This window comes from Streptomyces sp. NPDC036984 (assembly GCF_055607665.1).
In genome coordinates this window covers 1-53475 of sequence record NZ_JBVJRL010000036.1, presented here as the reverse complement: position 1 = coordinate 53475, position 53475 = coordinate 1, and the positions used below count along the sequence as shown (strand labels likewise).

Here is a 53475-nt window from a genome sequence, read left to right as displayed (position 1 = left end):
GCTGGGTCATGTCGATGCGTGCCAGGGCGGCCTGCGAGTGCCGCAGGATCGCCTCGGTGGCGCCCCAGGCGACCAGGGCGATGGGCCGCTGGCCGGGCGTGGTGGTGCTGTGCTGCGGGGTGCTTACGGTCGTCATGATCGCTAAGCTAGGACCTCAAGTGCGGTTGAGGTCAAGGCTGATTCAGACTGGGACCGGCAGATCACCGCCTGCGTCGCCCGCCTGGGCGCCATCGCCGGCACCGCACCCGACGCACCCGACCTCACCAACCTCGTCGGCAAACTCCTCCTCAAGAGCCCCGACTTCGCGGGCCTGTGGGAACGCTACGAAGTGACCGGACGCAAGCCCGCCCACAAGACCTTCCACCACCCCCAGGTCGGCACGGTCACGCTCACCTCGCAGTCGCTGCACGTGGAAGGCACCCCCGGCCAACGCATCGGCGTCTACACCGCAGAACCCGAAACCCCCGACCACGACGCCCTGCTCCTGCTCGACATGACCGCCCCGCGGCAGGCGGAACGTCCGGCGCCCGCGCCGTGAGATCCCACACCAGCCCAAGAACACCACCACGGGCCCGCACCGCTGGCTCCACCGGTCTGCGCGGGCGCCCCGCTGTCCGCCTAGTCACCCCGGCAGGCACGGTAGATCGGTGTGTGCTGCCCGTCTGCCGCCGGCCTCACCTGACCCGCCGGACGACGTCACCGGTCACTTGTCAAGGTACGCGTTCTCGTGACGTGCCCCTGGTGCTGCTGGTGCGACGTAATGGGTCATGGGATGAAGACAGCGCGTCGGCAGGCCGCCCACCGTCCCTCCCCCACCCACCCCATGACCGTTCGAGGGACCTGAAATGACTCGCAGGATGCCAGGACATTGCTCCTCCCCCATGGCCACGACCGACTCGGCGCCCGGTCGCTCCCCTCCCAGGCTCTGACGCTGCCCCGGGCGCCTCTACAAGGGGCTGCTCGCCAAGGCGACCGATGACCATCTACGAACTTCTCAACGGCGGCGCCACCGGCGCCCTCATTCTCGCCTCCACCATCGCAGGCTCATACGTGCTGCTTGTACTGATCGTGCTGATCAACCCGGACGGCACGAGAGGGACGGCAGCCAGGGACCTCCTGGGGCTGCACCCCTTGTCCAGGAAGAACCAAGACAGCCGGGGCGGCCAGGACACCGACCCGAACACGCTGTGAGACCACCGTCTGCGGCCAGGAGTCACGGCCCGGCGCAGGATCCTGACGAAGGCCGGCGAACCTTCCCTGCCGGAGAGATCACCGCTCCTGGAACCGTTTGCCGCACTGGCGCGGGTGGCTCACGCCGAGCCGCTGCTTCGTCGGCTCCACCCCGTGGCCGGTATGTGGGAGATGTACTTCAGCAGGCGCACGGAGTACCCCTGCACCTGGGACATGCCCTACATCGGCACCCTGAGCGACGGCCGGTGTTACGTCGAAGGACCGAGCCGCAGCAGCCCGCGGATCGCCGAGACGGACAGCGCACGGGCCGCGGTGGCGATAGTCATCGATCACAGCACTCGGGGCACGCCAAGCTCCGGGACCGGGCTCCTCGAGTAGCGGCAGCATGAGCGCCTCTCAGCCTCTCCGGCCTGCCCCGGCCCGCCGGAGCGGACAGGCCGCGCCACCAGACAAACGGCGTGGCCGCCTGCCTCCAGCCCGGTATCTGCAAGATCACTAGCAGCAGCTGGAATACCAGCCCACCAGGGGCGCGGCTCGCGGTGCAGGTGGAGGCGTGGTCTCCTGGACTTGCCCGCTGGAGGACAGACCGATGCGTTTCACCCGGACCTCCGTATTCGCGCCCGCCCGATCGGCCGCGCCGACCGGAGCCGGGGGTGGCCTACTGCACAAGCGGGATCTCGCGGTCGCGTGGTTCCTCGTCGCGCTGATCGCGGTGCCCGCGTGGGTGCTGACGGTCGCCCAGGCCCGGGCCATGGGGGTGGGGCCCGGCACGATGGGGACGGCGCTGCCCCTGTTCTTACTGCTGTGGGTGACGATGATGGCGGCCATGATGCTGCCGTCCATGGCCCCGGTTGCCGTCACCTGGGTACGGGGCATCGGCCGGCAGTCCTCGGGCTGGGCTCGGGCCGTGCGCACGGTGGAGTTCGTGTGCGGTTATCTGCTGGTATGGACCGCCTTCGGTGCGCTGGCGTATGCGGTCCTGGCCGGCACCGGCCGGCTGATCGCCGACCATCCCTCGGCCGGACGCTGGATCGGCTTCACCGCGTTCCTTCTGGCGGGCCTGTATCAGCTGGGACCACTCAAGTACGTGTGCCTGCGACACTGCCGCGCCCCCATGAGCCATCTGATCCGCTACGCCGGCTTCCGGTCGCCGGCGCGTGATCTGCGGGTGGGCGTCCACCACGGTGCCTACTGCGTGGGGTGCTGTGGGGGGCTGATGGTCGTCCTCGTTCCGCTCGGCGTGATGAACGTCGCGGCGATGGCCGGACTCGCTGTGGTGATCTTCGTGGAGAAACTGTGGGCCCGGGGGCCGCTGCTCGCCCGTTTCGTGGGCATCGCCTTCCTCGTCCTGGCAGTGCTCGCGCCGTTCCAGGACTGGCTGCTGCCGGGGCTGCGGGGCTCGATGCCGTCGATGAGCGGTATGTGACTCAGCGGGCCCGTGTCCGCCAGACCGCGCGTCGGCAGCTGAAGAAGCCGGTGCTGGAGGGCGCGGAACAGCACCAGGTAGTTGAACAGCACCAGGTAATTGAACAGCACCGGGTAGTTGAACAGGACGCACAGCCAGGTCGCCGCTGTGGCGTCCCCGGCGAGCTTGACGACGCCCTGATTCACGATCGACACCAGGGTGCCGACGAGGAGTGCGATCGGCACGCACCGGGACAGCGAGGGCCTGGCGAACACCGACGCCACGCGGAGAACACCGTCGTCAGCAGCCGGGGCACCTCGTCGGGGCTCCCGCGCGGCTCCCGCTCAGGCACGTCCCTGGGTGGCTCCTTCGGTCTCCTCACTGCTGAAGACGTAGTCGGCCGTCTCGCCGTACGACGCCTCGTAACTCAGCCCGAACGCATCGGAACGTCCGGTGGCCCTGCCGACCTCGAACTCCGGGGCGAACCCGAACGCAGCGTTCTTGATCGTCGTCGCGCTGCCGTCGGGGCCGGTGAGCGGCTCGTAGGAGAGTTCCGTCCTGCCCTCGACGGTGAAGCCGGCCCGCTCCCCGTCGGTGAGGGACACTTTCGCCCGCTCCATGCCCAGGTACTCGCCGAAGAACTGCGCGAGCTGGCCGAACATGCCGCCTTCCCGGCCGGAGAGGATGCGCTCCAGGGCGCTCGCCTGCTCGTCGCTGGCTCCGGAATCCACCACCAGTCCGACCTTCCAGTTGCCGGAGGACAGGTTGGACGGGAAGTGGTTGTAGAACGCAAAGTCCACACCGGACAGATCCAAGCCGTCGAGGTTCCCGCTGCCTATGTGGAAGACCGCGGTGCCCAGGCATTCGGTGCCGCCCTCGGCGTCCCGGGGCTGGCCGTCGTACGGGCAGCTGCACAGCACTGCGCACGAGCAACCGGCGACATATCTGCCGGATATCGTCCACGACATGGCTGATCCCTTCTCCGAAGGGTGACGGGGGCATCCCCGGGGGTGCCCCCCTGTACTTTTACGCTAGACCTGTCAATGGAGGTGCAAAAGCGTTTCCTGTGGGGCAGCCGGCGGCGGGCCGTGCCAGTGCTCCGCGGCGTCCGCCGCGGATTCCGAACGCTACGTCTTCCACGGCACCGTCACCCTCGCTGCGATCCGACTGTGGCTGCGCTGCTGATCGTCGGGCACCCCTTACTCGCCGGGGTGGCCTTGATGCCCGAGCAGGCCGAGCGCCGTCAGCACAGTGACGCAGAGCGTCATCCAGCCAATGAACGCGCCGCCGCCGTACAGCACCGCACCAGCTACCGGTGCCCCGGCTGCGCACGAAAGCACCCCCGCCACCACCGCCACCAGCAGCGACGACACGAAGGACAAGAGCGCGAGAAGTACCTGAACGGGAAAAGAGAGCCTCACCAGTCGATCCCTTCACGAAGGTGGTCGACCAGTCGGCGGGCAGCCTCAGCTCGACCACCGCTTGCGATGGCCTGCTGAGGCTCTGCGACGATCAGAGACTCATCGTGCTCATTGCTTGTCGAGACCGGAGCACTGTCCCCCATCGGACACGTCGCCAGTGCTCTGTGGCTCTTGAATGAGCAACACGGAGCCTAGCGGGGGGCGTTGAAGATCGCCACCACTCAAGACTGCAAGGCCGGCCGGGTCGACACCGCCCAGCAGAGCGGTCATACACCCATCGGACAGGACCTGGCGACCGCGGAAGAACAGCATCCTCATCACGCTGGCGGGTGCCGGTAGGACGTCCCGACAAAGATCCTTTGGTTGGTATGCCGGACTCGGTGAAAGTCATGAACCATGTGCCGGCGGAGCGGTAAGAATGCAGGTCAGTGAGTGCGCTCCCCGCGCCCGCGGGGGTGATCCCGAGGCGTCGTCGCCCCGGACTCCGAACCACATGGGCGGTGGAGGGCTAGGTCCGTTGGCGGGCGTGGCCGTGGACGGCTCGGACGAAGCCCTCCACCCAGCCGGTGAACCGTCCCCGCTTGGCCGGGTCGTCGCGGTCGTCGATGGTCTCGGCGGTCTCCCCGAGCCGGTACTTCGCCCAATGGTCCAGGACGATGCCGTCGCGGTGCTCCATCCCGCTGACCGGCCCAACCCTACGGCGTCACCGCGCCCCACCAGAGCTCGCCCGCCGAAGGGGGCGTGCAGTCGAGGTGCCCAGTGACCAGACGGCCCCATGTCAGGCGCCACCTAGCTGTTCCTCCCCTGGAGGGACTCGGCCGCTCGCCGCAGAGCCTGGGCGCCGCAGCTTTCCGCCTGCTGTCGTGCTTTCAGGAAATCGTTGCGGGCGCGCTCGGGGCGGCCGGCCAAGGACCAGGCGCGGCCTGCCGTGACAGGGCCCTGGGGATCGGCAGCATCCGCGGCGCGGCGAAACCACTCGGCGGCTTGGTCGACGTCGCCCTGTGCCAGTGTGGCGCTGGTCAGCAGTGCATACCAAAGGGGCCTCACAGGCGCCCCGTGACGCCTTCGAGCTGCTGCGGGTCGGCAACCGGCGATTTGTCGCGGGCACCCCCGAGCACCCGAACCAGGACGCCGCCCGCCGTGCCGAGATCGCCCCGTCCCAGCAGCCCTTCGCCGTGCTGTTCGGCTGCTCCGATTCCCGGCTGGCCGCCGAGATCATCTTCGATCGCGGCCTGGGCGACCTCTTCGTGGTCCGCACCGCAGGCCACGTCATGGGTGCGGAAGTACTGGGCAGCATCGAGTACGGCGTGGAGGTGCTGGGCTGTCCGCTGGTGGTGGTGCTCGGGCACGACTCGTGCGGTGCGGTCGGCGCGGCCTGTGCCGCGCTGGAGGACGGCATGGTGCCGGCGGGGTACATCCGGGACGTCGTCGAGCGGGTGACGCCCAGCGTGCTGGCGGCGCGGGCCGCCGGACGGGTTGAGCCGGACGAAGTCCTCGCCGAACACATAAGCCGCACCGTCGGCCTGCTGCTGGACCGCTCCCGGGTGCTGGCCGAGAAGGTCGCCGTCGGCCAGGCGGCCGTGGTGGGCCTGTGTTACCGCCTGACCGACGGCAGTGCACAGCTCGTCGCGGCCCGCGGCCTCGACGCGGTGGTCCCCGCCGCATCCTGACCGCCGGCGGTGCATGCTCGGTCAGCAGAATGTTCGCCGGCTTGACGTCCCGGTGCAGAATGCCGAGGCGATGGCCGGCCGTCAAAGCGTCGAGGACGGCAAGACCGATGCGTGCGGTTTCCGCGGACGACAGCGGGCCGTTCTCGGCGACCACCTCGGCGAGGTCTTTCGCTCCGGCGACGTACTCCGTCACGATCCAGGGAAGGCCGCCTTCTTCGACGACGTCGTGCACGGTGGCCACGTGCGGATGGCTGCGAAGCCGGGCCGCGTGCCCGGCCTCGACCCGGGCCCGGGCGATCCGGCCGCTCACCTCCCGCTCGGGCATCCCGGCAGGCAGAGCGACCTCCCGTAAATGATCTACGGCATATTGGATGACCTGCACCTTCCTCCGTCACCCGGCGAGGGTCAGTTGGTGCAGGCGGGCAATGCCGAGCGGCCGGCAGCAGCTTGCGGTGGTCAGGGGTCCTTGCCCCCCGTGGGCCGTCTTCTCCCGTCACAGCCGTTTGCGCAGCACCAGCCGCGGGGCGTGTCGGGTCAGCCAGGCGCTTGCCAGGCCGATGGCGGCGCCGACGGCGACGTCGCTGGGGTAGTGGGCTCCGCTTTGCACTCGCTCGACGGCCACCAAGGCGGCAGGCACCGCGCACGCCGCCCCGGCGGCCGGCCACGTGTGCGTGACAGCGGTGGTGAAGGCGACCGCGGCTGCGGTGTGGCCGGAGGGGAACGAGGAGGAGTCGGGGCGGTCGTCGACCTCGTCGTGCGGGAACCATTCCTTGGGCGGTCGGGGCCGGTCGGTGAGCTGCTTGCACAAGCCGTTGGAGACGAGCTGCGCCACCGACAGCGACGCCAGCCCCGCAGCCGCCGCCGTACGGCCCCGCCAGCCGCCGAACGCGGTCATCACCACGGCCGCACCCCACCACAGCTTCGTGCTCTCCGCCGCCTCCTCCACCGCGGAGAGCAGCCTGCCGACATCAGGAGGAACGCGGGTGGCAGCCTGTTGAGTCACGACACGATCGGCTTGGAGCAGCCCCCTCAGCAAACTCATGACCTGCTGGTATCCCCCGAACGGGCAGCTCACACCATGGACCCGGCATCGGTCGTCGCCTGTCGTCCAGGCTGCGCACGTCTTCTCGTCCCACTTGCGGGTCGCGCGACTGGGTGTACGGCTCCTTCTGCGGCGCCAGGCCACCGGAGAGGACGCCCACAAGCGTCTGCTCATTCCGGTGGGTCAGGACGGGCTTGCTCCTGAGGGGTGCGGTTGAAGCAGGCGCGGATACAAGCGGGTGTCCGGCCCGGGTGCGCCGATCCGGTGGCCGGTGCGGCGCGGATGCCGAGGATGAGAACACCTTCGTCCGGCAGGCAAGCTGCCCGGCAGCACCAGGGTGGGCACCGGCTTCGGGTGCCGGTGAGTGGTGACGGCGACGGTCGGAAGCCACGGCACCTCGATTCGCGTGCCTGGTCACCGACCGCGTTCGGGAGCCATCCGGCCGGGCCTGGGTCGGGTGGGCGCCCGCAAGGCGAGGAGGGCGACGTCGTCGTCGTTGGCGACGGGACGAACCCGGCGCAGCAGCTGGTCGGTGAAGGACGCCAGAGGCCGGTGGGCGAGGGCGGCGGCGTGCCGGCGCAGCCGGTGCAGGCCCTCGTCGAGAGTATGGCCAGGTTCTTCGATCAGGCCGTCGGTGTACAGGACCAGGGTCGAGCCGGGCGGCAGCGAGGCGGTGGCGTCTGCGCGGGATGGGCGCACCCCGGCGCCCAGCAGGATGCCGTGGCCGTCCGTCAGGTAGTCGGCCAGGCCGTCGTGGGTGATCAGCAGGGGCGGCGGATGGCCGGCGTTGGTCCAGGACAGTGTCCAGTGGCCGTCGTCGGCTTCCTTCACCCGGACGAAGACCATGGTCGCCATGGCGACGTCGGTGATGTGCATGACCGCCTCATCCAGCCGTTCGACGATCCGGCTGGGGGGTTCCTGCTGGGACCACGCATAGGCGCGCAGCATGTTACGGACCTGGGCCATGCCGGCCGCGGCCTCCAGATCATGACCGACGACATCCCCGACGGCCAGGGCCGTGGCTCCGTCGGGCAGGGTGAAGGCGTCGTACCAGTCGCCGCCGACCTGCGAGGCATCCGGGGCGGGCAGGTAGCGCACCGTCATCTGGAGCCCGGGCACGCGCGGCATCTGGGGCAGGAGGTGGTTCTGCATGGTCTCGGCGACCTTGCGCTGGCGCTGGTAGAGACGGGCATTGTCCAGGGCGAGGCCGGCGCGGCGGGCGATGTCCTCCAGCAGTGGAAGGTCGGCGGTGGCGAAGTCGCCGGGTTGCTTGGCGCGTCCCAGGGTGAGGGCGCCCAAGACCTCGCGGGTGCTGCGGATCGGGGCGATCGCTGCGGAGTGGATGCCGGTGGCGTCGAACAGGCGGCGCTGTTCGACCGCGATGCCGGAATCCGGTGGCCCCTGGTAGGTCTGCGGTCCGGCCAAGGTGGAGGCGACGCCGCGCAGGGCTCTCGACAGCGGCATCGGGGACTCCTCGGGGACCGGCGGCATCGGCCCCAGCAGTTCCTCGTGGTGAACCAGGGTGTTGCCGTCGGCCTGGACGACTGCACTGCGCCACACCTCGTCACGCTCGGTGATCAGGTCGATGACGGCCCAGTCCGCCAGCCGGGGCACCACCAGGGCGACCAGCCGGCGCAGCGCCTCGTCGACATCAAGGGTGGAGGTCAGCTGGGTGGTGGTCTCCGCCAGCAGCGCGAGCCGTTCGAGCTCCGTCAGCTGGGTGGCCGCCGGCTTGGGTTGCGGGTCGGCTGCCTGCGGGCGCCGGGTGTGGAAGAGGACGAGCGTGCCGAGTTCACGGTCGTCGGCTTCGTAGGGGGTGATCAGCCAGGAGACAGGCAGCACAGAGCCGTCCCCGCGTGCGAAGTAGCCGTCCTCTGCCTGTGCGGTGCGCCCGGCATGGTATGCCTGCCGCATGCTGCACCGAGTCCTGGGCACTGGCTGGCCGTGTGCGTCTCGGTGCAGCAGGTCGTGTGCGTCGCGGCCGAGGAAATCCTGCGCGGGCCGGGCCAGCAATTCTCCGGCGCGGGCGTTGACCCCGACAATGCGGCCCTGCTCGTCCACCACGTAGGCGCCGGTCCCGATCACGTCCAGCACTCTGGTCAGCTCACCAGTAGCTGCCAGGGCCTGTTCCCCGCGCGTCTCCGGATGCTCCGGCTCTGCCATCTCCTCATCTCCTTCGCCTACTGACGGCCCACCCGCTCGGGGCGCTCATCGCCCTATCGCATGCCCCACCGCGGATGAATCCAGCATCCCCGTCCTGCCCGCATCCGCTTCCTGCGGTTGTCGTCAGTGCTGCACCAGCAGCGACGCAGCGTCCCCGGCCCACGCGCGAGTGCGGCGGCAAAGACCATTCCAGCGTTTCGCGCCCGCCCGAGCACCCTGGAAGAACGCGGGCGCTGATCTCTGCTGGCACGGGTACAAGGGGCGCATGCCAGAGGTGATGCAAGCAGGTGGTTGGGGATTGCTGGCAGGGTGCGCCCTGCTGCTGGGCGCGGGGTGCGGTTACGCGCTGCGCGTGCCGCAGAAAGTCATCGCGCTGGTGATGGCCTTCGGAGCCGGTGTGCTGCTCTCGGCCGTCTCGTTCGAGCTGATCGGCGAAGCCTACGACCAAGGTGGGCTGGGCCCGGCGGCCGTCGGAACACTGGCCGGCGCAGCGGCCTACACGGTCGGCAATCTGTGGCTGGCGCGCCGTGGCGCCCGCCATCGCAAACGCTCAGGTCACCACCAAAGCCAGACGCAGCCGTCCGAGCGGCAGCAAAGCGGTTCCGGGCTGGCGCTGGCGCTGGGTGCGCTGCTGGACGGCATACCCGAGTCGGCGGTGATCGGCGTCAGCCTGCTCGACGGCGGCGCCGTCAGCCTGGTCACGGTGGCGGCGGTGTTCATCAGCAACGTTCCCGAGGGCCTGTCCAGTTCCGCCGGAATGAAAGAGGCCGGGCGCACCAAGAGCTACATCTTCGGTGTCTGGGGAGCCATCGCCGCGGCCAGCACCCTGTCCGCGGTGCTCGGCTACACCGTGGTCGGCGGCCTTTCCACAGCCGTGGTCGCCGCGGTCACCGCCGTTGCCGCCGGCGCGATCCTGGCCATGATCGCCGACACCATGATCCCCGAAGCATTCCAGGAAGCCCACCTGGCGATAGGACTGGTCACCGTCAGCGGCTTCCTGGTCTCCTTCGCACTGTCCCACGCCTGACACCCGCCCAGGTGTACGAGCCAACGACAGGAGGGCCCGGGCAGGCTCGAACCATGGGTCGGCAGGCAAGGTGACGGCCCCGCCGCCGGGAGCGGGGCCTGGCGAGGCTGTGACAAGCTCAGGGCTGGTGACCCATCACTCGATTCCGAGGGGTCCGATGCCCAGGTCCTCACGCATGATCTGACGCATCTGCGCCATGGCCTTGCGTCGCCGCTCTATCAGGGGGGCGTCGTCGGCCGAGCCGACAGCCACTCCACGGGCATAGGCGTCGCGGATCGCGCGCAGGCAGTGGAACGCCTCGTTCCCTGCCTCCACGACCTGCGGCGGGCCCACGAGCCAGAGACGTTCGCTCGCCGTGTAGATTCCGGTGCCGCGCACGGCCTCTCGCACCGCCGCGTCGCGCGCCGACTCGGACATGTGGTCGCCCAGAGCGACGGCCCGTATCTCCTCACCCGCAGCTTTGAGGGCGGAAACGTACTCCGTGTACACCTCGCGCCGCACTTCCAGCGCGTGCCTGGCGTCCTCCTGCCGCCACCGGTTGCGATCAGCGATCAGAGTGGCTGCGATGCCGATGACGGCACCGGTCAAAGTGGAGAGCAGGGGTGTCCAGTCCATGTGTCGCAGCTTGTCCGAACCGGTGCGCCGGCACCAGTGGCCTTCGCTGCGGACGCGGGCACCGAAGTCCCTGCCGGGTTCTCCGCCGGTGTGTCGCGGGTGCGGTCGGCCATGACTGGTCGCCACGGGATACGACTGTGAGGATGTTGGGGTGCCGCCTTGGGTGGTGGTCTGGCCCGCGATACGACTGGCCCTGGTGCCTTGCGTTTGATCTGCCGGCTGCTGCCTGAGGCGGTGCGTGCTGTCACCGAAACGGTGGGCGTGTCCCGATAGGGGCCTTCGCGACAGGCACCGTCACAGTCCTGACCGCCACACCGTTCCGGCGTCAGCCACCGGCGTTTCCCGAGGCGATCAGGAGAACTTCGCAGCTCGGAGGCTGCCGACCGGTGGACGTGGCTGGTGATCGCCGCCTATGCCCAGCTCCGGCTCGCGCGGCCGCTGGCCGCCGATCTCCGGCGCCCCTGGGAGAAACCGGCTCCGCCGAACAGGCTCACGCCCGCCCGGGTCCGCAGGGGGTTCAGGAACCTGTGCACGAGGACCGGCTCCCCGGCCAGTGCACCGAAACCGTCTCGTCCTGGGCCTGGCCGGCCGCCGGGTTCCCAGAACCGCCACCCGGCCACCCGCCATGACGTGGGCAGAGTCCTTGCCACCGGCGAGGCGTACAGCCGCCCCGCCCACCACAAGAAGGGCACCAGACCCCGGCGCACCAAGGAGCGGCAGACTTGACGGTCTGGGCCATGTGCAGCGGGCACGAGGCCGAAGGAGTTCACGGGGTACGTCGGTGGATCTCAGCTCAGTGATCATCGCTGTCGCAGGCGTCGCAGGAACCCTGGGAGGGGCGCTACTCACCCAGCGCGGCTCCGAACGAGCGAAGCGCCGGGAGATAGAGCTCGTTCGAGACCATGAGGAGGTCCGCGAGAACCGTTCGCTGCGGCGCACTTGCTATGTGGAACTCAACCGGGATGCCCGGCAGTTCACCACCGCACTCAACCGCCACCTGCACGTCATGAGGGAACGCGGCGTGGAGGAGGCCGACAGCGACGCACTCGAGGAGGCGAAGAACGCGCACCGCGATCGATACTCCGAAGCACAGATGATCGCCCCCGAAGAAGTACTCATGCGAGCGAGTGTCGTCAACCAAGCCCTGAACAAGGTCTACGGCCAGGTGAAGCGCCTCGAACGCGGTGCCCCCGAACCAGGCGAAACACTGGAGACCGCGGCCCAGGCCCAGTACGAGGTCTGGGAAATGCTCCGAACTATGAGAACCGCTATGCGCCACGACCTTGGTGTGTCGCATGAAGATTGAGAGCTGGCACTCAGCTCCGTGCGAACTTCTTGTCTGCCTCGACCAGCCAAAAACTGATCGAGGCAGAGGTTAAAACTCAAGCTAAAGGGTGTTGCAGAAGGCTTGGTGGCGGGCGTGTCGGAGTGATGGCTGACCTGCTGTTTCACCCTGCCATGGCGAAGTTGTGCACGGTGGCCACCGCCTGGACGGCGTGGTGAAGCACTTGAACGCTGCTCTGGCAAAGGCCGAGGCGCGTCTGGCGGAGCTTGTAACGACCCGGAAGGTCATTGCGGAACTCGCCCCGACCGGGACCGAATCCGAACCGCCTGAGTTGACCACCGCCTACCAGGTCATCCTGAACGCCTTCAACGCCCACGCCGATCAGGCGTTCCGGATCCGTGATCTACACGAACTCCCCGGCATGCCCACCGACGACCCGACCATGAACGTCACCCGCAGCCGCCTTGGACGCCTCACCCGTCAGGGCTTCCTCACTCAGTCTGGACGCGGCCTCTACCGGAGACGGACTTAACGCCGCTCTTCGCGGGCTGGAATCGGCACGGCCGCCGGCCGCCACTCTCGCCTGATCAGCCCGAACACCCACGAGTCGGATACCTCGCCGTTCACGACGCAGTCCTCCCGCAACGTCCCTTCACGCATGAATCCGATCTTCTCCAGGACCCGGGCAGATGCCACGTTGCGCGTATCGGTCTCGGCCTGAACTCGATTCAGGTCCAGTGTGTCGAATGCCCACTGCAGCAAGGCGTGCGCGGCCTCCGTCGCGTAGCCGTGTCCCCACATCGCTTCGTCGAGGACGTAGCCCAACGACGCGCTGCGGTAGTCCGGGTTCCATCCGGTCAGACCGCACCAGCCGACGAAGGCCCCGTCAGAAGCGCGGTCGATGGCCACCCGCGCCCCGGTGCCTTCGTCCGCCATCTTCCGGCACATGTTGATGAAGCGTTCGGCGCGGGCCCGTTCGTTCCACGGCGGGGAGTCCCAGTAGCGCATCACGTAGGTGCTGCTGTGCAGGGCGAAGAGCAGGTCCGCGTCGGCGTCGGTGAAGGGGCGCAGTCGCAGGCGAGCGGTGTGCAGTATGGGGGTGGCCAAAGTCATGCGCACCATCTTGTGTCCTCATGGGGCGGGCAGAACACCGAATATTCGATACCGGTCCGATCTTCACGACCAAGGCTTCCCCTACCAGCAGATCGTGCACGGCACGACTACTCGGCCCGCCCACCGACGACCCCGACATGCACGTCACCCACAGCCGCCTCGCCCGCGAAGGCTTCCTCACCCAACCCGGACGGTCGGGCCCACCAGGCCACACCCCGCGTACGGGATGTCTCCGCAGCCGGCGGAATGGATACGGAGCCGAACCCAGACCGACCGGTGGCCGGGCCCACGCGGCCCGGCAACCGGTGATGCGTACGGCGCGCTTACGGGGCCATCTCGTACGCGCCGGACAGCGCCTCGACCCGCTGCCAGACCCGCTCCGTACGCGCCTCGTCGACGACCGGCCGCCGGATCGAACCGAGCGCCCAGTCCTGCTGCTGTTCGGTCGCCGAGTCCTTGCCGTGCAGTTCGAGGGCGTGCGCGGAGAAGTCCCGCACGAGGACGGCGAAGAGTTCGTCGAGCACGTCCTCGTCGAGTCCGGTCAGGGCGACCTGCTCCAGGACGAGCTGCCCGTGCACGACGAGAGCGAAGAGCTGACCGACCGCGAGGACGAGGTCGAGGTCGCGGCTCTGCTCCGCATCGGGTGCGGCCGTGGCGACGAACGCGCAGAGTGCGTCGGCCTGTTCGCGGAAGCGGGTCACGTTGGGCAGGTGCGCGTACGCGTCGAAGGCGGGCCGCCAGTCGTGGAAGCGCACCGAGCCGAGGCCGCGCGCCGGCCCCTGCCGGAACAGGAAGTCGTCGTCGGCCGCGTCGAGGCGGGTCGGCACGTCGGGGTACTCGACCGGGTCGAGGAGGTGGCTGCGCATGAACTTCAGGATCAGCGCCAGGTTGACGTGGACCGTACCCTCGAGCTTCGGCAGGCTGCGGATCTCCACGGCAGCCTGGCCGAAGTAGTTGTCCTTCTCGAAGCCCTTGGCGGCGATGACGTCCCACATCAGGTCGATGACCTTCTCCCCCTCCGTGGTCACCTTCATCTTCGTCATCGGGTTGAAGAGCAGGTAGCGGCGGTCGTCCGGTCCGGCGGAACGGAAGTAGTCGACGGCGCGGTCGCTGAAGAACTTCATGCCGACGAGCCTGACGTACGCGTCGGTCAGCTCGCGCCGCACGTGCGGGAAGCTGGTGACGGGGCGGCCGTAGAGGATGCGGGTGTGGGCGTGGGTGACGGCCTCGTACATCGCGTGCTCGCAGATGCCGATCGAGGCGGTGCACAGGTTGAACTTGCCGACGTTGACGGTGTTGAGGGCGGCGTCGAAGGCGGCGCGGCCGGTGTGCAGGACGTCCTCGGCCGCTACCGGATAGTCCTCCAGGCGGAACTCGCTGACGAACTTAGAGGAGTCGACGACGTTCTTGACCAGGTGGTAGGCCGGGTGACGGCTGTCGGCGGCGAAGAACACGTAGCCGTCGGGGCCCTCGACGTCGGTACGACGGCCGAAGACGGAGACGAGTCCGGCGGCGTTGCCGTTGCCGATGTAGTACTTGGAGCCGGTGGCGCGGAAGCCGCCGTTGCCGTCGGGCTCGAGCAGCATGTCGGTGGAGTAGATGTCGGCGCCGTGGGCCTTCTCGGACAGGCCGAACGCGAACACCTCTCCCTGGGCGAGAAGCTCCGCGGCGCGGGCGCGGGCGGCGGCGTTGTCGCTCTGCCAGACCGGGCCGAGACCGAGGATCGTGACCTGCCAGGCGTACCAGTAGTCCAAGCCGTAGAAGCCCAGGATCTCGTTGAGCGCGGCGATCCGGGCGGTGTCCCATCGCTTGTCCGGTTCCTCCTCCCCCGCGGCGGACGACGGGGTCAGGAAGGTGGCGAAGAGGTTTTCCTTCGCTGCGAAGGAGAGGAAGTCACCGAGCCACGCGCGGGTCCGGTAGTCCTCGATCAGCCGCCGCTTCCCGCGCTCCTCGAACCAGTCGACGGTGGCACGCAGCAAGCGGCGCGTCTCGGGGTCGAAGTGCGCGGGGTCGTAAGTGCGCGGGTTGAACAGCAGCTGGTCAGCCATGGTAAGGACGCCTTTCGGCTGGTGTACGGGTGGGAATCGGGAGGTCTGACGGCTGGACTGGCCGGACCGGGAGGACCGGGAGGACCGGCGGAGGGTGGGGCGACGGTCAGCGGTCCGTACCGAACCGGGCCAGCGTGGCGAGCACGTCGTCCAGCCAGTCGATCATCATCCGCTCGTACGCGATGCCGCCGCGCAGTACGACGTGCTGGAGCTCCCGCTCGGCGTCGAGCGGCGCCTGAGGGCCGGCCGCGATCGCCTCCGGCCCCGTGAAGTCCCGCGTCTCTCCTGCGAGATAGTGCGCCAGGCGGTCCCGGTGCGCCTGCCGGTGCCGCTCCACCTCGCGGATCAGGGCGGTCGGGTCGTCGTCGAAGGCGGCGCCCCGGATCTTCACGGCCAGGTCGTGACGGACGCTCTCCGGCTCGATCGGATCATGCAGCCAGGAGGACAGCGCGGCCCGGCCGAGGTCGGCGACGCAGTACTCCTTCTTGTCCGGCCGGCCCTGCTGCGGGACGTCCCGGACGTCGACCCAGCCGTCGTTCTCCATGCGCTTGAGCACGCGGTAGATCTGTTGGTGGGTAGCGGTCCAGAAGTAGCCGATGGACCGCTCGAAGCGCCGGGCCAGCTCGTAGCCGGAACCTGGCTTCTCCAGGAGCGACACCAGGATCGCGTGTTCGAGCGCCATGACGCCGATCATCTTATGCAACTCGTTGCATAGCAAGCCTCGCCCGCTCCGATGCGACGAGGCTCACTTGGCCGGCCATGGCAACGTGGGGGGGGCATCCAGCCGCCGTGTTGAAGCGGGCCATGAGCAGCAGTGCGCTGCCGTCCGTCACCGGCCACAGCAATGCCCGAGCAGGAGACACAGATCCAGGCGATGGTTCGGCACGCTCCAAGGCGGCCGGCGGTAGCCGGTCGTACGGTCCCCGGCACAGCCAGGCAGCGACCGGCGACGACCGGCCGGCCCCCGGCGGACTGGTCGGGACAGGTATCCGGCCGCCGCAACTCGTTGCAACCTGCACAGCTCGGCCGCATGGTTCGCGGCGACGCGGGCAACCGGTGATCACGTCTCGACACTTCGAGAGGAGATCCCCGTGCACAAGGGCAAGTGGATCACAGGCAGCGCCCGCAAGGAGCTGGCCGAAGTCTTCACCAGGGAATACAGCGAGGGGCGATCGATCCGTGCCATAGCCGAGGCTCATGGTCGGTCGTACGGGTTCGTACATAGCGTGCTCACCGAAGCGAGCGTGGCCCTCAGGGCACGGGGAGGCGATGCGCGCACCGGCGCCGCCCAATCGACACGATGACAGCCGCCGCGGTCCCGACGCCTGTCGGAGCCGGCCATCGGTTCGCAGGTCCGCCGGCACGCGAACCGGTGGGCGGGCCCCGGTGGGCGGTCGGCGCGGAGTGCCGCGGTCTCCAAGGCGACGAGCAGGTGCCGGCCGTACGGTCCTGCCCGGCGCAGCCAGGCAGCGGCCCGCGACGCCCCACCGCGGCCGGCGACCCCAGCCGCAGCCGCGTCGGCGAGCGTGACCCCGGAGCGGTTCCCGCTCTGGTCCGCTGCGGACCTGCCCTCGGACCTGCCGGCCGCAGCAGGTTGTGGGTCATGGCTGGGACAGGTATGCGGCGGCGGCCCACGCGACGTCGTCGACCGCAAGCCACGGCGCAACCGCAACGGCCGTGGGTGTCACACCGGCGAAGGCCATGACATCCCGGTGGAGGTGGGACTGGTCGACGTAGCCGATCTCCGTCGCCACCCGTGCGGCGCTGTGACCCGCGGCCAGACGATGGGCCGCGTGGTCGAAACGGACAAGCTGAGCGGCGCGCTTGGGGCTGAGACCGATCTGGGCCCGGAACCGGGACCACAGACGCTTACGGCTCCAGCCGACCTCGGCTGCCAGCCGCTCGACACGCACCCCTCCGTGGGTCGCCACCATCCGCCCCCACACGAAGGCCACCTCGGGCTCGACCGTTCGGCCCACCTGGTTTCGTCGGACGAGCGCAGCCTCCGCTATCGCGAAGCGGTCCTCCCATGACCTGGCGGCGCGCAGTTGCTCTTGGGTGCGCGCTGCGTCGCGACCCCAAAGATCCTCGAGCGAGATCACCATGGCTCCCGGATCAGCGCAGGCACCCAGCACCGCGTGCGCGACCGGCGGCGACAGCCGCACCTGCAGGCACTCGATGTCCCGGCCGCGCCCTCGAACGCCGACGGACGCGAGCCCCACGACGACACTGCCGCTGTGCCGCCGGCCGCTGACGTCATCGACGGCGAACGTCCCGTCACCGAGGTCGACGGCCACCGTGACAGCCGGGTACGGGACCACGTCGAGGTCGACGAGGTCGGTCGTACGGGCGCGGAATCCGGCCATGCTGACACCCGACAGCCGGCCGCGCCGCGACGGGGTGGCGATGTCCCACACCGACGCGGCGTCGTGAGCCTGTTCGGCGGACCGCATGCCGCCAAGCTACCCCGACATTCGTCCAAGACGCGACGTCGCAGGCGCGACGACACTGACGGCTCCTGCCACTCCCGCACCAGAAAAGGACCGCCTGTGATGCGCTCACCGATCGACCCGTTCACGCCCGCCGTCGAACTCGCGGCGGCCATCCGCCGGAAGGAGGTGAGTCCGGTCGAGGTGGCCGACTGCTTCCTCCAGCGGATGGATGAGCTCGAACCCCACCTGAACGCCTTCTGTCACCGGGCCGACGACGACGTCCGCAAAGCCGCGGCCGCCGCGGCCGATGCCGTGGCGCGGGCCACCTCGGTCGAGGACCTCCCGCCGTTCCACGGCGTCCCCCTACCGGTCAAGGACCTTGTCGACGTCGCCGGGTGGCCCACCACCTATGGGTCCGCCGGTGGCGGGCGGACACCGGCTCAGACATCGGACCCCGTGGTGCGGCGGTTCGTGGACGCGGGCTTCGTCCTGCTCGGCAAGACCACCACCTCCGAGTTCGGCAGCCTGCCTTTCACCGAGAGCGACGCGCTGGGCATCTCGCGCAGCCCGTGGGACCCGGACCGCACGCCCGGCGGGTCGTCGAGCGGAGCCGGCGCCGCCGTCGCCGCCGGGATGGCGCCCCTCGCCCACGCCGAGGACGGCGGCGGGTCGATACGGATCCCAGCGTCGTGCAACGGCCTCGTCGGCCTCAAACCCACGCGCGGCCTGGTCACCAACGCCATCGTGGAGGTCGAAGGTCTCGGCACCAGCGGCGTGCTGACCCGCTCGGTGACGGACACCGCGGCGGCCCTCGATGTGCTGGCGCGGCACGACCCTGCTGCGTGGTGGTCGCCCCCGACGCCGCGCACGTCCTTCACCGCCGCGATGGAGACAGACATGCCCACCGGGCTGCGGGTCGGTGCGCTCATCGACTCCCCGATCGACGGGATTCACGTGCACCCGGCGTGTATCGCAGCAGTCGACATCGCTCTTCGGACGCTCGAATCGACCGGCCAGCACCTCGTCGACACCCCCCTTCCGCTGCCGCCGACCGACGAGCTGGTCACGGCATTCACGACCCTGTGGAACATCGGCGGTGCAGGCATCCCGCTCGCGGAGCCGGACCGTATCGAGCCGCACAACCGAGCCCTGCGCGACGCGGCACGGGCCATCGACTCATGGACGTACGCGGAAGGGGTGCGGAAAGCCCAGCAGTTGTCGCGGCGTATCGTCGAAGGCTTCCTTGCCGGCTTCGACCTCCTTGTCACACCGACGATGGCCTGCCTCCCGCCACTCGTCGGGGCCTGGCGGACAGGCACCGACGACGATCCCCTGAGGGCACTGACGAACAGCTACCCCATGGGCGTGTTCACTTCGGTGTTCAACGTGACCGGCCAGCCGGCGATCTCCCTGCCCGTCCACCACGACGAGGCCACCGGCCTGCCCGTCGGCATCCAGATCGTCGCCGCACCGTGGCGCGAGGACCTCCTGCTCCAGGCGTCTCGCATCCTCGAACTCACACATCCCTGGACCGGTCGCCGCCCGCCCGTCAGCTGAGCGCCGAGCATTCCGCGGACCACTCCGCCCGGGAGACCAGGGTGCAAGCCCCCGGTCTCCCGGGTACCTCACGCCTGCCCGCGGGTGATCAGGGCGTCTGGAGGGTGGCCGGACATGAGGTGCTCCCGGGACGGGTACGTCCACGGCCGGTACACGGCACAGCCGATGCAGCTCACGCAGAGCCGGCGCAGGACGGCCGGGCAGCCGCGGATCGGGGAGGAGTCGAGGTTGCCTGTGCGACCCCCACGACGAGCGTGACTGCACACCGCGCCGTTCCGGGCCTTGGCAGCTTCGCCGTAGCCGCCTTCCTGATCGTGCTCGTACGCCGAGCCGCCCGACGATACGAACGCCTCCAGGTCCGACGACGCGCACGCAGTGCGGGCGCGCACCGAGGACCAGTCCCGGCTGCGTGTGCCCGCCGGTCACGAGACGTACGAGAAGCTGCTGGAGCTGTTCGCCCAGGATCAGCTGTACCAGTCGGCGAACGCTGGTCGCCGCTGATCGCCGAGGTGCTGAGCCTGTGCACCGCGACGGCGACGGTGGGGCGGAGACCGAGCCCGTCAATGTGGTGGTGCTCGTGCCCGGCGACCGGGCCGCCACGGCCTGGGCGCCGTACGCCCACCGCACGTCCGGGGACGCCCACCGCACGTCGGGGACGATGACCTGGGCATCACCGCGGCGAGTTGCGCCGGCCGAGCCCTGGTCCGTATGAGTGAGCGAGAGCAGTGAGTTCCAGAGCCTGTAGTCCGTACGGCGGGGCTGGACAGGCGCTGGGCGTGTGACGGCTCTCGGGCCGTGAAGCGCTGACACCCTCGTCGTCCATGGATGTCAGCACCTTCTATGCGCTCTTCTCCGCCACGTGCTTCACCCTGGTCGGCCTGTGGTGGAACGTCGTACAAAGCCACACCGACTGGATGTGCGAACCGGCACTGCGTCGGACAGTCGGCGGGATCTACCTGTCGTTCCTGCTGCCGGCCCTGATGGGCCTGTTCGCTCAGGTCGGCGGCACGCAGCAGCCGCAGGTCTGGCGGGCAGCCTTCATCGCCCTCGCCGTGGTCGGCTGCGGGAGCACCCTGCGGTTGCTGGCCCGCGCCCGCGGCGACTGCTTCATCATCTGGGAGCAGGCCGGCGCCACCCTGATCTACGCCCTGATCGCCGTCGTCGGCGCCTTCCCCGAACTCGTCCGTCCGATCGGGCTGCGCCCCATCCAGGCCGAAGCCCTCATGCTGATCGCACTCATCATCCTGGGACATGCCCTCGTCTGGCGATTCATGGTGGGCGAAGGCCGCCCCGCCGAGGAACCGCCCGCCGCCCAGGACGTCTAGAGCGCCTCCCGCGCGGATCCCGCGGATCCGCTCGCGGCTGTTCACCCGTGCCGTTTCGTGCGCATGTCGGACTCCGCGTCCGCGACATATGCCACGGAGCGGGCTGCATGGTGAAAACCACAGGTCAGGTGAGCTGGTGTGCGTGGATCGCGAGGTGGTCGGGCCGGGCACGGGGCGTGGCTGTCGGGAAGGACGTCTCCGGGCGGGCGACTTCGTGGTTCGTGAGGACCGGCAGGGACCTGACCAGCGCGGTCACCTGTTAGCTGAAGACGCCCGCAGCATTACCAGCACGCCCCCTGCTGCAGAGAGCACAGCGAGGGCCGAAGAAGCCCTGGCGGACTCGGGCGCCCCCCACCGCACCCAGCCATCCCTTCGGCGGCCTCCCAGAAACGGTGGGACCTGGCACTCGCCCGGCTCTTCGGCGGGGGCCCGGACGGCGCGGCCGGCACCATCCGCCCGATTTCTCGCCCCTCCCCGCCTACCGAGACAACGGCACGTGTCGTGTCGGCCGTACGCACGCAAAGAACACGCTGGTCAGGTCCCTGTCCACACAGCCGTCATCACCCCTGGCCTTCGCGCGGAAATCGAAGGACTCCCGACCAGCCCGCCCCCACCCCGTCGGTATCCTCCCCGCCATGCATCCGATCAACCGTTGCAGCGCCCGTCTTACCCTTCGGGAACTCGCCAACGAGGACGTGGACGCGGTGCTCGCCATCTACGGCAACCCGGAAGCCACAGAGCACCTGTCATTCGAACCGCGCAACCGTGAGCAGGTCGCTCAGATAGTGGCTCGCTCCATCACGGCCGCCACCGAGACGCCACGCACCGAGTATGCCCTCGCCGTCTTGGAGCGCAGCACGGCGGCGCTCATCGGATTCGGCCGCTTGGCATTGGACCCCCATCAGCGGCGCGGAGCCACCATGGGCTTCGCGCTGAGTCCGGGCGCATGGGGTGTCGGATACGGCGCGGAGATGGTTCAGTTGCTGCTCAGTGTCGGATTTGACGACTTGGGCCTCCACCGGATCTGGGGAGCGCGGTCCCCGCTCAACGAGGCCTCAGCCAAGACCATGGCCACCGTCGGCATGGTCGAGGAGGGCGTGATACGCGAGCACGTACTCAAGGCCGGCACATGGCGGGACTCCGTGGTCCACGCGATCCTCGAGCGCGAATGGCGAGCCATGGCTGGTGCCTGAACGTCGCTGCACAAGGCTCGATAGCGGGCATCTCCCAGTGACGGCCGGCCTGTCGTCCCACCCCGCCATGGAGGGGGCACGCAGTCGCACACCCACCTGCACGCTGCGCCCGCCCGCAGCTTCACGGGGTGCCGTTGCTCAGAAGGCCCACCGTGTGTGCGTGAACACCCCGTCGTTCCGGCCGAAGCCGTACGCCGTGGCCGGGGCCACCGCGAACACCACCGCGTCCCCTCTCCGGAACGCGTCCCCAATGCCGTGGAAGGGACCCTCGGGCGAGGTGATGTGCGGACCGTACTTCGCCTCGTACGCCGCGATCACCTTTTCGAGGACCGCCGGGTCGGCGACGGGCTCCGCCGTGCCCTCGACCACCAGGTCGAGCCCTGCGGTAAGCGAGTTTCCCCCCGTGGTCAGCGCGCAGTGCGCTTCGTGGCGGAGGTTGATCGCCTTCTGTTCCCCCGGGCCGGTGGCGAAGTAGAGCACCCCGTCGTACCAGGTGGCGATGACGGGAGTGACGTGCAGTCGGCCGTCGGGTCGCACCGTGGAGACCCAGAAGATCTCGGCGGCCTCCAGCTGTCGCTGAGCCGCAGCCCACTCGGTGGCGGTGACGTCCGCGGCACCCGGGCGGGGATTGGTCGCGGAGCTGTAGCGAGCGTCGAGCTCGGTCGTGGGCTGGCTCGCAGAGCGTTGTGTCGTCATGGCGGATCTTCCTTCCTCTCCCATACACAGACCCGATCCCCCTGCCGAAATCATCGCTCCAAGGCCGCGCGCCGTCCGGGCCTCGCGGCCGCCCGGCGGGTGGGTGTGGTTGCAGGGGACCTGGTGGCGAAAGGGGACAGTGTTCCCCACCCTCACCTCTTGCCTGCGGGGACGATCGTTCGGCTGAAGCCCTGCCCTGCACCTGCGACCGCCACGGCCGCCTCAGGCCGAGTCACTGTGGTCAGACAGGGCTCCTCCGTCATGTGGCGATGGCCATCGGCCTGGTTCGCATCGGTGTCGATGTGCTCCACCGGCACCTGAGCCTTCCCCCAGTGCCCGCCCACGGGCCCATACCCGCACTGTTCTGCCGTCGGTGAAGACCGGTCCGCCCGGGCTGGACGATCACTACAGTCCAGTCTCATGACAACGGTTACGACACGCACGGTCGAGTACCCGGCCGACGGCTTAACGATGATCGGGCATCTCGCGCTCCCGGCCGGTGTCGACCGCCGGCCCGCGGTCCTGATCGGGCCCGAAGGACCGGGCCTGAACGACTTCCAGCGCCGCCGGGCCGACGCCCTCGCCGAGCTGGGGTACGTGGCGCTGGCCTTCGACATCAACGGCGGGCGCTGGTTCACCGACCCCGACGAGATGCTGGCGCACGTGACTCCACTGCTCGCAGACCCCGACCGGATGCGGGGCATCGGCCACGCGGCACTCGATGTGCTGCGTGCCGAACCGCGGACCGACCCCGGCCGGATCGCCGCCATCGGCTACGGCACCGGGGGCGCGATCGCGCTGGAGCTCGGGCGCGATGGCGTCGACCTGCGCGCGATCGGGACGGTCAACGCGCTGACCACGGGCCGACCGGGCGAGGCGGCGCGCATCCGCTGCCCGGTGTGGGCCGGGGTCGGGTCGGAAGACCCGATCATGCCGCCCTCGCAACGGGACGCCTTCGCCGCCGAGATGCAGGCCGCGGGCGTCGACTGGCGCCTCGTGGTCTACGGCGGCGCCCTGCACGCCTTCCACCACCCGCCGGTCGACCAGAGGGTGCTCCCCGGCGTCGGCTACCACCCACTGCACGCGCAGCGAGCCTGGCGCGACGTCGTCGACCTGCTCGCCGAGTGCCTGCCCGTGACGGAGTGACGATCTTCGCCAGGGGCGAGCGGTAGCAGGTGGCGCGGGAGATGCGGGCCTCGAAAGCGGCGAGCGCGCACTGCGCTCCCGCACGCGGCCGGACAGCGGGAGATGCGCGCCGCGACCGCCACCTACGCCGACTGCATCCAGGCCCTTACCATGCGCCACGCTGAACTTGGAGCGGAAAGTACCGGCCTGCGCGAGGCGTCTTCACCAGGCCGACGGTTCGCTCATCTCGCTCCGGTGACAGCTTGCGGCGGAACCACGGTCGGCGCTGCCTTCGCGGGTCTTGAAGCCGACTCCCTCGGGCTCCGTGCCCCCTTCTGTACCGGGGGCGCGCTGCTGCTCGTCGTCAGCCTGGTCAGCATGCGTCCCATCAGCAACAACCCGCGAACCCCCCAAGGAGCGACGCAAACGACTGGGTCGGAGAGCGACCGATGAGCCGTACAGCGAGAGACGAGCGCCACTGCTGACCCAGCGGATCACAACGGTCCAGCCGGCCAGGAATGCCGCCGGGGAGGAATACGTGGGTGAAACCAGCTCTAGGCGAAGACCCTCCGCTCCTCGACCAGGCGCCGCGGCTGCTGGAGTTCGGTGCTCTGTGACCCGCTCCCCGGCATCGTCAGCCGGCCTTCGGCTTGTCGTCGTCGACGATCTCGGCGTCCACCACCTCATCCTCGGACGAGCCGCCGGTCGTACCGCCTGCGGACGCCCCGGCCGCGTCCGCCGGCTGCTGGGCACGCGACTGTTCGTACAGGGCTGTGCCGAGTTTCTGTGCGACCTGGGCGGTGTGGTCGATCGCCTGCCGGATCGCCGCGGTGTCGGCCGACTCGTCCTTGAGCTTCGTCTTCAGGTCGGCCAGTGCCGTCTCCGTTTCGCTCTTCGCGTCGGCCGGGATGCGGTCGGCGTTGTCCTTGAGGAACTTCTCGGTCGAGTAGACGAGTTGCTCGCCCTGGTTGCGGGTCTCCGCGGCCTCGCGACGCCGGCGGTCCTCCTCGGCGTGCTGCTCGGCCTCGTGGACCATGCGGTTGATGTCGTCCTTGGGCAGGGCCGAGCCGCCGGTGACGGTCATCTTCTGTTCCTTGCCGGTGCCGAGGTCCTTCGCCGTGACGTGCATGATGCCGTTGGCGTCGATGTCGAAGGAGACCTCGATCTGCGGGACGCCACGCGGCGCCGGCGGCAGACCGGTCAGCTCGAACATGCCGAGCTTCTTGTTGTAGGCCGCGATCTCGCGTTCGCCCTGGTAGACCTGGATGGTCACCGAGGGCTGGTTGTCCTCGGCGGTGGTGAAGACCTCCGAACGGCGGGTGGGGATCGTGGTGTTGCGCTCGATGAGCTTGGTCATGATGCCGCCCTTGGTCTCGATGCCGAGGGACAGCGGGGTGACGTCGAGGAGCAGGATGTCCTTGACCTCGCCCTTGAGGACACCGGCCTGGAGCGAGGCGCCCACGGCCACGACCTCGTCGGGGTTGACGCCCTTGTGCGGGTCCTTGCCGGTGAGTTCCTTCACCAGCTCGGTGACGGCGGGCATCCGGGTCGAGCCGCCCACCATGACCACGTGGTCGATGTCGGACACCTTGATCCCGGCATCCCTGATCGCGTTGTGGAACGGGCCCCTGCAGCGCTCCAGCAGGTCCGCGGTCAGCTGCTCGAACTGCGCGCGGGTGAGCTTCTCGTCCAGGTGCAGCGGGCCCTCGGCGGAGGCCGTGATGTAGGGCAGGTTGATGGTCGTCTCGGACGAGCTGGACAGCTCGATCTTCGCCCTCTCCCCCGCCTCCCGCAGCCGCTGCACGGCCATCTTGTCCTTGGACAGGTCCACGCCGTAGTGGTTCTTGAACTGCTCGACCAGGTGGTCGACGATCCGCTGGTCCCAGTCGTCACCGCCCAGATGCGTGTCACCGTTGGTGGCCTTCACCTCGATGACGCCCTCGCCCATCTCCAGCAGCGACACGTCGAAGGTGCCGCCGCCCAGGTCGAAGACGAGGACGGTCTGGTCGTTCTCCTTGTCCAGGCCGTACGCCAGCGCCGCCGCCGTCGGCTCGTTGATGATCCGCAGGACGTTCAAGCCCGCGATCTCACCGGCCTCCTTGGTCGCCTGGCGCTGGGCGTCGTCGAAGTAGGCGGGTACGGTGACCACGGCGTCGGTTACGTCCTCGCCGAGGTAGGACTCCGCGTCCCGCTTGAGCTTTTGCAGCACGCGTGCGGAGACCTCCTGCGAGGTGTACTTCTTGCCGTCGATGTCACCATGCTCAGGGAAGCGCCAGCCGTGGTCGCCCACGTGCCGTTTGACGGAGCGGGCGGTGCGCTCCACGTTCGTGACGGCCTGCCTTTTCGCGACCTCTCCGACCAGCACCTCACCGTTCTTGGCGAAGGCCACGACCGACGGAGTGGTTCGCGCCCCTTCCGTGTTGGTGATGACGGTGGGCTCGCCGCCCTCCAGGACCGAGACCACCGAGTTCGTCGTACCGAGGTCGATACCCACCGCACGTGTCATCTGTGCTCTCCTCCTCGCCCTTGGCTGAGCCTCTCGCCCTTGGCTGTGCCTCGCCTGCCTTCGGGGGCCTCATCGGGACGTCCGCTCCCACCGGACGGAACCGGCGCGCAGCGGCGGCTCGGGGCGGGCGGCACCGAGCACGACGGCATACCGCCGCGCGGTCCGGACCGGCGGGGCGGAGACACGCCCGCGGCCGTGTTCGAGCTCATAGGTCTGGTCGTACGCCGCACGCAGCGCCGGATCGCGGAGGGTCTCGTAGGCCGCCCGCATCTCGCCGAAACGTTCGGCGGTGGCGGCGTCGACGCAGGTGTCGGGGCGCAGCTCCCGTACCCGGGCGCGGAAGGCGGAGGTGAGTGCCTCGGCCGTCGCCGAGGGCTCCACTCCCAGTACCGCGTACAGGCCCGCCATGCGGTGCCGCGCCTGCATTCCGGCCACCTCCTCGCCCACGGCGAGCTGCGGTCTCGACCCGGCTTGCCTACCGTCATGAATAAAACTTGAGCCATGTCTTGTCAAGTCTGTCGGGGTATATCGGGATCACAGGGGATTTCCGGGTCGGTGCGGCGCGGACTGGTGGCCTGCCGTCGGTGGTCCACTGGGCGAAAGAAAAGTCGCACGATGGCAGTGGGCCGTCGAACGTGCGGCGGACGCGGCAGGCAGGCAGGCAGGCAGGCAGCAGGAGACGGGGTGAGGGCCATGGTGGAGTTCCTCGCATCGCATTGGGAGAACGGCTGGACCGTGATGGAGATCAAGGGGGCTCTGGACTCGGCCACGGCCCGAGAGCTGTACGACTTCGTTGCCGCGACGGCGAAGCATCGGCACGTGCTCCACCTGATCGTGGACCTGTCCGAATCGACCGATGCCGATACCGAAGGGATCAACGCTCTGAAGTCCGTCCGGCCGCTGCTGGGCGAGGACCGCGGGGAGCTGCGCCTGGTGTGCCACGAGGGGCGGATCGAGCGGATCCTGCACAGCAGTGGACTGGCCCAGGTCGTGCCCGTGTATCCCTCCCTCGACGCGGCCCTCGCAGAGCCCCGTCCCACCCCCGCCCACAGGACAGGAGGTGCACCGCGGTGATCACCGAACTTGCAGTCGAACGTGTCGAGTTCACCTGCAGCTCGTGCTGGCACGGCTGGAGCGTGGACTACGACGTCCAGCGCTACCGGGACGCCCTCGACGCCGAGTGGGAGTACTTCTACCGTGACAACGTGCCGGTTCCCTCCCCCTACACCCCCAAGGGAGCGCCTCCATGCGAACACTGCGGCCGGCGCTGGGTCGGGCGCCTCGTGGCCCGCCGCCCCGTGCCACTGGCGGGCGAGACCGACGCACCCCGCAGCCGCGTCCCGGCCGAAGAGGGCCACCGGTCCGAGCGGCACACCGCGCCGATGCTGCACGCTGCCGATCACCAGCAGCCACGGTCGGACACGCGAGTCTCTCAGCCGCACACGGAACCGTCAGGATGATCCGCGCGGCGCAGCGGCAGGCCCCGGGGCGACTACCGCTCGACGCTCGATGGACGGGGTCACGCCTGGCAGGTCCAGCTCCACGTGTCGATCTGCCGAATCCAGGTCGCGCCGGTCTCCGCGTCACCGGCGCACAGGGCCGGCCGGGCGTACGGTACGTCGCGGCCGAAGACTGACACCACGGCCACCGCGAACCGGTGCGGCGCCACGCCGCGAGCGCCCACCGCCGGGGCAGACGTACCCCGATCGCCACCGTCGACGTGCGGCCGCGTCCTCGACACTCACCCGCCTTTCCGGCATCCCTGGCGCGCCACAGGGCCGCCGGCCGCGGCGCAATGCGGTGACCAGGCTTCGGCGAGGCACTGCTGTTCACCGTCACGCTGCTCACGACGCCTGCCTCGAGCAAGGGGGCAGCGGTCAGCGATCCAGTGCGGGCAGGTGGGCGAGGCCGGTGTCGAACATGATGCGGTCGACGGTCTCGTCCAGGGCGCTGTCGGCACCGATGACGATCTCCAGCCCGTCGGGCAGCAGATCGCGCGGCCGGTACCACTCGCGCAACTGCGTCTCGTTGACGTCATCGGCGGTCGGCTTGGTGGCATGCCGGGCGAGTGTTTCGCCGAACGGCACGTCCAGGTAGTACCCGTGGGTCGGGCCGCGGTGGTCGGCGCGCAGTTGGGCGAGCATGTCGCCGTAGCGGTCGGCGTAGAGGATGCCTTCGACCACGACGTGATAGCCGGCGTCCAGGGCGTAGCGGGCCGTCAGGTCGATCAGGCCGATGTTCGCGGCGCCTGGCCGGTCCCGCTCGCGGAGCACGATGCGCCGGAGATTGTCCTGGCCGACCAGAGCCAGGCCGCGGCCGAACCTCTCGCGGAGGCCGGCCGCGACGGACGACTTCCCCGAGGCGCTGTTGCCGCGCAGCACGACCAGCCGGGTTTCTTCGGTTCCCACCATCACGCGGTCACGCTACCGACAGTCGGTGACACCGCCTGGGGCTTGCCGAGATACCGCCGACGTCGAGGCCCTCTTCTCCTTTGACATCTCCGGACGCCCCGACAAGGGGAGACGTGGATCACACACACCTGTGTCACAAGGCGCCGGGCTACCTCGTCTCGGGGTTGTAGCCACTGACGACCACGGAGGAGCACACGATGGACGCGCGACTGAACTACTTCGCCAGCCCGACCGCCGGCAAGGCCATCAAGTACTTCATGTCGACGGGCAAGGCGCTCAAGGAATCGCCGCTGCCGGCCGCGACGCAGGAGTTGGTGGCCCTGCGCGTGAGCCAGATCAACGGCTGTGCCGTCTGCATCGACATGCACACCAAGGAGGCCGCCGCTGCCGGGGAGGACCCGGTACGGCTGAACCTGGTGACGGCGTGGCGGGAGGCCACGGTCTTCACCGAGGCCGAACGCGTCGCGCTGGAGCTGGCGGAGCAGGGGACCCGGGTCGCGGACGCGGCCGGCGGGGTCAGCGACGAGGTCTGGGCGCGTGCCGCCGAGCACTACGACGAGGAGCAGCTCACCGCCCTGGTGATCCTGGTGTCCTTCATGAACACGGTGAACCGGCTGAACATCATCACCCAGCAGCCGGCTGGTGACTACGAGGTCGGGCAGTTCCACTGAACGGCCGTAGAGAACCGGCCCGGGCCCGGCCGCGGGTCCGGGCTCCCGGCTCGGAGGCCTTGCCCTGCGCCGCCGGTGGACCGGATGATCACCAGAAAGGCCCGCGCCGACGAGTACGGCCGGGCGGGGGGACTGCAAGGGGAGTCGGCGTGAGCAAGGCCGAGGAGTTCGAGGAATTGCGGCCGCTGCTGTTCTCGATCGCCTACCGGATTCTGGGCAGCGTGGGTGAGGCCGAGGACGCGGTGCAGGAGACCTGGCTGCGCTTCGACGGCTCGGCGACCCGGCCCACGTCGACCAAGGCTTTCCTGTCCGCCACGGTGACGCGGATCTCGATCGACGTGCTGCGCTCCGCACGGGTGAGGCGAGAGGAGTACGTCGGGCCGTGGTTCCCCGAGCCGCTGCTCACCGATCCCTATCAGGATCCGGCACGCTCGGCGGAGCTGGCCGACTCGGTGTCGATGGCAGCGCTGCTGCTTCTGGAGCGGCTCACTCCGCTGGAGCGGTCAGTGTTCGTGTTGCGGGAGGTGTTCGGCTTCGGCTTCGACGAGGTGGCCACGGCGGTGGGGCGGTCCGAGGCGGCGTGCCGACAGCTGCTGGTACGGGCGCGGCGGCACATGCGGGCCGGCCAGCCACGGTTCGAAGCGGACCGTCAAGAGCGGCAGGAGCTGGCGACGCGGTTCTTCGACGCCCTCCGCGAAGGCGATGTCGTCGGCTTGCGGGATCTGCTCGCCGCCGACGTCTCGATGGTCGGAGACGGCGGTGGCAAGGCCCCGCAGTTGGCCAGAGCCGTCATCGGCGCCGAGAACGTGGCCCGGTTGCTCACCTCCGTCTTCCCCCTGCTGACCCGGATCGGCGTGGCCTTCGAGCCGCACGAGGTGAACGGCCGGCCAGGAGCGATCTTCCGCGACCGGGACGGCAAGGTGCTCCACGTCTTCGCCCTCGAGGTGCTCGGCGGGCAGATCCAGATGATCCGCTCGGTGATCAACCCCGACAAGCTCGGCCACCTCGGGCCGGTCGCTGACGCCTGGGCTGTCGATCGCGAGGTGAAGCAGGCCCGCCGGCGGACGATGTGACCCCGGGACCGGCGTATGCGGGCGAGGACGCCCTCGACGCGGGCCCGGACCTGCTCCCCGTGTCCGGGGCCGGTCAGGCGCCCGCAGCGCCGCGATGGTGTGGCGTCATCGCTCGCCGGACGGTCGGTGTGCCGGATCAGCGGTCGCCGTGGTCGCCGTGTGCAGTGAACTTGCGAGAGGCCGTCGCAACCGCACACGGTCATGCAACTCCGTCAACGCTTGCCGTTGGCCGGGGCACGGATGCGTACCGCGAGGGCCGCGATGTCATCGTCGAGTCCACCGCCGCTGTGCTGGAGGAGATCCTGGTGAAGCCTGTCGAGCAGTGCGTTGGGCTCAGCCGGAGTCTGCTGACGCATCCAGTCCTGCAAGGGGAAGAACTCGCCTCGGTGGTTCCGGCTCTCGATGACGCCGTCGGTGTAGAAAAGCAGCTGGTCACCGGGGGTACAGGCGATGGTGTCGGTGGTGTAGGGGGTGTCGATGAGTGTCGAAAGGTTGAGAATCGGCGAGGCGGCGGTGGGATCCAGGACCTGGAGCGTGCCGTGACGCAGGAGCAGTGGGGGAGGATGCCCGCAGTTGATGAGCTTGATGTGGCTGCCCTGGTCCGGGAACTCGGCGAGCACCACAGTGGTGAACTGCTCCAGCAGATCCCCGGTGGGGAACGTACAGCTGTGCCGGGTGCTGCTGACGTCCAGGCGGCGGACGATGCCCTCCAGACTGGGTTCGTCGTACGCGGCCTCCCGGAAACAGTTGACCACGGCCGCGGCGGACCCCACTGCGGGCAAGCCCTTGCCCCGTACATCCCCGATGATCAGTCGCACTCCGTAAGGCGTGGTGACGGCTTCGTAGAAGTCCCCGCCGATGCGGGCCTGCGCGGCGGCTGCGAGGTACATCGACGCGACCTCCAGGCAACCGACGCTGCGAGGCAGAGGGCGCAGGAGCACCTTCTGTGCCGCGTCGGCGACGAGGCGGAGCTGGACGAATTCCTGTTCCCGCTGGATCCGGACACGGCAGGCGTAAGCGGCAGCCACAGTGACTGCGGCAATGGCACCCACGGTGAACCAGGTGCCCAGATCGGGGTACACAAGACTCAACCCGACCATGATCATGACGCAGGCCGCTCCCAGCAGAACAGTGGGCAGCACGGGCCAGATAGCGGCCGCGAGGGCGGGGGCAGCGGTCAAGAGGCGACTGAAAGCGATCTTTCGCGGAGTGGAGAACGCCAGACTCGTGACGACTACGGTCAAGATCACCGGTGAGAGCAGGGCGGGACTCCACTGCCGGTAAAGAGGACGACGGATTCGCATCCACCCAGTCCAGAGCATGAAACACAGCATATCGGCACAAACGCGCATGTTTCGTTCAGGAGTGTGCGCGGCCTTCTCGTGGAGTGCGGCCATCGGCACACGAGCCGGCTGCTTGGGACTCGGGCACCCCGATAGCGGCTCCGCCTCCCGCGTGAACCCGACAACCTCCGCGATAGCCGGGGCGTAAGGGTGCAGCCGTGCAGCGGTCGACGACATCGGGTCCTTGGAGCGAGCCGGTGGTCATGGTGCCCGTGAGGGCCAGGGCGCCCTCGCATTTCGCCTCGGACACCTCGTCGGCGGTGAGAGCAGCTCGGTGGGGTCGTCGATCCCGTCCCGCCGACGCACGGCGTACAGGGCCAGGACCTCGGCGCGGAGACGCAGCAGGCCGAGACGTTCGCGGTCGGACCAGGTGTACTTGACAACTACCACCTTGGCCGAGCGTCCCAGGGCCTGGACCAGGAGTCTGGTAGGTGTCGACGGCGAGCGGCCGGCGGATTGCAGGTGGTAGCTCTCGGTGATCCGGTTCGGGGCGGCGGACGCCCATGACACAGGAAGGCGTCGGTCTGGATCGCCCTCGGGGTGACCGCGGCTGGTTGCTCAAGGCACTCGTCCGTGAGGGTGTCGACCTGGGTCCTGGCCGGCTCATAGCTCTTGCGGCGCCTTGCGGTCTTCCAGCTCGCACCCTGCGCGGTAGCGGTAGTGGCTTCGGCCCTGGTCGGGCCGGTGGTATTGGTGAGACGGGTGCTGGGGTCCGCCTGACTGTGACCACACTCGGACCGCACGTACGCGCAGCGGGCCGCGGCCCCGCCCGGCGGGCGAAGCGAGAGAGCCCCGGCCGTGATGGGATTCTGAAGACGGCCAGGGCTGCTCCTCGTCCCACCCACGTAGCCCCCGGCCGGCGGCCCAGGTACTGAGGCGGGAGAGCTGTGGTTCCCTGATGCTGCTCGCGCGGAGCCAGGGGGCTGCACGCTCATCGAGAGGTGCTGCTTTTTGCGGCCTACCGACCACACGATCGCCGGACAGTCAAAGAACTACAGGTACTCCACCGACCACCAGGCCGTCATCGACAGCGGCACCCGACTCATCGTCGTGATCGGCCGGACCCTGCCGGGCAACCGCCCCCCACGGGACAGCTCCTGCCCCATACGAGCCAGAGAAGCCCAAGGGAGGCCGCTCCCCACCTCGCCGGCTCCGAGGATGCTCAGTCGAGACAGAACTCGTTGCCCTCGATGTCCAGCATCGGGATGCACGCATCATTGCCGTCATACAGCGTTTGCACGTGTACCGCGCCGAGCGGGACCAGTCGCGCGCACTCGGCCTCAAGAGCGGCGAGGCGTTCTTCCCCCACGAGTCCGGTGCCGACCCTCACGTCAAGATGCAGCCGATTCTTGGCGGCCTTCCCTTCGGGAACGCGCTGGAAGAACAGTCGCGGGCCCACACCTGAGGGATCAATGCACGCAAACCATGCGTCCTGCTGCTCAGGTGGCAGCGAGCGCTTGAAATCGTCCCAAGTGTCAAACCCCTCCGGCGGCGGCGGTACGACGTACCCCAACACCTCGCACCAAAAGCGAGCGAGACGCTCAGGTTCCGCGCAGTCGAAGGTGACTTGGAACTGCTTGATCGATGACATCGACGCACCCTACCAAGGGGGCTCAACTCCCCCGCCGGATCCCCATACTGTCGAGAGGCTGGCCCCGACCCCGGCCAGCCACGGGCCGGTTACGACACCGGGTGACCAACCCGAACAGCCCACGAGTACGACGTAACCCTGGCGGCGTAGCCCACCGGTGGGGCCCAGGATCCCGATCCCGACCACCCTCATGCCGAAGATCAGTTACGGGACAGTCCTTGACCTTGTCGTCTATCCAGTGCGGCGGGGTCTCGCGCCGACCTTGCGGTGGGTGGGCCGGCTGTATGCCTCGCCGGTCGCCAGGATTCTGCCCACATCGTGGCGTGTGGCCAGACGACGGTTTTTCGAGCCCGGCGGCCGTCCGGGCCCGGGACGGGACGGTTTCGGTGCACCGGCCGGAGAGCCGCCTTCGCACGTAGGTTCCTGAACCCCCCGCCGGACGCGAGCGGGGCAGGCCGCCTTGATGCCTCAGCCTCCTTTGTGCTGTCCTCTGTCTCTGTGCCAGAGCAAAGGATCAGACGAGGTCCGCTCTCGCGTCCGGCCGTTCCAAACCCGGGTGATCGAGTTCGAGGGGCCGGTCGATCAAACAAACGGCCTCGGTCGCCAGCGCCCCTCCTGCACGATGGTGACGTGAACAGGGATGCAACGCGCGACGCCGTCGTTGAAGCAGGCTGGCAGGCAGTACGAGACGACGGGCGCGTACGGATGGAACTGCTGGAAGCGGCCTACGCCGAGCCCTGCCTGCGGCAACTGTTTCCCTGGACCGGGATGGGAGAACTCCACTTCAGCCGTTGCACCGAATGGCGGTGGACCTGGGACGTCCCCTACATCCAGCCCGCCGCTGGAGGTACCTACTGGGTCTCCGGTCCTCTCCGGAGCCAGACGGTTGGTCCGGCAGCAACGGCACAGGAGGCCATCGCCATGGTGGTCCAGCGTCTTCCAGCGGGCTGCGGCCCTGCCTTCCTGGGCACCCCGGAAGAACTCACGGCTCACGAAGCCACCAGGGAGAGGGACCAGACGGACGATGGTTAATAGACAAGTTCACAGCGGAGTACTGTTCCCTTCCAGGGCCCTGACGTGGGAGGAATCGACCGGCCGGGCCCCCCACCACCGCTGTCGTCGGTGGCCCTCGCGGAAAATGCGCAGCGGGACCAGTCCAACCGCGAAGCCGCGTTGAGCTCGGTGAGCGGGACCTCGTGCAGCCGCTGCCAGACTCCGGCCGCGTTCCAGTCCCGCAGCCGCCGCCGGCACGTCATGCCCGAGCCGAAGCCCAGCTCCTTCGGCAGGTACTCCCACTGGATGCCGTTGCGCAGCACGTACAGGATTCCGCACAGCACCTCACGGTCCGGCAGTGGTTTTCGGCCCGGATACCGAAACCGCCGCTCCCTCCTGGGAAACAGCGGTTCAATCCGCTCCCACAGTTCATCCGACACGACCCGCGGTGACGAGCCCATGACCTGACCAACCGATGAAGGGCGAGCCGGACACGATGATCGGTTCGGATACCGTCTGAGCAAGGAGACTTCACCAGGGGGATGGGATGAACGCAGAGACCGTCACCGCCATATGCGCGGTCGTGATCGCTGTCGGATCGCTGGTCGTCTCGGTCTACCAGACCCATGCCACGCGGCAACACAACCGCCACTCGGTGCGTCCGATACTCCAACTACACCGCGGCTGGCCGACCGGGAGCAGAGCAGGAATCCGGCTCATCAACTCCGGACTTGGCCCGGCGGTCATCGTCGACAGCACGCTCGCCGTCGATGATGAAGTGATCGGCGCGTGGAACGCACCCAGTGTCGACCACGTCCGCGACCGCCTCTCGGTGCGCCCATCCGCGGTGACCTTCAACCAAGGAGAGGTCCTCGCCACCGACTACGAGCAGTACTTGCTGAGTGTCGCAAGCTATGACCCGCAGAACCACGCCGAAATCGAGGACTTGATCAATCGGCGGCTCACACTCAAGATCCGCTACGAGTCCCTTTACGGCGGGGAGAACTACACAGCCGTCCTACGCCCCATCCATTGATGGGGTGGTCTACCCGCGCCATGCCGCCGTTCCGCGCTGACCGGCGCCCGAGTCACCGTCCGGGTCCGGCTCGGCGAAGACGATCTGCATGTGGTCACGGCCGGACGCGCGATCATCGCCCAGCACCGCCGGGCGCCGGACGGGGCCGGGCAGATCGGACGGGGCCGGGCAGACCGTCCGCGATTCCGGACACGTCATCGCCCTCGAACGCGCGGTGCCGGCCTCGTTCTCCGACAAAGCACCCTCCCGCACCAAAGTCCGCCGGCCCCCGTCGGCCGCGGCCCTGGCTGAAGGCGAGAAGCTACGCGGGCTGCCCGAATCGGACGTCGCGAACCGGGTCGTGATCGACCTGTCCCACTACGCCGCCGTCGCCGACCGGCGGCGGCAGGACCCCACCCACGTGGACCAGGAGCGTGAGAGTGAGTGACCCCATGCCGATGAGCGAGGCACGCCGCTACCAGCAGCTGCGAGGCCACCTGTCCTATCTGAAACTCAACGACGCCGCCGAAGCCCTGCCCCGGGTGCTGGACCAGGCACGAGCCGAGCGAATGACGCTGACCACGGCCCTGGAGAAGCTGCTGGAGATCGAAGCTGAGGCGACCGAAGCCCGCAAACTCTCCTCCCGGCTGCGGTTCGCCTGCCTGCCAGAGCCCTGGACCCTCAACGACTTCGACTTCGCCGCACAGCCCGGCGTCGACGAGAAACTCATCCGCGACCTTGCCGCCTTACGGTTCCTCGACAACGCCTCCAACGTTTAGCTCGTCGGTCCACCAGGCGTCGGCAAGACGATGCTGGCCGTCGCGCTCGCCCGTTCCAGGTGATCAATCAGCCATACCTGAAGCCGGGCACGATCCTCACCACCAACGTCGGCATCGCCGAAGCGCGCATGTTCCGGCGAACCTGTGCCAGGCAGCGCCGAAACTTCACAGGTTCCGGTGGCGCCTCGGATACTGCATGATCGACCCGTGCTGATCGAACTGATGAAGGTCGCGAGGTTTCCCGGAACCTCCTGGCTGGCCGATGTCCGAACCTCGTTCGGTCACACGGCAGTCCGGTGGTGCGGGGACCGGGCCGCAGAGCCTGGCGAGTACCACGTCGAGTGGACCATCGACGAGGACATCGTCTGGGGGTGGAACGCCAAGCCAGCTGCCGGTATCGGTCCTGGCCTCCGGACTGGCGGGCACTGCGTTGTGCTGCGGGGCCGGTTGAGCCTCACAGAGGACGGTGCCGCCCTGCTGGACCTGGACGGCACCACTATCCTGTTGGACCTTGCCGATCAGCTGCCCGAAGGTGTTGCCGGCACCTGGGTCGAGCTCTTCATCGAGCGCGAGAAGATCGCTCTCTACCCCTACGAACTCTGACCAGCGGTCATTCCTTGGTCGTCTCCCACCCTGACAAGCGGGTCTCGTCGACGCGATCAGACAGATGGATCACGGTGGCCTCGGGATCCATGCCGAACGCGGCGGCGACGAGTTTGGGGTCCATGGTGTCGACCAGGTCAAGCAGTCGAGTTCAACGGATCATTCGGGGCGGGAAGCCGCAGGCGTCCAGGACGTGACTGGCATAGGCGGTGAACGCCGGGCCCCGGCCGGACTCCGTCTGGCGGGCGACCATGACGTGGGGACTGTCCGTCCGCTGGGCTTCGCGATGAGCACCGCGACTGCCCGATCTGCTGGACCCAGTTCCAGGTCAACCCACAGGCAGCCACCCGCCAACCTACTGTTCACCACGGTGCATAGCTCAAGCAGCCCGCCGACGACGCGAGCGCGACGACGCCAACGACACCCTTGAAACAGCACCGGCCGGGCCGCCATCGCCCGAACCCACCGCACTGACACCGACCGCAACCCGCAACTGCCCTCACTGCGACAAGCCAGTCACCATCGTCGCCCTGCTTGCCACCCCCGAGGCCGCCCGTCCCACCATCCCCGCCGCAAGCCCTGACGTCATTCCGATGCGCTGAGGCCCGCGCGGTCCGGTGTACGCCGGGCCGCTCAGGGCGGGCTGAACCCGGGCGCAGAGAACCCGTGGGACATGGCCAGTGGCCCTTCACTACCCTCGCCCTGAGAAAGGACGTGGGCATGGCACTGGTGAAGAAGGGGTCGCGGCGCATCACCGTCGACGGCACCACCTACCGATGGAGGCTTCGCGGAAGGCCCACCTACGACCAGGGACTGGTCTGGTCGCCCCTCACCTATGCGGTCGAACACGCCGAGACTCCCGGCACCACACTGGTGATCACGACCAACCAGCCACACCCGAGCAACTGGTTCGGCACACAGGCCAACCCTGTCCTGCCTTCCGACGTTGCTGACAGCATTCGAACCGCTCGCGCCAACGGATGGACTCCCGAGAGTTCCGGCTCTCCATTCCATCTCGACCAGTCGGAGGGCTTCGCCTCCTCCCACTGACTCGCCCCGCGCAGAAGGAGAGCGGCACCGGGGAAAAATCGAGATCGGCATCAGCAGCCGACAGCGGGCTCAGTTCGCCAAGGGGGGCTCATCCCCGCCTCCGGTCGCGTCCAGGAATAGCCGCGGGTCCGCCCTGGGTTGCTACCAGCATGACAACGACCACGCCGCGGCCCGAGGTGCTGCGATACACCGCCTTCTCCAGCGCCCCCGACGGCGGAAACCCCGCCGGCGTCGTCCTGGACGCCACCGCCCTGAGTGACAGTGACATGCTGGCTATCGCCGCCGAGCTCGGATACTCGGAGTCGGCGTTCCTGACCGCGCCCCCGGCGGGTTTCGACGGCCAGGAGGGTAGGGCGTACGGCATCCGTTACTTCAGTCCCAAGGCCGAGGTGTCGTTCTGTGGGCACGCCACCGTCGCGACCGCCGTCGCGCTCGCCGAGCGAATAGGCCCCGGGGAGCTGGTGTTCGCGACGCGCGCCGGCACCGTGCCGGTGGAAGTGGCCGAAGAGGGCGGGGCGTTCAGGGCCACACTCACCAGTGTCGAGCCGCACATCGAGGAGATCGCCGAGGCCGATGTCACGGAGGCGCTCGCCGCGCTCGACTGGCCGGCCGCCGATCTCGACCCGGACTTCCCGCCACGTATAGCGTTCGCCGGTGCCCGCCATCTCGTACTCGCGGCGGCGACACGTGCGCGTCTCGCGGATCTTGCCTACGACTTCGCGCGCCTCGAAGCCCTGATGCACCGATTGGACCTGACCACCGTGCAGTTGGTGTGGCGGGAGTCGGCCACCGTCTTCCATGTCCGTGACCCGTTCCCCGTCGGCGGCGTCGTCGAGGACCCGGCGACCGGCGCCGCGGCGGCCGCTTTCGGCGCCTATGCCCGCCAGTTCGGTCTGGTCCCCGAGGACGCCATCCTCACCCTGTATCAGGGCGCGGATCTGGGCCGCCCTGGCGAGCTCACGGTGACGCTGCGCACGGGTGACCGGCGCGTACGTGTCAGCGGCACGGGAGTTCGCATCAGCTGAGAGACCAACCCTGGCGCGGTGCAGGAGCAGGTCTCCCCGCCCCTGCGCAGCGTCCCGATTTCCTGAGCGCCGGATCCGGGTTGCTGCTGTCCCGGAGGTTCCTGATCCTGCCTGTCCGCACCAGCTTTCAAGGCAACTGCGCCGGCCTTCGCCGGCACCCGGGCCCCTGCGCTTCCCCAGGCACCTTCCGGCGCGGTCCGCTCCCCCGGGGTGCGGTCGGGTGCGCCGGATGGGCCTAGTGATCGTGGCGGTCGCGCGGTACGGCGACAGCCGCTGGGTGGCCCGGCCGCCGTGACGGCGGTCCTTTTTCATGGCCTGGCGCCGTGGAAGCCCTGGGCGCCGCTGTAGCGGCGAGAGGCGTCCCGGATCTCGTAGACGAGGGTGAGACCGGTGACTCGGCCACCGCTGAGGGTGTCGGCGCGGAGGCTCCAGGTGCGGGCGCCGGCGGAGCCGCGGAAGGTGCCCCGGGCAGTGCGGCGGAGGGTGATGGCGGGGCTGTCGGCGAAGCCGGTCATGCGGAGTGCGCAGTCCGTGCCGGCGCACGCCGAGCGGAGGGTCAGCCAGTGGTCTCCGCTGTAGAAAGCGGCAAGGAAGTCGATGTCCTGCTGCAAGGGATAGGTCTGTGCGGGTGCCTCGGGCCGGAAGGCCGCCCGGGTTGCCGCCTCGTCCAGCACGAGGGTGTAGCGCCCGGCGAACTGGGCCGCGGTCGCCGGTGTGCCTGGTGGGTCCGAGGGGCCGCGTGACTCCAGGGGGCCGGGGGGCGGGAGGCTCGCGGTGGAGGGGAGAGCGCGGGCGCCGGCCGCCGGGCGGTCGCAGACCGGGCGGAACGCGGCACCGGGGGCGTACCGTTCCCAGTCCGCCCGCGTCATGGGGCGTCCGGCCGCGGCGCAGACCGCGCCGAGGAGGTCGTCCGGCTCAGCCACCCGCCACACCTCCAGGGTGCGGACGTCGCTGATCGCGGCGAGGGCTCCCCGGCCTGGCAGGAAGGCCAGGGAGCGGACGGCTTTGAACGGGCCGGTGAACGGTACGCCGAGCCGGGTGCGGGTCGCGGTGTCCCAGAGCCGGACGGTGCCGTCACGGCCGGCGGAGGCGAGGGTGCTGCCGTCGCCGCTGAAGGCGACGGCGGACACCTCGTCGGTGTGGCCGGCTAGGGGACGGCCTACGGGCCGCCGGCGGGCGGTGTCCCACAGCCGTACGGTGCCGTCGGCGCCGGTGACGGCGAGGAGGCGGCCGTCGGGGCTGAACGCGACGGAGTCGATCCGGCCGTTCTGCCCCCGCATGGTCTCGCCGAGGGCGTGGCCGTGGCCCAGTTCCCACAGCTGTACGGACCGCCCCTCCGCGACCGTGGCGAGGGTGCGCAGGTCGGGGCCGAACGTGAGGTGACCCAAGGATGCCAGCGGGTCTCCCGAGGGCACGTCGGGCGTGAGCGTGCGCAGCAGGCGGCCGCTGCGCGCGTCCCAGCGCCGCACGGTGAAGCCTGCCTCGCTCGCTGCGGCCCACAGCGACCGTCCGTCGGCGGACCAGGCGAGTGCCTGAACCGGTCCGGCGTCAGCCAGGGTGGTCAGTTCCCGGCCGCTCGCGGTGTCCCACGTCTGGACGCGGTCGTCGGCGGCGGCCGCCACCGTGTGGCCGTCCGGGCTGAAGGCGAGCGCGCCGGTCCAGTCGCCCAGCCCGCCGAGTGCGGTGTTCCGGCCGGTGGTGACGTCCCAGAGTCTGACGTGCCAGTCGCCGTTGCCGGGGGCGCCCGCGGCCACGTACCGTCCGTCCGGGGAGGCCGCGACGGGCCCGTCCCGGTCGTCGAGTGAGGTCAGCAGCGGATCGCCGACGTTCCACAGCCGTACCTCCGGGCCGCTGTCCCCGGCGGCGGCCAGCGCCGCGCCGTCGGGGCTGAAGGAGAGAGCGTCGACCCGGCCGCTGTGTCCGCGCAGCGGGCCGCCGAGCAGCCTGCGGCCGGACAGGCTCCACAGGGTGACCGTGCCGTCCGCGCAGCCGGCCGCGATCGTCGTACCGGCCGGGGCGACGGCGAGGGCGCTCGGCGCGGTGTCCTCGCTGCATCCCGGCCGGTCGCCGATCCACGTCCGGCCGGCCAGGTCCCGGAGCCGGAGGCGTCCTGACGCCCCCGCGGCGATGAGGTACTTGCCGTCGGGCGTGAAGGCGAGCGGGCCGGAGGCGCCGGTGAGGGTGGGGCCGACCTGGCGCTGGATGGCGGTGTCCCACAGCCGTACGCGCCGTGCGGTGTCGGCCGTGGCGAGCAGCCGGCCGTCGGGGCTGAAGACGGCGCTGCTCGCCGGGGTGTCCAGCGGGTCGCCGAGGGGCTTGCCGGAGGCGGTGTCCCACAGCCGCGTGCCGCTGAAGAACGTCCTGCCGCCCGGGCCGAGCACGATGGCGCCTGTGCCACCGGCTGCGATCGCCGCGGTCGGCCGGGGCTGTTGCCGGCCCGCACGCAGGTCCCAGAGCCGTACGGTGTGGTCGTCGCCCGCGCCGGTCAGGGTGCGGCCGTCCGGGCTGAACGCCAGCGCGGTCACGGTGCCGGCGGGTCCGGCTAGTGGCTTGCCGACCGGGCGGTGCGAGGCCGCGTCCCAGAGCCTGATCAAGGAGTCCGTGCCGCCGGTGGCGATCGTGCGGCCGTCGGGGCTGTGGGCGATCGCGGTCACGGCACCGCGGCCGGTCAGGGTGCCGCGCAGCGGGCCCGCCAGGACGGCGCGCAGGCTGTGGCGGGCCTCGTCGGTGGGAGCGACCCGCCAGGCCGCGGCGGCGAGCAGCGCCGCCTCGACGGGGTCGGCGTTCTGCACGCTGCTTTCCGCGAGGTTCCGGGACAGTTCCGCGTCGCGTTCGCTGTCGAGTCTGCCGCTCGTCACGGCGGCGTGGACACCGAAGATCAGTGCCAGGACCACCGCCACCGCCACCGCCGCGACCAGCGTGCGGCGGCGGCGCACCCGTTCGGTTTCGGCGGCAAAGGACGCGTCGAGGAACTCCCGCTGCCGTCCCTCCGGCGTGGGGAACCTGCCGGGATCGGCGAGCCACCGCTGTTGCGCCTCGCGCATCGCCGCGAGCAGCGGGCCCTGATAGAGGTGGGCCGGGCCCCGCCCGTCGTGCGACCATCGTTCGGCGTCCTGGGCGAGGCGGCCGTGCAAGCGCCATTCCCGGATGTCGGTGGTGAGCCAGCGGCGCAGCCTGGGCCATGCCTCGAGCAGCGCCTGATGAGCGGGCTCCGCGAAGTCGTTCCCGATCACGACGAGCCGCCGTTCGGCGAACTTCCGCAGTACGGGTGGCGCTTCCTCGGGCAGGTCATGCAGCGGGACGCGGCGGCTGACGGCGGGCGTGTCCGGGCCGATGAGGGCGAGCCTGCGCAGGGCGTCGGCGGCGACGTCCTGCTCGCGCGGGGTCAGGGCCGCGTACACCTGCTCCGCGCTCGTCGCGACGGCGCCGAGCACCCCGCCCGACAGTTCGTAGGCACGGTCGGTGAGCCGGTCTCCCTCGCGACGCTCCCAGGTGAGCAGCATCGCCTGGGACAGCAGCGGCAGCGTACCGGCGGCGAACTCGCCTTGCCGAGGGGTGAGTTCACGGGACCGCAGATCGGTGAGGATCCTGTCGACGAGTTCCGGTTGGACCTCCAGCCCGGCGGCCCCCGCCTGGTCGACGATCGCCCGGCGTAGATCCGGCTCCTCCATCGGCCCCAGGATGAACTGGTTTCGCTCGAGAGCCTGCCGCAGCACCTCATAGCGGGAGCAGTTGTCCAGCTGGTCCCCGCGCATGCCGATCACGACCAACGCCGGCGGCCTGCCGTGCTCTGCGGCCGGAGTCGTGGCGGAGCGCAGGGCGGTGACGAAGGCCGCGGCCTGGCGGGTGTCGGGGGTGCCCACCCCGAACAGTTCCTCGAACTGGTCGACCACCAGGACGAGTCGCAGCCCGTCGCCGGGTGCGCCGTCCCGCCGGCGGCCGAGCCGCTCGGAGAGCAGCGCCTGTCGGACGTACCTCCCGGTGCTTTCGGGGTCGGCCGTCAACTGGTCGCGCAGGGTGTGCTGGTCGCCGCCGTACAGGGCGGACGCGAGGTGGAGGGCGAGGGTGGCCAGCGGATCGCCGTACTGCCTGGGCCTCATGACGATCTGCGGCCACCGCGTTGTCTCCGGTGGCAGTCCCCCGGACGCTGCTGTCAGGGCGGGCAGCAGCCCGGCCCGCAGCAGCGAGGACTTGCCGACGCCGGGGGCGCCGGTGACCATCACCATGGCGGGGCTCGTGTGGTCGTCGGCGAGCACGCGGGAGGTGAGCGTGACCAGTTGCTCGATCGCCCGCGCCCGGCCGTGGAACAGCTCGGCGTCCTCCTCACGGAACGCCGCCAGGCCCCGGTACGGGCAGTGTCCCACCCACCGCAGCCGGGGCGCCGAGGCGGCCCGGGTCTGCGGAGGGCCGGGGCGGATGGCGGCTATGTCCCCCCTGACCCTTTCGGTGGCGGCTTCCTGCCGGCGCACCGCGTCCATGATCCGGTCGTGCTGCACGCTGTGCCGGTCGGCGCTGCTGCGCAGATCGTCCAGGGCGGGACCGAGGTCACCGAGCAGAAAGCGGAACTCCTGGAAGTGGGCGGTGAGTTCGGTGAGGCCGGCGATCAGTTCGCCGCCTGCTCCGGCCCCGTCCCCGGACTCCTCGCGGAGGAGTGCACCGATGGCGCCGCTGTCCCGCAGCACCCGGGCGATGGCGGCGCGCAGGGCCGCCGCGCGGTCGCCGCCCTCGGCGAGCACCTCCTCGATCCGCCGCTGGAATTCGTCCTCGGCCTCCTCGCGCGAGGCATCGGGCCGCAGCTGGTCCACGGCCGAGGTGACGAGGTCGGTGAGGACGTTCCCGCCGACCGAGCTGAGTACGCCGATGCTCGTCGGCAGGAGTGCCCCGTCGGGACCCAGCAGGGCGCCGAACGATCCGGCCGCCAGGGCGGCCAGCAGCAGGCGCGGGGTCCAGCGCCGCATCCCCGGCGTGGACGCCTCCGCGTACCGGCCGAGCCTGCCGCGCATCCCGGCCAGCATCAGTCGGCGCCGTTCGTCCTGCCCGGCGCCCGCCTCTTCCTCGTTCACCACTTGGTCCCGTCAGCTGAACGGTTCGTCGGGACGCGCCGCCTGGTGCGGTCCGGGGCGGAAGCCGGACGGGACGGTGGCTGGCAGGCGTGCGTATCCCTGCGCCACCCACTCGCATTCGACGGAGGCATGCGGCATGTTGTCGTTCAGGCACAGCGCCGTCCCCTCCGTCACGGTCACCGTGCAGGTCACGGTGCGGGACGCCTCGGACCAGACGTCATGGGGGCAGAGGGTGAGCCGCACCCCCTCGCTGGAGATCACCAGGGCCGGGTGCCGCTCCCGCACCTTCGCGGTGAGCTTGACCGCGGTGCCGCGGGGGACGACGAACCGGCAGGACACGGGGGTACTGGGCTGGGTCTTGCCCCTTTCGCGGATGTCCGGGCAGAACTTCTGGCCGGGGAGGTCGGAGCCGATCCCGGCACTCCATGCGGAGGTCATCAGCACCACCAGGGGTACTCCATCCGCACCGGGGCGGGAGGACGTGGACGCCGAAGGGCCCGGGGCAGGGTCGTCGTGGTCCGGGCCGGACGACGCGCATCCGGCTGCGAGGAGGAGGGCCACGGGCAGAAGGCTTCGCGCGAGGCGGCCGGTCATGGCGTCTCCGTCCTGCGGTAGGCGTTGCATTCCCGCGCGGATTTCTGCTCGAACTCGTCCCCGGTGGACACACACACGGTCGCTTTCCCTGCCGACCCGAAGACTGCACAGATGATCGAGTCACCGTGCCCCAAGCCGCTGTTGCAGCCCTCGTAGTCGATGTACACGTAGGAGAATCCGGGCTTCCGGGCGGGGTGCGCGTAGGGATCGCCTTCCAACGCGGGTTGGGCGCGCAGGTAATAGATCTTTCCTGGCTTGACGGTGATTTCGCACTTCTTTCCGAGAACGCCGTCGCTGCCGCAGCGTCCCTTGAAATTTCCGAACAGGTCGATCTTCCATTTGGTTTTGAAGATCACGGTCAGTGTTCCGGGTCCGTCGGCCGCCGGCTGCGTGGCCTTCTTCCCGCACGCCTGGCGCGCTACGTCGGCGGGCCCGGTGGTGGTCACGCAGATGGTGGCGTCATGGTCCTGCCGGACCGTGCAGACGGAGGCTCCGGGGCCCTCTCGGCATCCCCAGTAGGCCACCCGGACCCCCTCCGGCAGCGCGCCCCGCGCCGTCACGACGACTTTCCTGACCTCGCCGTTCTTCTCCACCCGAAGGCTCGACCGGCACACGGTCGAGTTCTCCTCGCATAGCCCGTCCGGCTCCCCCGGCAGGGCCAGCGCGGCCAGTCGGCTCTCCGCGACAAGCTTGAACCGGACGGAATCCGCCGAACCGCCGGGCCGCAGGAGCAGATAGGCCGAGCCCGCGGCGGCGATCAGCAAGGCGACAGCAACGACCGCCGCCCTGACACCAAGGCGCTGCATCACGTTATCCCCCCGATCCGAATCGGCACACCGCCGCTTCGGCTTTCCCCTGTCACTTCGATCGGGCAGCCACGCGCGATCACCAGCAGGTTAGCGAAGCGTCGCGTTGGCCGTAACCGGGTCCGCGGAAATGCATATATGCATCTGGCGTATGAGCCGGGATTCACCATGCATTCACGCACGGGAATTCCCGGCCGTCCCGCGAAACTCACGGGGCCTGCGTCAGTGGCAGGGCATGGCGTACCGGCATGAGTGATGCGCGATCTGACGCAGTTCAACTGGCGCTGGTACGCCAGTCCCTGCGCCATCCGGCCCCGAGCCGCCACGGCGGTGACGGCGCGGGGCCGGGCAGGATCACAGGTCGGGGGACAGAGCAAGAAAGCCTTCGGCGTTGCCCTGGAGCCCAGGAGGGATGTCGTTCATGGTGGAGAGGACCTGGCGAAGCGCACGAGCAGCTTGCGGTGCCTCGGCCCACGCTGCCCGATCTCTGGTCAGGACGGCCGAGAGCAGGTCACCTTCATAAAGGTCGCCTTCCACCAGTGGATCGGCACGGAGCAGTTCGACAGCTCTGGGCAGCAGGTAAGGCAGGCCGATGTTCTGCCCGATCAGCAACCGGAGGTCCTCGGGGCTGAGGGCGCTGACCGGTTTGCGTCGCAAGGCGTGCGCCGTGGCAACCAGACGAGTGGCGTCCGCAGGCGGGTCAGGCCAGCGGGCACCTTCCAGCTCCTCCAAGGAGCGAGATCCACGTTCCGGTCCGGTCACCAGCTGATTGTCACCTATCGAGGCTCGAAGCGGCCCTGGGGTCTGTCGTCACATGATCTCGGCTGGTGGTCCGTGATCACGTGATACGTCGCCATGAACTGTCCGTGCGCTCAGAGGCGATGACGGAGGGCCCGTGAGGTCCAGCCGTGCCTGTCGTTCCGAATCCGCATGGCGAACCTCCGACATGCGGGCCTACGCCACCTCGACCTTTCGCGCTCGACGAACGCCTCGGTAGGGGCCGTGCCTCATGTCTCGGAGCCGGCACCACGCCCCTGGGCTCAGGCCCGCGATGTGGACGGCGGCATCAGGGGCCGGCCTGGGACAGCTTGATCGTACGGTCCACGACGTAGCCGAGCGCGGACAGCGAGTCGAGGTCGTCAAGGCTGTCCTGAAAGACCACCACGAACTGCTGCGTGGGATTCGAGCTCTCGACCACCGCGGCCTCGGAATTCACCTGGGTGCCGGTCTTCAACGGACCGTGACCGATCTTGGAGTCCGACACCCCGAAGTCCCGTGCCGGCAGGGCCGGCCGCCGGGTGAAGTCCAGATACGACGGGTCGTCACCGACGCTCGCGGACGTGGCGAGGAGCGCGTGCATGAAGTGGGAGCTGCCGGCGTCCACGAGGGTGCGGCGGACGATGTGTGCGTAGAGGTTCGCCATGTCGAAGCAGGTCGACGCCTGGGCGACCATCCCGTCGTTCACGCTCGGGATGCGCACGGCGGGCAGCGCACCGGTGAAGGTCCCGGCCAGCCAGATGCCGGTCTGGGCCGGCGGGAAGAAGAAACCGCCGGCGTTCAGCGCGCCGTCGATCCAGCTGTAACCGAGCAGTTGGATGCACGCGGACGCGGTCTCGTTCGACCCCTTGATGATCATCCGGTTCAGGTTGTCCTGGAAGCCGGCCTGGAACGAACAACTCAACCCGCCGTTTGTGGGGGACGTGGCGAAGATGTGCTCGTACTTCGGCAGCCGCTGCGCGGGGGTGAGGCCCGCCTGGGCGATGGCCGGAACCGCCGCGTCGATCACCGGGTCGAACTCGCTCCGCAGCCGCGCGAACAACTCCTGCGGTGTCGCCATCTCCCCGGCCACCGCGTTGACGCTCCTCAGGAGTTCGTACGCCGCGTACAGCACGCCGACCTTGGCCAGGCTGGCGGTGTAGTAGCTCTCCCCGTACCGCAGCCCGGCGTGCCGGAAGTCCAGGCCGTCCGGCGTCTCGTCGACCGCCACAAAGGAGATCGCCGCACGGAACGATCCGCCCAGGCTCGGAAACTGCGCGAGCGCCTCGCCGACCGCGGTGTCAAGAGCCATCTGCAACGCAGGGTCGTCGCCCAGCAGCGTGGGGTAGGGCGAGGGGAACGGGTTCACCCGTCCAGGATCGGGCCGGCCGCCCGTGCCCGCTCGCGGGACACAGCCGTACGGGTGAAACGGGCTCGATTGCCCGGGCCGGCGTCCCGGGCACCCGCTTGCCTCGACCGCTGCGCCCCTCAGTGCCGCTCTCCAGGCCGCGGCCGATGGCGTCGGCGTGTTCCCTCAGCCAGTCGGCGCGTTGCCGGAGCGGCTTCACATGGTCGCCCGGCGGGACGGGGCCGGTGCCCTGTCGGGTGCCGCTGCCCGGGACCAGGGGGGTGGTCGGCTTCACGGCGGCGAAGTTCCGCCCACGGGCACCCGCGGCCCACCTGGCGGCGGAGAGGCTGGAGCCTGACACGTTCCGCGTCGTCCGGCAGGGCGATCCACCAACCGATAGGCACCCCGGAAGACCGTCACACCAGCCCCCATGTCCTGTGACGTGCACTTGGCGGAGGCTCACTGCTTGAGCACAGGAGACACCCGCTCCGCTGAGAAATCGTCTGTCAGCGGTCGGCTGGCCGTCTTCTGCTCGCTGTGGCCGGGCGGCCTTCTACGATCCGGTGAACGCTGGGTCCCGAGTTGGTTCAGCGGTTCGGCGATCCGGTCTGTTGGGGAGCCAGCCGGCATGGGCGGCCCCGAGCCGCCCCTACCCACTAGCGGTCCAGCGCAATCGTGGAAGATGGAGCCCATGACAGGGGACGCGAGCGAGATCGTTCTGAGCACGCAGGACCTTCGTGAGATCGCCGCGTTCGCCGCGGCATGCGCGGAGGCGGCGCTTGGGATATTCGAGGCCGATCAGCCTGACGACTCGCGGCCTCGAGACGCTATCAGTGCCGCGTGGGAGTTCGCTCGGGGTGGCGAACGCGGGAAAGCTCTGCGCGACACAGCATCGGCGGCCCTCAAAGCGGCCAAGGACGCGGACACCGCGGCTGCCCGAGAGGCAGCGTGGGCGGCGATGTCCGCGGCAGGCGCCGCCTACCTGCATCCGTTGGCCAAGGCCACCCAGGTCAAGCACATCCTCGGAGCCGGCGCTTACGCGGCCAGAGCGGCCGAACTCGTCGCCGGCGACGATCGGAGCGTTGGTGCCGAAAGCCTTGAGCAGACGGTGCATCGTGCGACACCAGTCGTCGTTGACGTGCTCAAACGCTTCCCGGAGGCGCCGAGTGGCGGCGGACGGGTAGCCGAGTTGATCCGCATGCTGGACGCCGACCTTCGTTCACGCACCATCTCTGAGTGACTTTCAGCGTCCAGGCAGAACGGCCTCACCTCCGTCAGCGGTTGACTTCGAGGTTCGTCAGGACGAGCAGGGTGCGCAGGAGGTAGGCGGCACGGGCGGGGTCGGTGCGGAAACACAGGAGATCGCTGTCCTGCGCCGCCAACTCAAAAACAAGGGACAAGAGCGACAGCAGCTCCGAGACCAGGTCGATGCAGCCGCAAGAGTCATCGCCGTCTTACAACGGCTGACAAAATGAGGTGGATCGCTCCTGACGGCCGTGGTCGGGCGAGAGTCGGGCGTTCGGTCTGGCGTGGGGGCGTCACCGTGGATCGTCTCGGATGAGCCGTGGGACCGCCTGGAGCCGCTGCTGCCGCAGCGTGAGCGCGGCTTCCGTTGTCCGGGCCGCACGCCGTTGCCGGACGCACCCCGTTCGCGATCCTGCTGACCGGCGGCAACCGCAACGACGTCACCCAACTGCTGCCCCTGCTCGACGCGATCCCGCCGGCGTACTTGGCCTTCCGCTGGGTCTCCAGAGGGTTCGGCTGCTTGGACAGGTCCTACGACGTACGGATCACATCTGATCCGATCCCCAAATCCGGCCAGACATGAGACAGTTCAGGCCGGAGACGGCGAGGAGGATGCGAAGGATGTCGACGTGGAACGGATTCGGCACCACGTATCGGGGCTTCAGCTACCCGAATCGTGACGGCAGCCACCACGCCACCCAGTGGGCCGTGCTGCTTTTTCTGCCGGTGTTCCCCTTGCGTCGGCATCGCCTGACCGTCGGTGACTCGTCCTACACACAGTACGGGAACGGCAGTACCTCGGTCACCCACTACGCGGTGCACGAGGAGACGCCGCTCGTCGGTGGGGAGATACTGCGCACATATCTGACCTGGTGGGTCATCGGCCCGCTGATCGTTTTCGGGCCCCCCGCACTGGTGCTGTGGCTCGTCGGCGACGGCATCGGATTCATGACCTATTTCCTCCTCCTGGCCAGCTGCGTCGCCTGGTGCATCTGGGTGGGCGCGGCTATGGAGAAGCGCAACCGCAGGGAGCGCGCGCTGCCTCCGGGGTAGCCACTCCCGTCCCCTTTACAACGGCTGACGCAATGAGCTGAGTTGTCGGTGTGTGATCAGGCAGCAGGCGAGTTCGAGGAACGCTTCGTGGATGTCGGCTCTGCGTTCCCGTCGGATCCGCAGGCGCCGGAAGCCGTGCAGCCGCGCGAAGCTCCTCTCGATCACCCAGCGGTAGGTGCCCAGTCCGGTGCCGTGCCGTGTTCCACGGCGGGCGATGGCCGGCACGATGCCACGTTCGCGGACATGATCGCGGTAGATGTCGTGGTCGTAGCCGCGGTCGGCGAAAAGTGAGTCGGGTTTTGCGGCGCGGTCGTCCTACCGGGCCGCGGACCGGCGGGATCGCATCGAGCAAGGGCAGGAGCTGGGTGACGTCATTGCGGTTGCCGCCGGTCAGCAGAACGGCGAGCGGGGTGCCGTGTCCGTCGGTGCTGAGGTGGTGTTTCGAGCCGGCCCGGCCCCGGTCAACCGGCGAAGGGCCAGTGTGGCTCCCCCTTTTAGCGCTCTGACGTGGGAAGAGTCGACCATGCAACGGGACCAGTCCGGCCGGGAGACTGCGTTCAGTTCGGCCAGCAGGACCTCGTGGAGCCGTTGCCACAGGCGGTCCCACAGCTCATCCGAGACGATCCACGGCGACGTCCCCACACCGAGGCCGAACGCTCAACTCCCGCCACAGACACGCCAGCCAGCGCCGATCCACCTCATTGTGTTCCGTTGTTACTCGCGCAGATTTGTTTGTGAAGCCTCAGCGGCGCACGAACTCGGGGGCCTCTTCCATGGGCAAGTTGCGCGTCGTTCGGAGCGGCGACAGGAAGGTGGGGAGAAAGCTCAGCGTCATGCCGGCTGCGCCGATCCACAAGGTGCCTGATGCTCCGAACAAAGTACCCGAGGCTCCACCACAAAGCCCACCGACAGGAATGCCACCCCAGGACACGAATCGAGCTGTCGCGTTCATCCGCCCCAGTAGCCGATCCGGTGTCAGGGCCTGTTGGAAACTTGATTGAGCCACAACGCGAACGACGCCGCCCAGTGAAAGAGCCGCAAGTCCGAGGGCAGCTACGTACACGCTCCAGCCCGGTCGTGCCAACGGCATGAGGACGGTGAAGGGACAGGTGACCAGTGCCGCGAGCCAGATGACCGGACCTTGCCCGACCCTCTTCGAGATCCTGGCTGCCACCAGTGCGCCGAGCAAGGCGCCGCACCCCATCCCGGACAGAATGAGGCCGATTCCGAAAGGCTGGAGACCTGTCTCCCGCTCCAAGAAGACCAGCAACATGGTTTGATACATGACCAGGAAGAGGTTGAACACGGCATCCCCCAGCATGATTGCGCGTAGGGTGGGGTGCTTGAGGACGAACCTCAATCCCTCGTTGATCTCGCGCCCCAGTTGACGGTTCTCACTCGGCTCTGGCTTCGGTTCACGTCTGCTGATAGTGAGAGCGAGCAGCCCCGACACGGCCATCCCGCCCGAGCTGACCAAGAGCGTTGCCGGGGCACCAACCAGGCCGGCCAGCGGCCCCGCCACCGTCGGCCCGCTGATACTGGTCACCGAACGTATCGCCGAGAGCTTTGAGTTTCCTTCCACGAGACGGCTGCGGCCCACCAAATGCGGGAGGTAGCTGACGTACGCGACGTCGAAGAAAACGGTCAGAACTCCATGAACCAAGGCAACTGCGTAGAGCCACCAGATGGTAAGAAGGCCGGCCCACCATGCGACCGGAATCGTCAAGAGGACCAGCGCGCGAACGAGATCAGTGCTGATCATCACCGACCGCTTCCGCATGCGGTCCACCCACGCGCCGGCCGGCAACCCGACCAGGAGCGAGCCTGCCGTAGTCATCGCGGCGAGTAACCCGACCTGGAACTCGTCGGCATCCAATGCCGCGATGGCAACCAGAGGCGACGCCAAGAAGAGGATACGGTCGCCCAGCTGACCGAGCGCCGTGGCAGCAAACAAACGCCCGAAGTCCCGATCTCCCAGGAGTCCGAGCCGTGAGGTTTTTGTCATTCGTCTCTCCTGCCGTCGGAAGTGAAAAAGTCGTTCTACTGACTTCAACGGCTACGGACGGTCCACTCCGAACTCGTAGACCACTTCCCGTCGCACGTCCGGAACGGCCATGTCAGCGGTCTCCACCGGGCGTCCGTCGGTGTCGTAGATGGTGCGCTCGATCTGGAGCACGAGGTCCCCCACGCTGATCCCCAGCAGGTTCGCCTGCGTCTGGGTGGCACGAGCCGGGCGCGGAATCTCCACCACAGTCGAGACGACCACGCCGATGGAGCGCATGCGCTCGACCACCCCCTTCCCTGCCAGGGGACCCCTCTCGGGCAGCACGATCGGCGTTCCCTCCGTGATGGCCATCGGCTCCCAGGATTCGGAGAGCTGGACGGGCTGCCCGCCGGCGAGGAACTCGTAATGCGTGTTGACGCAGAGGTCTCCGGGGCTGATGCCGAGCCGCTCGGCGATTTCTTCAGAGGCGGGGACGCGCACCTGGCTGTGTGCATCCCAGGCATCGGCCCTGCCCCGCTCCCTCACCTCGGAGCAGGGGGAGGAGCCATACCCGCGATCCCGGTGCCGCGAGCGGACCAGCCGCAGGCGCTCGCGCGGGACGCGGACATAGGTACCCGAGCCGGCGCGCCCTTCGAGGAGACCGTCGGTGATCAAACGGTCCATGGCCCTCTGCATGACGTTGCGCCCGAGCCCGTACTCCTCGGCGAGCCGTGCCCGGGACGGCAGGCGCTCGCCGACCTCCCACTCCCCCGCGAGGATCCGTGTGCGCAGCACGTCGGCTACTGCGAGGTACGGAGCCTCTCGGGGCATGGGTGATCCTCCGGTTGTCCTGCGCTACGGCAGCTGGTCGTTCTCAGGGGGTGTTGGCAAGCTACTGCACCCAGAAAAAGTTGCTGGAGTAGAAATACGGTGCGCGCGCGTGCGCCTGCGGAAGTCCACGGCACCGTGCCAGTGATCACCTGCCGGGGACCCAGCGCGGAGTCGAACTGGGCGTCCATCGCCGGTGATCGCTTCGATCCGGTTCAGCCAGGATCGGCGAGCAGACCAACCCGACGTGCCGATCGACCGCCGGGACGCGGACCTTGGCGTATTGGGACGGGGAGAAGCGGTCCAGCACGACGACCAGTTCCTGCTGGCCCATCGGACGCATGGGGCTGGAGGAAGCTCCTGGCAGCCGTGCACGGGTGGCTGGTGACGCAACGAGCCGTCAGGAAGCGTCGTACCTGCTCTTTGGGCTCCGCAGTCGATGGCTCCGCCGACTGGCTACTCGTCCGAGCCCGCAGCCGACTGGGGTACCTCGACGACGAAGAACAGGAAGGTGGTTTTGGCCGAAAGGTCATGGAAGCCGTCGGGGAACAGTTCACGGGCGGCCGGGTCGGGCTGCGGTTCGCTGATGACGGAAAGGCGGAAGCCGGCGCTGGTGAAGGCGTCGGTCATCGCGTGCAACGGCTTGCGCCAGAACCTCATCGGGACGGACTGCCCGTCGAACGTCCAGTCGAAGGCATAGCTGGTGGTCGCAAAATAGTCGGGCCGAGGATCCTGGATCGTGTAAGCCACGAAGGGGTGGTCCACCGAAGCGATCAGCCGGCCGCCGGGCCTGAGTACTCGCCGTAACTCGGCCAGCGTCGGCCCCCAGTCCTCCAGGTAGTGCAGGACCAGCGAGGCGACCACGTCGTCGAATGCACCGTCGTCGAACGGCAGAGGGTCACTCAGGTCGACCACGTGCAGGGCTACGTCGTCACCGAGCCGCCGCCTGGCCAGCGCCAGCATCCCGGCGCTCGCGTCGACGCCGGTGACGACGGCACCGCGGTCGCGTAGTGCGGCGGACAGGGGGCCTGAGCCGCAGCCGGCATCCAGGATCCGACGGCCGGTCACGTCTCCCGCGAGGGCCAGCATCGCCGGCCGCTCGTAATACGCGTTCACGAGGTTGTTCTCGTTCTCCGCCGCGTACGCCTCGGCGAAACTGTCGTAGACATTCACCCGTTCCCGATCTGCAGACTGAGCGAAGCTCTCGGGCACGTCGGTTGCGCGTTCCATCGTCGCAGCCTAGTACTCCAGCAGTACTTCTCCATTTTGGCTGGTCAGGGGTCTGGGAGTGGGGAGTGTAGTGGTGTGCTGGTGGAGGTGGGACGGTCTTTGCCGGTGTGTCGCCCCAACGGGTGGCCACGCCGCATGTAGTGACAGCGGCGGGCTTGTGCTTGGTGGCGGCGGTGCCAGTGTGACCACGTCATGATGTG

Annotated in this window: 54 protein-coding genes and 7 pseudogenes; 32 read left to right on the top strand and 29 right to left on the bottom strand. The window is 69.1% G+C overall.

Annotated features, from left to right (window positions below):
- Positions 1–181: 181 nt before the first annotated feature.
- The 4 genes and pseudogenes from ACZ7DL_RS37305 to ACZ7DL_RS37290 all read left to right on the top strand — a co-directional run.
- Positions 182–538, top strand: a pseudogene (locus ACZ7DL_RS37305) (MmyB family transcriptional regulator); the annotation flags it as partial.
- Between the two features lie 437 nt (positions 539–975).
- The gene (locus tag ACZ7DL_RS37300; RefSeq protein WP_470781260.1) at positions 976–1191 is read left to right on the top strand and encodes a hypothetical protein; all 216 of its coding nucleotides are present in this window, start codon (positions 976–978) and stop codon (positions 1189–1191) included.
- 9 nt (positions 1192–1200) lie between these two features.
- Positions 1201–1569: a DUF6193 family natural product biosynthesis protein gene (locus ACZ7DL_RS37295; protein ID WP_470781268.1), complete on the top strand. Its 369-nt coding sequence runs from the start codon at positions 1201–1203 to the stop codon at positions 1567–1569.
- A gap of 211 nt (positions 1570–1780) precedes the next feature.
- Positions 1781–2617 carry a DUF2182 domain-containing protein gene (locus ACZ7DL_RS37290; protein ID WP_470781258.1) on the top strand — a complete coding sequence of 279 codons (837 nt, stop codon included), beginning with the start codon at positions 1781–1783 and terminating at the stop codon, positions 2615–2617.
- Between the two features lie 323 nt (positions 2618–2940).
- On the opposite strand, the gene ACZ7DL_RS37285 is transcribed toward ACZ7DL_RS37290, so the two are convergent.
- From ACZ7DL_RS37285 to ACZ7DL_RS37275, 3 genes are all read right to left on the bottom strand, one after another.
- Entirely contained in the window at positions 2941–3564 is a 624-nt protein-coding gene (locus ACZ7DL_RS37285) for a DUF1326 domain-containing protein (RefSeq protein WP_470781256.1), read from the bottom strand.
- 231 nt (positions 3565–3795) lie between these two features.
- Complete coding sequence (locus ACZ7DL_RS37280) at positions 3796–4017, bottom strand: hypothetical protein (protein WP_470781254.1); 222 nt, start codon at positions 4015–4017, stop codon at positions 3796–3798.
- 508 nt (positions 4018–4525) lie between these two features.
- Positions 4526–4693 (bottom strand): hypothetical protein, encoded by a 168-nt coding sequence (locus tag ACZ7DL_RS37275; protein ID WP_470781252.1) that lies wholly within the window; start codon positions 4691–4693, stop codon positions 4526–4528.
- 349 nt (positions 4694–5042) lie between these two features.
- Between ACZ7DL_RS37275 and ACZ7DL_RS37270 the strand changes: the two genes are divergently transcribed.
- Complete coding sequence (locus ACZ7DL_RS37270; protein WP_470781250.1) at positions 5043–5687, top strand: carbonic anhydrase; 645 nt, start codon at positions 5043–5045, stop codon at positions 5685–5687.
- Between the two features lie 22 nt (positions 5688–5709).
- On the opposite strand, the pseudogene ACZ7DL_RS37265 reads toward ACZ7DL_RS37270, so the two are convergent.
- The 3 genes and pseudogenes from ACZ7DL_RS37265 to ACZ7DL_RS37255 all read right to left on the bottom strand — a co-directional run.
- A pseudogene (locus tag ACZ7DL_RS37265) lies at positions 5710–6021 on the bottom strand (protein kinase domain-containing protein); the annotation flags it as partial.
- 159 nt (positions 6022–6180) lie between these two features.
- Complete coding sequence (locus ACZ7DL_RS37260; protein ID WP_470781248.1) at positions 6181–6690, bottom strand: phosphatase PAP2 family protein; 510 nt, start codon at positions 6688–6690, stop codon at positions 6181–6183.
- A 453-nt stretch (positions 6691–7143) separates the two neighbouring features.
- Positions 7144–8892: a SpoIIE family protein phosphatase gene (locus ACZ7DL_RS37255; RefSeq protein ID WP_470781246.1), complete on the bottom strand. Its 1749-nt coding sequence runs from the start codon at positions 8890–8892 to the stop codon at positions 7144–7146.
- Positions 8893–9157: 265 nt separating this feature from the next.
- On the opposite strand from ACZ7DL_RS37255, the gene ACZ7DL_RS37250 reads away from it, so the two are divergent.
- On the top strand, positions 9158–9919 hold the full coding sequence (locus tag ACZ7DL_RS37250) for a ZIP family metal transporter (RefSeq protein ID WP_470781244.1): 762 nt from the start codon (positions 9158–9160) through the stop codon (positions 9917–9919).
- A gap of 135 nt (positions 9920–10054) precedes the next feature.
- On the opposite strand, the gene ACZ7DL_RS37245 is transcribed toward ACZ7DL_RS37250, so the two are convergent.
- Positions 10055–10534 (bottom strand): hypothetical protein, encoded by a 480-nt coding sequence (locus tag ACZ7DL_RS37245; RefSeq protein ID WP_470781243.1) that lies wholly within the window; start codon positions 10532–10534, stop codon positions 10055–10057.
- A gap of 357 nt (positions 10535–10891) precedes the next feature.
- Between ACZ7DL_RS37245 and ACZ7DL_RS37240 the strand changes: the two are divergent.
- From ACZ7DL_RS37240 to ACZ7DL_RS37230, 3 genes and pseudogenes are all read left to right on the top strand, one after another.
- Positions 10892–11260: pseudogene (locus ACZ7DL_RS37240) on the top strand (NF041680 family putative transposase); the annotation flags it as partial.
- A gap of 70 nt (positions 11261–11330) precedes the next feature.
- Entirely contained in the window at positions 11331–11840 is a 510-nt protein-coding gene (locus ACZ7DL_RS37235; protein WP_470781241.1) for a hypothetical protein, read from the top strand.
- 190 nt (positions 11841–12030) lie between these two features.
- Complete coding sequence (locus ACZ7DL_RS37230) at positions 12031–12351, top strand: hypothetical protein (protein ID WP_470781239.1); 321 nt, start codon at positions 12031–12033, stop codon at positions 12349–12351.
- On the opposite strand, the gene ACZ7DL_RS37225 is transcribed toward ACZ7DL_RS37230, so the two are convergent.
- From ACZ7DL_RS37225 to ACZ7DL_RS37215, 3 genes are all read right to left on the bottom strand, one after another.
- Positions 12348–12932, bottom strand: a complete 585-nt coding sequence (locus ACZ7DL_RS37225) for a GNAT family N-acetyltransferase (RefSeq protein ID WP_369243607.1) — start codon at positions 12930–12932, stop codon at positions 12348–12350. The genes ACZ7DL_RS37230 and ACZ7DL_RS37225 overlap by 4 nt on opposite strands.
- A gap of 323 nt (positions 12933–13255) precedes the next feature.
- Complete coding sequence (locus ACZ7DL_RS37220) at positions 13256–14980, bottom strand: acyl-CoA dehydrogenase family protein (RefSeq protein ID WP_470781237.1); 1725 nt, start codon at positions 14978–14980, stop codon at positions 13256–13258.
- Positions 14981–15086: 106 nt separating this feature from the next.
- Entirely contained in the window at positions 15087–15662 is a 576-nt protein-coding gene (locus tag ACZ7DL_RS37215; protein ID WP_470781236.1) for a PadR family transcriptional regulator, read from the bottom strand.
- A gap of 409 nt (positions 15663–16071) precedes the next feature.
- On the opposite strand from ACZ7DL_RS37215, the gene ACZ7DL_RS37210 reads away from it, so the two are divergent.
- The gene (locus tag ACZ7DL_RS37210) at positions 16072–16284 is read left to right on the top strand and encodes a helix-turn-helix domain-containing protein (RefSeq protein ID WP_470781235.1); all 213 of its coding nucleotides are present in this window, start codon (positions 16072–16074) and stop codon (positions 16282–16284) included.
- 297 nt (positions 16285–16581) lie between these two features.
- Here ACZ7DL_RS37210 and ACZ7DL_RS37205 read toward each other — a convergent pair whose 3' ends face one another.
- Positions 16582–17433, bottom strand: a complete 852-nt coding sequence (locus ACZ7DL_RS37205; RefSeq protein ID WP_470781233.1) for a helix-turn-helix domain-containing protein — start codon at positions 17431–17433, stop codon at positions 16582–16584.
- A gap of 99 nt (positions 17434–17532) precedes the next feature.
- On the opposite strand from ACZ7DL_RS37205, the gene ACZ7DL_RS37200 reads away from it, so the two are divergent.
- The 5 genes from ACZ7DL_RS37200 (at position 17533) to ACZ7DL_RS37180 (ending at position 21487) form a co-directional block, all read left to right on the top strand.
- Positions 17533–18969 (top strand): amidase, encoded by a 1437-nt coding sequence (locus tag ACZ7DL_RS37200; protein WP_470781231.1) that lies wholly within the window; start codon positions 17533–17535, stop codon positions 18967–18969.
- 375 nt (positions 18970–19344) lie between these two features.
- Positions 19345–19470 (top strand): hypothetical protein, encoded by a 126-nt coding sequence (locus tag ACZ7DL_RS37195; protein WP_470781230.1) that lies wholly within the window; start codon positions 19345–19347, stop codon positions 19468–19470.
- Between the two features lie 19 nt (positions 19471–19489).
- Complete coding sequence (locus tag ACZ7DL_RS37190) at positions 19490–19681, top strand: hypothetical protein (RefSeq protein ID WP_470781229.1); 192 nt, start codon at positions 19490–19492, stop codon at positions 19679–19681.
- 109 nt (positions 19682–19790) lie between these two features.
- A complete protein-coding gene (locus ACZ7DL_RS37185) occupies positions 19791–20294 on the top strand; it encodes a hypothetical protein (protein WP_470781228.1) in 504 nt (167 codons plus the stop codon).
- 635 nt (positions 20295–20929) lie between these two features.
- Positions 20930–21487, top strand: a complete 558-nt coding sequence (locus ACZ7DL_RS37180; protein ID WP_470781226.1) for a GNAT family N-acetyltransferase — start codon at positions 20930–20932, stop codon at positions 21485–21487.
- A 138-nt stretch (positions 21488–21625) separates the two neighbouring features.
- On the opposite strand, the gene ACZ7DL_RS37175 is transcribed toward ACZ7DL_RS37180, so the two are convergent.
- A complete protein-coding gene (locus tag ACZ7DL_RS37175; RefSeq protein ID WP_470781225.1) occupies positions 21626–22183 on the bottom strand; it encodes a pyridoxamine 5'-phosphate oxidase family protein in 558 nt (185 codons plus the stop codon).
- Between the two features lie 420 nt (positions 22184–22603).
- Here ACZ7DL_RS37175 and ACZ7DL_RS37170 point away from each other — a divergent pair, with 420 nt between their 5' ends.
- The gene (locus tag ACZ7DL_RS37170) at positions 22604–23329 is read left to right on the top strand and encodes a dienelactone hydrolase family protein (RefSeq protein ID WP_470781223.1); all 726 of its coding nucleotides are present in this window, start codon (positions 22604–22606) and stop codon (positions 23327–23329) included.
- 613 nt (positions 23330–23942) lie between these two features.
- On the opposite strand, the gene dnaK is transcribed toward ACZ7DL_RS37170, so the two are convergent.
- The gene (dnaK, locus tag ACZ7DL_RS37165) at positions 23943–25814 is read right to left on the bottom strand and encodes a molecular chaperone DnaK (protein ID WP_470781221.1); all 1872 of its coding nucleotides are present in this window, start codon (positions 25812–25814) and stop codon (positions 23943–23945) included.
- 69 nt (positions 25815–25883) lie between these two features.
- The gene (locus ACZ7DL_RS37160; RefSeq protein ID WP_470781219.1) at positions 25884–26240 is read right to left on the bottom strand and encodes a J domain-containing protein; all 357 of its coding nucleotides are present in this window, start codon (positions 26238–26240) and stop codon (positions 25884–25886) included.
- Positions 26241–26507: 267 nt separating this feature from the next.
- On the opposite strand from ACZ7DL_RS37160, the gene ACZ7DL_RS37155 reads away from it, so the two are divergent.
- Positions 26508–26888: an STAS domain-containing protein gene (locus ACZ7DL_RS37155; protein WP_470781266.1), complete on the top strand. Its 381-nt coding sequence runs from the start codon at positions 26508–26510 to the stop codon at positions 26886–26888.
- Entirely contained in the window at positions 26885–27274 is a 390-nt protein-coding gene (locus ACZ7DL_RS37150) for a hypothetical protein (RefSeq protein ID WP_470781217.1), read from the top strand. The genes ACZ7DL_RS37155 and ACZ7DL_RS37150 overlap by 4 nt, the downstream gene beginning before the upstream one ends.
- A gap of 59 nt (positions 27275–27333) precedes the next feature.
- Here the strand turns inward: ACZ7DL_RS37150 and ACZ7DL_RS37145 are convergent, their stop codons facing one another.
- Both ACZ7DL_RS37145 and ACZ7DL_RS37140 read right to left on the bottom strand, forming a co-directional pair.
- A complete protein-coding gene (locus ACZ7DL_RS37145) occupies positions 27334–27483 on the bottom strand; it encodes a hypothetical protein (protein ID WP_470781216.1) in 150 nt (49 codons plus the stop codon).
- Between the two features lie 208 nt (positions 27484–27691).
- Entirely contained in the window at positions 27692–28225 is a 534-nt protein-coding gene (locus ACZ7DL_RS37140; RefSeq protein WP_470781264.1) for an AAA family ATPase, read from the bottom strand.
- 197 nt (positions 28226–28422) lie between these two features.
- Here ACZ7DL_RS37140 and ACZ7DL_RS37135 point away from each other — a divergent pair, with 197 nt between their 5' ends.
- The gene (locus ACZ7DL_RS37135) at positions 28423–28896 is read left to right on the top strand and encodes a carboxymuconolactone decarboxylase family protein (protein ID WP_470781214.1); all 474 of its coding nucleotides are present in this window, start codon (positions 28423–28425) and stop codon (positions 28894–28896) included.
- Between the two features lie 149 nt (positions 28897–29045).
- The gene (locus ACZ7DL_RS37130; RefSeq protein WP_470781212.1) at positions 29046–29969 is read left to right on the top strand and encodes an RNA polymerase sigma-70 factor; all 924 of its coding nucleotides are present in this window, start codon (positions 29046–29048) and stop codon (positions 29967–29969) included.
- A gap of 212 nt (positions 29970–30181) precedes the next feature.
- Here ACZ7DL_RS37130 and ACZ7DL_RS37125 read toward each other — a convergent pair whose 3' ends face one another.
- On the bottom strand, positions 30182–31273 hold the full coding sequence (locus tag ACZ7DL_RS37125; protein WP_470781262.1) for a PP2C family protein-serine/threonine phosphatase: 1092 nt from the start codon (positions 31271–31273) through the stop codon (positions 30182–30184).
- A 990-nt stretch (positions 31274–32263) separates the two neighbouring features.
- On the opposite strand from ACZ7DL_RS37125, the pseudogene ACZ7DL_RS37120 reads away from it, so the two are divergent.
- Positions 32264–32392, top strand: a pseudogene (locus tag ACZ7DL_RS37120) (IS5/IS1182 family transposase); the annotation flags it as partial.
- 82 nt (positions 32393–32474) lie between these two features.
- Here the strand turns inward: ACZ7DL_RS37120 and ACZ7DL_RS37115 are convergent.
- Complete coding sequence (locus ACZ7DL_RS37115; protein ID WP_470781211.1) at positions 32475–32903, bottom strand: VOC family protein; 429 nt, start codon at positions 32901–32903, stop codon at positions 32475–32477.
- A 267-nt stretch (positions 32904–33170) separates the two neighbouring features.
- Between ACZ7DL_RS37115 and ACZ7DL_RS37110 the strand changes: the two genes are divergently transcribed.
- Positions 33171–33935 carry a DUF6193 family natural product biosynthesis protein gene (locus ACZ7DL_RS37110; RefSeq protein WP_470781209.1) on the top strand — a complete coding sequence of 255 codons (765 nt, stop codon included), beginning with the start codon at positions 33171–33173 and terminating at the stop codon, positions 33933–33935.
- A gap of 98 nt (positions 33936–34033) precedes the next feature.
- On the opposite strand, the pseudogene ACZ7DL_RS37105 reads toward ACZ7DL_RS37110, so the two are convergent.
- Positions 34034–34357: pseudogene (locus ACZ7DL_RS37105) on the bottom strand (transposase); the annotation flags it as partial.
- Between the two features lie 86 nt (positions 34358–34443).
- Here ACZ7DL_RS37105 and ACZ7DL_RS37100 point away from each other — a divergent pair.
- The 7 genes and pseudogenes from ACZ7DL_RS37100 (at position 34444) to ACZ7DL_RS37070 (ending at position 38368) form a co-directional block, all read left to right on the top strand.
- Positions 34444–34932 carry a hypothetical protein gene (locus ACZ7DL_RS37100; protein WP_470781208.1) on the top strand — a complete coding sequence of 163 codons (489 nt, stop codon included), beginning with the start codon at positions 34444–34446 and terminating at the stop codon, positions 34930–34932.
- A gap of 88 nt (positions 34933–35020) precedes the next feature.
- A complete protein-coding gene (locus tag ACZ7DL_RS37095) occupies positions 35021–35359 on the top strand; it encodes a hypothetical protein (RefSeq protein ID WP_470781206.1) in 339 nt (112 codons plus the stop codon).
- Entirely contained in the window at positions 35352–35690 is a 339-nt protein-coding gene (locus ACZ7DL_RS37090) for an ATP-binding protein (RefSeq protein WP_470781205.1), read from the top strand. Before ACZ7DL_RS37095 ends, ACZ7DL_RS37090 begins: the two co-directional genes overlap by 8 nt.
- Positions 35691–35753 (top strand): annotated as a pseudogene (locus tag ACZ7DL_RS37085) (AAA family ATPase); the annotation flags it as partial.
- 144 nt (positions 35754–35897) lie between these two features.
- Entirely contained in the window at positions 35898–36293 is a 396-nt protein-coding gene (locus tag ACZ7DL_RS37080; RefSeq protein ID WP_470781203.1) for a hypothetical protein, read from the top strand.
- A 720-nt stretch (positions 36294–37013) separates the two neighbouring features.
- Positions 37014–37343, top strand: a complete 330-nt coding sequence (locus ACZ7DL_RS37075; RefSeq protein ID WP_470781202.1) for a hypothetical protein — start codon at positions 37014–37016, stop codon at positions 37341–37343.
- 149 nt (positions 37344–37492) lie between these two features.
- A complete protein-coding gene (locus tag ACZ7DL_RS37070; protein WP_470781200.1) occupies positions 37493–38368 on the top strand; it encodes a PhzF family phenazine biosynthesis protein in 876 nt (291 codons plus the stop codon).
- A gap of 308 nt (positions 38369–38676) precedes the next feature.
- Here ACZ7DL_RS37070 and ACZ7DL_RS37065 read toward each other — a convergent pair whose 3' ends face one another.
- From ACZ7DL_RS37065 to ACZ7DL_RS37045, 5 genes are all read right to left on the bottom strand, one after another.
- A complete protein-coding gene (locus ACZ7DL_RS37065) occupies positions 38677–43431 on the bottom strand; it encodes an NACHT and WD repeat domain-containing protein (protein WP_470781198.1) in 4755 nt (1584 codons plus the stop codon).
- 12 nt (positions 43432–43443) lie between these two features.
- Positions 43444–43878, bottom strand: coding sequence for a hypothetical protein (locus tag ACZ7DL_RS37060; protein ID WP_470781196.1), 435 nt, complete (start codon positions 43876–43878; stop codon positions 43444–43446).
- A 143-nt stretch (positions 43879–44021) separates the two neighbouring features.
- Positions 44022–44831 (bottom strand): hypothetical protein, encoded by an 810-nt coding sequence (locus ACZ7DL_RS37055; RefSeq protein ID WP_470781194.1) that lies wholly within the window; start codon positions 44829–44831, stop codon positions 44022–44024.
- Positions 44832–45185: 354 nt separating this feature from the next.
- Positions 45186–45563: a contact-dependent growth inhibition system immunity protein gene (locus tag ACZ7DL_RS37050; RefSeq protein ID WP_470781192.1), complete on the bottom strand. Its 378-nt coding sequence runs from the start codon at positions 45561–45563 to the stop codon at positions 45186–45188.
- 334 nt (positions 45564–45897) lie between these two features.
- Positions 45898–46956, bottom strand: coding sequence for a hypothetical protein (locus tag ACZ7DL_RS37045; RefSeq protein WP_470781190.1), 1059 nt, complete (start codon positions 46954–46956; stop codon positions 45898–45900).
- A gap of 670 nt (positions 46957–47626) precedes the next feature.
- Between ACZ7DL_RS37045 and ACZ7DL_RS37040 the strand changes: the two genes are divergently transcribed.
- Positions 47627–48175, top strand: a complete 549-nt coding sequence (locus ACZ7DL_RS37040) for a putative immunity protein (RefSeq protein ID WP_470781188.1) — start codon at positions 47627–47629, stop codon at positions 48173–48175.
- A 34-nt stretch (positions 48176–48209) separates the two neighbouring features.
- Here the strand turns inward: ACZ7DL_RS37040 and ACZ7DL_RS37035 are convergent, their stop codons facing one another.
- Entirely contained in the window at positions 48210–48335 is a 126-nt protein-coding gene (locus tag ACZ7DL_RS37035; RefSeq protein WP_470781186.1) for a hypothetical protein, read from the bottom strand.
- Positions 48336–48547: 212 nt separating this feature from the next.
- Here ACZ7DL_RS37035 and ACZ7DL_RS37030 point away from each other — a divergent pair, with 212 nt between their 5' ends.
- The gene (locus tag ACZ7DL_RS37030) at positions 48548–48763 is read left to right on the top strand and encodes a hypothetical protein (RefSeq protein ID WP_470781270.1); all 216 of its coding nucleotides are present in this window, start codon (positions 48548–48550) and stop codon (positions 48761–48763) included.
- Positions 48764–48801: 38 nt separating this feature from the next.
- Positions 48802–49233: a hypothetical protein gene (locus tag ACZ7DL_RS37025; protein ID WP_470781184.1), complete on the top strand. Its 432-nt coding sequence runs from the start codon at positions 48802–48804 to the stop codon at positions 49231–49233.
- A 15-nt stretch (positions 49234–49248) separates the two neighbouring features.
- On the opposite strand, the pseudogene ACZ7DL_RS37020 reads toward ACZ7DL_RS37025, so the two are convergent.
- The 4 genes and pseudogenes from ACZ7DL_RS37020 to ACZ7DL_RS37005 all read right to left on the bottom strand — a co-directional run bounded on the left by ACZ7DL_RS37020 (position 49249) and on the right by ACZ7DL_RS37005 (position 53275).
- Positions 49249–49915: pseudogene (locus ACZ7DL_RS37020) on the bottom strand (IS5 family transposase).
- A 60-nt stretch (positions 49916–49975) separates the two neighbouring features.
- Positions 49976–51238, bottom strand: coding sequence for an MFS transporter (locus tag ACZ7DL_RS37015; RefSeq protein WP_470781182.1), 1263 nt, complete (start codon positions 51236–51238; stop codon positions 49976–49978).
- Positions 51239–51289: 51 nt separating this feature from the next.
- The gene (locus tag ACZ7DL_RS37010) at positions 51290–52048 is read right to left on the bottom strand and encodes a GntR family transcriptional regulator (RefSeq protein ID WP_470781180.1); all 759 of its coding nucleotides are present in this window, start codon (positions 52046–52048) and stop codon (positions 51290–51292) included.
- Positions 52049–52501: 453 nt separating this feature from the next.
- Complete coding sequence (locus ACZ7DL_RS37005) at positions 52502–53275, bottom strand: class I SAM-dependent methyltransferase (protein WP_470781178.1); 774 nt, start codon at positions 53273–53275, stop codon at positions 52502–52504.
- Positions 53276–53475 lie beyond the last annotated feature (200 nt).

Coding starts and splice junctions, on each gene's coding strand:
- ACZ7DL_RS37300 (WP_470781260.1), top strand. CDS start 976: ATGACCATCTACGAACTTCTCAACGGCGGCGCCACCGGCGCCCTCATT.
- ACZ7DL_RS37290 (WP_470781258.1), top strand. CDS start 1,781: ATGCGTTTCACCCGGACCTCCGTATTCGCGCCCGCCCGATCGGCCGCG.
- ACZ7DL_RS37285 (WP_470781256.1), bottom strand. CDS start 3,564: ATGTCGTGGACGATATCCGGCAGATATGTCGCCGGTTGCTCGTGCGCA.
- ACZ7DL_RS37275 (WP_470781252.1), bottom strand. CDS start 4,693: ATGGAGCACCGCGACGGCATCGTCCTGGACCATTGGGCGAAGTACCGG.
- ACZ7DL_RS37255 (WP_470781246.1), bottom strand. CDS start 8,892: ATGGCAGAGCCGGAGCATCCGGAGACGCGCGGGGAACAGGCCCTGGCA.
- ACZ7DL_RS37250 (WP_470781244.1), top strand. CDS start 9,158: ATGCCAGAGGTGATGCAAGCAGGTGGTTGGGGATTGCTGGCAGGGTGC.
- ACZ7DL_RS37245 (WP_470781243.1), bottom strand. CDS start 10,534: ATGGACTGGACACCCCTGCTCTCCACTTTGACCGGTGCCGTCATCGGC.
- ACZ7DL_RS37225 (WP_369243607.1), bottom strand. CDS start 12,932: ATGACTTTGGCCACCCCCATACTGCACACCGCTCGCCTGCGACTGCGC.
- ACZ7DL_RS37220 (WP_470781237.1), bottom strand. CDS start 14,980: ATGGCTGACCAGCTGCTGTTCAACCCGCGCACTTACGACCCCGCGCAC.
- ACZ7DL_RS37215 (WP_470781236.1), bottom strand. CDS start 15,662: ATGGCGCTCGAACACGCGATCCTGGTGTCGCTCCTGGAGAAGCCAGGT.
- ACZ7DL_RS37205 (WP_470781233.1), bottom strand. CDS start 17,433: ATGCGGTCCGCCGAACAGGCTCACGACGCCGCGTCGGTGTGGGACATC.
- ACZ7DL_RS37200 (WP_470781231.1), top strand. CDS start 17,533: ATGCGCTCACCGATCGACCCGTTCACGCCCGCCGTCGAACTCGCGGCG.
- ACZ7DL_RS37185 (WP_470781228.1), top strand. CDS start 19,791: ATGGATGTCAGCACCTTCTATGCGCTCTTCTCCGCCACGTGCTTCACC.
- ACZ7DL_RS37180 (WP_470781226.1), top strand. CDS start 20,930: ATGCATCCGATCAACCGTTGCAGCGCCCGTCTTACCCTTCGGGAACTC.
- ACZ7DL_RS37175 (WP_470781225.1), bottom strand. CDS start 22,183: ATGACGACACAACGCTCTGCGAGCCAGCCCACGACCGAGCTCGACGCT.
- ACZ7DL_RS37170 (WP_470781223.1), top strand. CDS start 22,604: ATGACAACGGTTACGACACGCACGGTCGAGTACCCGGCCGACGGCTTA.
- dnaK (WP_470781221.1), bottom strand. CDS start 25,814: ATGACACGTGCGGTGGGTATCGACCTCGGTACGACGAACTCGGTGGTC.
- ACZ7DL_RS37160 (WP_470781219.1), bottom strand. CDS start 26,240: ATGCAGGCGCGGCACCGCATGGCGGGCCTGTACGCGGTACTGGGAGTG.
- ACZ7DL_RS37155 (WP_470781266.1), top strand. CDS start 26,508: ATGGTGGAGTTCCTCGCATCGCATTGGGAGAACGGCTGGACCGTGATG.
- ACZ7DL_RS37140 (WP_470781264.1), bottom strand. CDS start 28,225: ATGGTGGGAACCGAAGAAACCCGGCTGGTCGTGCTGCGCGGCAACAGC.
- ACZ7DL_RS37135 (WP_470781214.1), top strand. CDS start 28,423: ATGGACGCGCGACTGAACTACTTCGCCAGCCCGACCGCCGGCAAGGCC.
- ACZ7DL_RS37125 (WP_470781262.1), bottom strand. CDS start 31,273: ATGCGAATCCGTCGTCCTCTTTACCGGCAGTGGAGTCCCGCCCTGCTC.
- ACZ7DL_RS37115 (WP_470781211.1), bottom strand. CDS start 32,903: ATGTCATCGATCAAGCAGTTCCAAGTCACCTTCGACTGCGCGGAACCT.
- ACZ7DL_RS37100 (WP_470781208.1), top strand. CDS start 34,444: ATGAACGCAGAGACCGTCACCGCCATATGCGCGGTCGTGATCGCTGTC.
- ACZ7DL_RS37095 (WP_470781206.1), top strand. CDS start 35,021: ATGTGGTCACGGCCGGACGCGCGATCATCGCCCAGCACCGCCGGGCGC.
- ACZ7DL_RS37075 (WP_470781202.1), top strand. CDS start 37,014: ATGGCACTGGTGAAGAAGGGGTCGCGGCGCATCACCGTCGACGGCACC.
- ACZ7DL_RS37070 (WP_470781200.1), top strand. CDS start 37,493: ATGACAACGACCACGCCGCGGCCCGAGGTGCTGCGATACACCGCCTTC.
- ACZ7DL_RS37055 (WP_470781194.1), bottom strand. CDS start 44,831: ATGCAGCGCCTTGGTGTCAGGGCGGCGGTCGTTGCTGTCGCCTTGCTG.
- ACZ7DL_RS37040 (WP_470781188.1), top strand. CDS start 47,627: ATGACAGGGGACGCGAGCGAGATCGTTCTGAGCACGCAGGACCTTCGT.
- ACZ7DL_RS37025 (WP_470781184.1), top strand. CDS start 48,802: ATGTCGACGTGGAACGGATTCGGCACCACGTATCGGGGCTTCAGCTAC.
- ACZ7DL_RS37015 (WP_470781182.1), bottom strand. CDS start 51,238: ATGACAAAAACCTCACGGCTCGGACTCCTGGGAGATCGGGACTTCGGG.
- ACZ7DL_RS37010 (WP_470781180.1), bottom strand. CDS start 52,048: ATGCCCCGAGAGGCTCCGTACCTCGCAGTAGCCGACGTGCTGCGCACA.
- ACZ7DL_RS37005 (WP_470781178.1), bottom strand. CDS start 53,275: ATGGAACGCGCAACCGACGTGCCCGAGAGCTTCGCTCAGTCTGCAGAT.